This window comes from Sphingomonas gilva (assembly GCF_003515075.1).
GTDB classification, from domain to species: Bacteria; Pseudomonadota; Alphaproteobacteria; order Sphingomonadales; family Sphingomonadaceae; genus Sphingomonas; species Sphingomonas gilva.
Genome location: NZ_QWLV01000001.1, coordinates 895,952 through 943,174, shown reverse-complemented (window position 1 = coordinate 943,174; position 47,223 = coordinate 895,952). Strand labels below are relative to the sequence as shown.

Genomic DNA, 47,223 nt, shown 5'->3' with positions numbered 1-47,223 from the left:
TCAAATTGCTCCCATCCACCCCCCCCCCCGGGCGGCGCCCCCCCCCCCCCCCCCGGGGGGGGGGGGGGGGGGGGGGGGGGATGTCTCACCGAGACCGCCGCTCGCGGACATGCCCCACCCCAACCCCTCCCCTGAAGGGGAGGGGCTATGAAGAGCGATCCCGAACGGCGCTGCATCCTGTCGGGCGACCGCGCCCCGCGCGAAAGCCTGATCCGGCTCGCGCTCGGCCCCGACGGATCGGTCGCGCCCGACGTGCGCGCCAAGGCCCCCGGCCGCGGCGCCTGGATCGGCGTCGGCCGCGCCGAGCTGGAGGCGGCCGCCGCCAAGGGCCGCCTGCGCGGGGCGCTGGCGCGCGCCTTCAAGACCGGCGACTTCGCCGTGCCGGACGATCTGGTTGAACGCACGGAGCGCGCGCTGGCGCAGAACGCGCTCGACCGGCTGGGGCTGGAGTCGCGCGGCGGCAACCTGCTGACCGGCAGCGACAAGATCGAGACCGCGGCGCGCGGCGGCAGGCTCCATGCGCTCTACCATGCCGCGGACGCCGGGCAGGACGGCGCGCGCAGGCTCGCCCAGGCGTGGCGCGTCGGCAGCGACGCCGAAGGCTCCGGGCGGATGGGGGTGACATTGCCGCTCCCCCGCCCCATATTGTCGCAGGCACTGGGCCGCGAAAATGTGGTCCATATCGGCCTGATCGATGAAGCCGCGGCAAGGCGGGTGGACGATGCGCTGTCCCGCTGGCTGCACTTTATCGGGTGCGATCCCACCCTCTCTCCTTGCGAATCCGCTTCGCAGGGTCCATCGGCATTGGCCCGGCCAGTGCCCCACACTGACGACGATCAAGGAACGCGACACTCCGTATGAGCGAGACCGAAAACGAAAAGCCGAAGCTGGGCATGCGCGCGCCGCTGGGCGTGAAGCGCACCGTCGAGACGGGCAAGGTCAAGCAGAGCTTCAGCCATGGGCGGTCGAACACCGTCGTGGTCGAGGTGAAGCGGCGTCGCGTGTTGGGCAAGCCCGGCGAGGCCGAAGCCGCTCCCGCGCCCGCGCCCGAAGCCGCCGCCCCGGCTCCCGCCCCCGTCGAGCGCGCCGCTCCGCCGGCGCCGCCGCGCGCGCCCGCCAGCAACCTGATGTCGCGTCAGGAGCTGCAGGCGAAGCTGCTGCGCGAGGCCGAGGAAGCGCGCATGGCCGCGCTCGAGGAGGCGCGCCGCCGCGAAGAGCAGGCGCGCATCCAGCAGAGCGAGGAGGAAAAGCGCCGCGCCGAGGAAAAGGCCAAGGCGCCCCCTCCGCCGCCCGAGCCCGTCAAGGCGGCCGAACCCGAAGCGAAGCCGGCCGAAGCCGCGCCTGTCGAGCCCGCCGCCGAAGCCACGCCGGCAACCGTCGAGCTCGATCCCAGCCGTCCCGCGCCGCGCCGGTTCACGCCCGTGGCGCGGCCGGAGCCCGTGCGCCGTCCCGAACCCGCGCCCAAGCCTTCGCGCGAGCGCAAGGCCGGGGGCGACGATCGACGCCAGTCGGGCAAGCTGACCGTCAACAAGGCGCTCAACGACGGCGACGGCGGCGCGCGTGCGCGCAGCCTCGCGGCGCTGAAGCGCGCGCGCGAGAAGGAGAAGCGCGCCCATGGCGGCCCGCGCGAGCCGCAGGCGAAGCAGGTCCGCGAGGTCGCGGTGCCGGAGACGATCACCGTGCAGGAGCTCGCCAACCGCATGGCCGAGCGCGGCGCCGATTTGGTCAAGGCGCTGTTCAAGATGGGCATGCCCGTCACCATGACGCAGAGCATCGATCAGGACACCGCCGAGCTGCTGGTCACCGATTTCGGCCACAATGTGAAGCGCGTCAGCGATTCCGACGTCGATCTGCAGACCGAGGTCGAGGCCGATCCCGAGGACACGCTGAAGCCCCGCGCGCCCGTGGTCACGATCATGGGCCATGTCGATCACGGCAAGACCAGCTTGCTCGATGCGCTCCGCGGCACCGATGTGGTGAAGGGCGAATCCGGCGGGATCACCCAGCATATCGGCGCCTATCAGGTGACGCTGAAGGACAAGTCGAAGATCACCTTCCTCGACACGCCGGGCCATGAGGCCTTCACCGAGATGCGCGCACGCGGCGCCAACGTCACCGACATCGTCGTGCTGGTCGTCGCCGCCGACGACGGGCTGATGCCGCAGACGATCGAGGCGATCAACCACACCAAGGCGGCCGGCGTGCCGATGATCGTGGCGATCAACAAGATCGACAAGCACGAGGCCAATCCGCAGCGCGTCCGCGAGCGTCTGCTCGAGCATGACGTGCAGGTCGAGGCGATGGGCGGCGAGACGCAGGACGTGGAGGTTTCCGCGCTCAAGAAGACCGGGCTCGACGAGCTGGTCGAGAAGATCCAGCTCCAGGCGGAGCTGCTCGAGCTGAAGGCCAATCCCGATCGCGCCGCCGAGGGTGCGGTGGTCGAGGCGAAGCTGGACAAGGGCCGCGGTCCCGTCGCCACCATCCTCGTGGGCCGCGGCACGCTCAAGGTCGGCGACGTCTTCGTCGTCGGCGCGGAGAGCGGCAAGGTCCGCGCGCTGGTCGACGACAAGGGCCGCCAGGTCAAGGAGGCCGGACCGTCGATGCCGGTCGAGGTGCTCGGCCTGTCGGGCGTGCCGCGCGCGGGCGACCAGCTGCAGGTCGTCGAGAACGAGGCCCGCGCCCGCGAGGTCGCCGAATACCGCCAGAGCGTGCTGACGCAGAAGCGCACCACGTCCGCCCCCGCCAGCCTGGAGAGCATGTTCAGTGCGCTCAAGGACAAGCAGGCGATCGTCTATCCGCTGGTGGTCAAGGCCGACACGCAAGGGTCGGTCGAGGCGATCGTCGGCTCGATCAACAAGATCTCGACCGACGACATCCGCGCGCATGTGCTGCACTCGGGCGTCGGCGGCATCACCGAGAGCGACGTGACGCTGGCGGCGGCGAGCGGAGCCCCGATCATCGGCTTCAACGTCCGCGCCAACGCCAAGGCGCGCGAGATCGCCGAACGGAACAAGGTCGCGCTCAAATATTATGACGTGATCTACGATCTGCTGGACGAGATCCGCGCCGGCATGGCGGGCGAGCTTGGGCCGGAGGCGTTCGAGACGGTCGTCGGCCGCGCCGAGATCCGCGAGGTCTTCTCGGCGGGCAAGCACGGCAAGGCGGCGGGCCTGCTCGTCACCGAAGGCGTCATCCGCAAGGCGCTGAAGGCGCGCATCACCCGCGACGACGTCATTATCTACCAGGGCGAGATCGCCTCGCTCCGGCGCTTCAAGGACGATGTCGCCGAGGTCCGCGCGGGCCTGGAGTGCGGCGTGACCTTCACGCAGAACTTCACCGACATCAAGCCGGGCGACTTCCTCGAAACCTTCGAGGTCGAGATGCGCGAACGGACGCTGTAAAGCGCATGGATATTGGCTGACATTCGCTTTTCGTCGACCGCGGCCAGGGCCTTGCTGCGGTCGAACAAGCGGGCGTTGCTCCGGGCAAAGATCGATCAGCTGGCCGGTGATCCGCTGTCTCTCAGCGCGAATGTGACGCGTCTCCAGGGTCGGCCGGAATATCGGTTGCGCGTGCAGGATTGGCGCATCATCTTTCGCATTGAGGAAGACGTTCTTTGGATCGACGACATCGCACCGCGATCGTCGATATATGAGGTGAAGCGATGACCGTGCAGATCGTCGAAATCTCGGGCCAGAAGATGGCCATGCTTCCCATTGCGGATTATGAGCGGTTGATCGATCTCGTCGAGGATCGCCTTGACGCAGCCTCCGCGGCGGAAGCGGCGCGGCGGCGCGAAGATGGCGAGGAATATCTGCCCGCCAGCCTGGTAGACCAGATTTTAGCTGGTGAAAGCGCGCTCAGGGTGTGGCGTCGACATCGCGGACTGACACAGTCCGGTCTCGCAAAAGTCGTTGGAACGACCAAGATGACGGTGTCCTCGCTGGAACTTGGCAAGCGCGAGGGCTCCAGAAAGATGTGGTGCGCGCTTGCTGATGCCCTGCGCACCTCGGTCGACGATATCTTGCCGGCCAAATGAATCGGACGGACACCTCCGAAACCCGCTCCGTCCGCACGCTCCGCGTGGGCGAGCAGGTGCGTCATGTTCTCTCCGAAATCCTGATGCGCGGCGACGTGCATGACGATGTCCTCGCCAGCCATCAGGTCTCGGTGACGGAGGTGCGCATGTCGCCCGACCTGCGCCACGCGACCGTGTTCGTGAAGCCGCTGCTGGGCCGGGACGAGGAGGCGGTGCTCAAGGCGCTCCGCACCAACACCGCCTATCTCCAGCGCGAGGTCGCCCACCGCGTGAAGATGAAATACGCCGCGAAGCTCAAGTTCCTCGCCGACGAAAGCTTCGACGAAGGCACCCATATCGATACGCTGCTGCGCGATCCCAGGGTGGCGCGCGATCTGGACGGCGATTGACTCGTTCGCCGGTAAGACGCATCTTACCTCACATGAATGCAAGAACCACGCTTTCCGCGAAGGGTCAGGTCGTCATCCCAAAGGACGTCCGGGATATGCTTGGTTTGACTGCTGGGCAGCAACTCGAGGTCGTACCTGCTGGACGGGGCGTGTTGCTGCGGCCGACCATCGCCAAGGCAGGACGGTCTTTTGAGGAGATCACCGCAGAGATTCGCAAGATCACCAGCAGTTACAAGGGGCGGCCGGTCCCAGTCGAGGAAATGAACCGGACGATTGCCAAGGAATGGGCCAAGCGCGGCGCGAAGAAAGACGCGTGAAGGCAGTCGACGCCAATGTCGTCCTGCGCGTGATTGTTCCCGATGACCCACATCAGACGGCCATCGCCGAGGAGATCCTGCGAGGCCCGGTGATCTTGCCGCTGACCGCGTTGCTGGAGATCGTCTGGGTGCTCCGGTCACGCTATCGCTTTTCGCGAACGGACACCGCCGGCATCCTCGATGGTATCCTGTCATATGACAATATCGAGATCGAAGCGCCTATATTGGTGCACTGGGCCATTCAGCGTTTTGCGGCCGGAGCGGATATTGCCGATATGATCCATTTGGTCATGGGGCGGCATGCGAGTGCGTTCGCCACGTTCGATCGCGAGGTCGCGCGTCAGGCAGGCGACAGGCCACCGATACCCGTGGAAACGCTCAGATGAGTTTAGGTCGATAGGGAACGATGCAGATCGCTACAGATCGAACAGGTACATCACGAACGGCTCCGCCTCGTCCTGCCATTTGCGGTAGAGCGCGCGGGCGGCTTCGTTGTCGGGCTCGGTGCCGACCCAGCATTCCGCGCACCCTCGCGCCCGGCCCTCGGCCAGCATGCGTTCGACCATGCGCGTGGCGATGCCGCGCCTGAGATAGGCGTCGGCGACGCCGACCTCGTCCAAATAGAGCTCGGCCGGCTTGTCGGGATGGCGATGGATGACCGCAGCCACCTGACCGACCACGCGGTCGCCATCGAAGGCCAGCGCCATCAGATGGCCCGGCTCGGCCAGATAAGCATCGACACGCGCGGGAAGCGGCGGCTCGTCGAACACGCCGTCCGCGACATGGGCGAACACGCCGGCATCTTCGGGGCCGATCAATCTGACATCGATCCCTTCCGCCACGTTACCCCTCTTTTCGCTGGATTCATTGGCCGCGCCTCGCGACAAGCGCGGCATGGCGAAGCTCTATTTCTACTATGCCTCGATGAACGCGGGGAAGTCGACCACGCTGCTGCAGGCCGATTTCAACTATCGCGAACGCGGCATGCACACGATGCTGTGGACCGCGGCGCATGACGACCGCGCCGGCCAGGGCGTGATCGGATCGCGCATCGGCCTCGCCGCCGGCGCGCACGGCTTCACTGCGGACACCAACATCCAGGGCGCCGTGCTGGCCGAGCACGCGACCGACCCGCTCGCCTGCGTGCTGGTCGACGAGGCGCAGTTCCTCACCGGCAGCCAGGTGATGCAGCTCGCGCGGCTGTGCGACCAGGCGGATATTCCGGTTCTCGCCTACGGCCTGCGCACCGACTTCCGTGGCCGCCTCTTCGCCGGAAGCGCGGCGCTGCTGGCGCTGGCGGACGCGCTGATCGAGATCAAGTCGGTATGCGAATGCGGCCGCAAGGCGACGATGAACCTGCGCATAGACGCCGAGGGCGAAGCCGTCATCGAAGGCGCCCAGACCGAGATCGGCGGCAACGACCGCTATATCGCCCTGTGCCGCCGGCACTTCATGGAGCGAACCGGTACAGCTCAGGCGGTGTTCAGGCACAGGGGTGTAGGTGGCGGCGCAGGAGAAACATCATGAAAGACCTAGTGGCATTTCTGACTTGTATCGGCATTGCTTCCTCTGCCGTACATGCTCAGACACCCGCAAAATCTACAATCGAGCAGGAAGCAACCATCAAGTTTGCTGCAAATGGCGGGATCAGGAGTTTTCAAGTCGCCGATCAAGCCACAGTCTACCTTCAAGATCGTCGCCTGGCGTGGTATCGCGTTGATTTGTCGAGTCCATGTCTCAGAGCAGGAGATAATGGCGCTTTGTATATCGAGACTGATGTAAACGGAACCTTCGACACCTTTTCCCAAATTCGGTCCAGCAAATATCCAGAGATCAGGTGCGGGATTGATCGCATCGTGACCAGCTCGCCTCCCTCCGGCCAGCCGGGGACGCCGGATGACGGGGACGGTTGAATAGTCTAGCCGTGCGCGCATGCACGGCTGGATCATCATCGACAAGCCCGTCGGGACGGGTTCGACCCAGGTCGTCTCCGCGGTCAAGCGGGCGCTCAGGGCTGGCGGCTATCCCAGGCTGAAGGTCGGCCATGGCGGCACGCTCGATCCGCTGGCGTCGGGCGTGCTGCCGATCGCGATCGGCGAGGCCACGAAGCTCGCCGGGCGGATGCTCGACAGCGATAAGGTCTATCAGTTCGCGATCGGCTTCGGAATCGAGACCGACACGCTCGACCTCGAAGGGCGCGAGGTCGCGACCTCCGGCGTCCGCCCCTCCCCCGCCGACATCGCCGCCGTCCTGCCGCGCTTCACCGGCCCGATCGAACAGGCGCCGCCGGCCTATTCGGCGCTCAAGGTGGACGGCAGGCGCGCCTACGACCTGGCGCGCGCGGGCGAAGAGGTGGTGCTGGCGACGCGAAACGTGACGGTGCATTCCCTTAATACCTCCCCGGCACGGGGAGGGGGACCGCTCAAAGAGCGGTGGAGGGGGTTCGCCACCAACGCTGCGCTCGCGGCGGAACCCCTCCACCATCCTGCGGCTGGTCCCCAGCAACGGGCTGACCATGCCCCGCATGATCAAGGATCGTCCGGGGGACGATCCGACCCGTTGTTCCGTTCCGGGAAGGTACTAGATGAAGTCACCCTCACCGCCAATGTCTCCAAGGGCACCTATATCCGCAGTCTCGCGCGCGACATCGCGCGGGCGCTGGGCACGGTCGGCCATGTCACCATGCTCCGCCGCGTCAAGGCGGGGCCGTTCGGGCTCGAATCGGCGATTTCGCTGGACAGGCTGGCCGAACTCGGGCAAGGGCGCGCGCTTGAAGAGACCCTCCTGCCGTTGAGCACGGCGCTGGACGACATCCCGGCTCTCGCGCTCACCCCCGATCAGGCAGGGCTGCTCCGTCAGGGGCGGGTGTTGATCGGGATCGGCTCACCAGACGGCCTCGCCCTTGCGACCGACGCATCCGTGCCGGTCGCGCTGGTCGAGGTTGCGGGCGGCAACGTCCGCGTGGTGCGCGGTTTCAACCTGTAATTGCGATGTCGAGGAACGAAGGCACATGACGATCACCGCAGAGCGCAAGTCCGCGCTCGTCAAGGAACATGCCCGCTCAGAGGGCGACACCGGCTCCACCGAGGTCCAGGTCGCGATCCTCACCGAGCGCATCACCAACCTGACCGAGCATTTCAAGACCCACGCGAAGGACAATCATTCGCGCCGCGGCCTCTTGATGCTGGTCAACAAGCGCCGCAGCCTGCTCGACTATCTCAGGAAGTCGGACGCGCAGCGCTACGCAGACATCGTCGCGAAGCTCGGCCTTCGCAAATAACCCGGACGGCCCCGCCCAGCGGGGCCGTTTCGCTATCCGGCGAAGGGCAATCCGGTCCTTCTGCCGGACAATCGCCGCAAAGACATAGGCGGCACTGGAGCCAAGACCGGCTCCGCACACGCCCTTCGCGCAAGCGAACGGCCATAGGCCCCGATGACATTGGGTCATCGGAGTGAAGGAAAACCAATGTTCGACATGAAGAAAGTAAGCATCGAGTGGGGCGGCAAGACCCTCACGCTCGAAACGGGCCGCGTTGCCCGCCAGGCCGACGGCGCGGTCCTCGCGACGCTCGGCGAGACGGTCGTGCTGTGCGCGGTCACCGCCGCACGCTCGATCAAGGAAGGGCAGGACTTCTTCCCGCTCACCGTCCATTATCAGGAAAAATACTCCGCCGCCGGCCGCATCCCGGGCGGCTTCTTCAAGCGCGAGCGTGGCGCGACCGAGAAGGAGACGCTCGTCTCCCGCCTCATCGACCGTCCCATCCGCCCGCTGTTCCCGGAGAATTTCTTCAACGAGATCAACGTCATAGCCCAGGTGCTGAGCTATGACGGCGAGAATGAGCCGGACATGCTGGCGATGGTCGCCGCCTCCGCCGCGCTGACCCTGTCGGGCGTGCCCTTCATGGGCCCGATCGGCGCCGCGCGCGTCGGCTATGTCGATGGCGAGTATATCCTCAACCCGACCGACGAGCAGGTCGCCGCGGGCGATCTCGATCTGGTCGTCGCCGGCACGAACGACGCGGTGATGATGGTCGAATCCGAGGCCAAGGAGCTGTCGGAAGAGGTCATGCTGGGCGCGGTGATGTTCGCGCATCGCGGCTTCCAGCCGGTGATCGAAGGGATCATCAAGCTCGCCGAGCAGGCCGCCAAGGAGCCGTGGGAGCTCTCGGCGGAGATCGACCGCTCCGCCACCAAGGCGAAGCTCAAGGACGCGATCGGCGCCGATCTCGCCGCCGCGTACAAGATCACCAACAAGGCCGAGCGCCAGAACGCGATCAACGAGGCCCGCGCCAAGGCGCGCGACCTGTTCGCCGACGAGGACGCCGCCGAGCGCATCGCCAGCCTGAAGCTGGTCAAGAAGCTGGAGGCGGAGATCGTCCGCCAGGCGATCCTCAAGGACGGCCAGCGCATCGACGGCCGCGACACGAAGACGGTCCGCCCGATCGAGGCGATGGTCGGCTTCCTGCCCCGCACCCACGGCTCGGCGCTGTTCACCCGCGGCGAGACGCAGGCGATCTGCACCACCACGCTCGGCACCAAGGACGCCGAGCAGATGATCGACGGCCTGGGCGGCCTCAACTACCAGCACTTTATGCTGCACTATAACTTCCCGCCCTATTCAGTCGGCGAAGTCGGCCGCTTCGGCGCCCCCGGACGGCGCGAGGTCGGCCATGGCAAGCTCGCCTGGCGCGCGCTGCACCCGGTGCTGCCGTCGAAGGAGGACTTCCCCTACACGATCCGCGTCCTCTCCGACATCACCGAGTCCAACGGCTCCTCGTCGATGGCGACGGTGTGCGGCGGCTCGCTGTCGATGATGGACGCGGGCGTGCCCTTGAAGCGCCCCGTCTCCGGCATCGCCATGGGCCTGATCCTGGAGGGCAAGGACTTCGCCGTGATCAGCGACATCCTGGGCGACGAGGATCACCTGGGCGACATGGACTTCAAGGTGGCCGGCACCAGCGAGGGCATCACCTCGCTGCAGATGGACATCAAGATCGCCGGCATCACCGAGGAGATCATGAAGATCGCCCTCGCGCAGGCGAACGAAGGCCGCGCGCACATCCTGGGCGAGATGGCCAAGGCGCTCGACCACACGCGCGAGGAGCTGTCGGCCCACGCGCCGCGGATCGAGACGATCCAGATCGACAAGTCCAAGATCCGCGAAGTCATCGGCACCGGCGGCAAGGTGATCCGCGAGATCGTCGCGGAGACCGGCGCCAAGGTCGACATCGACGATGAGGGCGTGATCAAGATCAGCTCGTCCGACGTCAGCCAGATCGAAGCCGCCAAGAAGTGGATCCTCGGCATCGTCGAGGAGGCAGAGGTCGGCAAGATCTACACCGGCAAGGTCGTCAACCTCGTCGATTTCGGCGCGTTCGTGAACTTCATGGGCGGCAAGGACGGCCTCGTCCACGTCTCCGAGATCAGGAACGAGCGGGTCGAGAAGGTCGCCGACGTCCTGTCCGAGGGGCAGGAGGTGAAGGTCAAGGTGCTGGAGATCGATCCGCGCGGCAAGGTCCGCCTGTCGATGCGCGTCGTCGATCAGGAGACCGGCGCCGAGCTGGAGGACACCCGCCCGCCGCGCGAACCGCGCGAGGACCGCGGCCCCCGCGGCGGCAGGGACGACGGGCGCGGCCCGCGCCGCGACGGCGGTCGTGACCGTGGCCCGCGCCGCGACGGCGACCGCGATCGCGGTCCGCGCCGTGACGGTGGCGAGCGCGGCGACCGCGGCCCCCGCCGCGAGCGCGGCGAGCGCAGCGAAGGCGGCAATGACGACGGCCCCGCGCCCGAGTTCGCCCCCGCCTTCCTGACGCGCGACGATGACTGAGTTTTCGTCTCGGTGAACGAACGAAGGGGCTCGGGAAACCGGGCCCCTTTTCGTTGCGCCCGAAGGCGGATCTGGCGCGGCTACTTCAGGGCGCGAGGCAGAGCCGACCGGACCGGCGATGATTCCTGCCGTTCGCCCGCACTCTTCGCGGTCGCGGCGACGCGGTCGAAGTCGCTGAAATCGAAAGGCGAACGGTCGTCGCTCAGCCGGCCTGCAGGCGCGATGTCGGCCTTTGCCGCTGGCGGCTCGGGCGTCGCGGCCCTGGCTTGGGCATCCCGTCTGTCCCGCGCCTGCAAGGCCGCGTCGAGATCGCCGGTCGGGGTGTCGGGCCGCCAGACGATCCGAAAATCTTTAGGGACATGCCATTCGCCAAATGCCGATCGCACCATGTCCCGGCCGCAGCGGCGACACGCCGTGAAGCAATAGCCGCCGTTCCAGAGACCTTCCGGCAAGGGCGCGTGACGGCCGATGCGGCAAAGCAGGCGACCCGTCACCATTGCTTTGCCGCCACATGGGCCTGGTCGCCGACATGGCGATGCCGGTTCGGCGCGTCGTCAGGGGCGAACGCCATGTCAGGACATCCAGTTCTGCGATTTGGCGGTCGCCCGCTGCCCGTGCGCTGGTGGAGCGCCGGACATCGCCCTGCATCGGCTGAACGCCCGGCGGATGAAGGCGTCGCGAAGCGTGATGTCGGGATCGTATAGTGTGATGAAGTCCTTGAATCGGAACACCGACAGGCACTGATAGACGAACCCCGGCAGCAAATCCTTCGAAGGCGATTCGAGCAGCGCCGTGCGGCAACGTGAAAAGCGCATGGCCGCCGATCGGTCCGGCGGCACTCCGGTCGCTATCGAGCAGAGCAGTTCCTCGAACTCCTCCATCACGTCCTGTTCGTCGATCTTGGCCGGCAACGACATCGCGGCGAACCTTCATCGATCGGGCAGCCCGCAGCCCCGCGCCGCTAGGGCTCCACCCCCTCAGTCGACATAGACCCGGCGCGGATTGGCGGGCTCGGACGACTCGACCAGCTTGAGCGGCCCGGTCTCGACGCTGACCTCTTCCTCGGGACGATGCTTGAAGCTTCCGTCCAGGACGCCGCCGGCGCTCACCTTGAGGCGCGTATAGGTGATCGTGCCCGAAACCGACCCCGTGCTCTCGACCGCGAGATCACCGGCCTCGATGGTGCCTTCCACCAAGCCCGACACGCGCACCTGGCCGGCATTGACGCTGCCCACGATCGTCCCGCCGGGTTCGACGAACAGCGTCTGGCAACGCACATCGCCCATCACCCGGCCACCGATCTGGATTTCGGAAGCGCATTCGATGTCACCGATGACGACGATGCCCTTGCCGATTCCAGCCACCGCCTCCCGCCCGCTCTTGTCGCGGATGTCCCCACTGCTCATCCCAGGCCCTTTCCGCTGCCCCCACGGAATCGGCAGCAATTTCCCCACGCTGGCCCCTGACCGTCACGTAATAAAATGACGGCTACAGCGCGTGAAAAAGATAACAATTTACAGGGGAGCGCACAAGATGATCAGCTGTGATCGAGGCCGTGCCTTGCCCCGTTCTGACACAATACTCGGCCAAAACCAACATGGAGCAAGATCGCAGGCAGGTTACTGCTGCTTGCCGATGCTCTCGCGCCTTGATGGAAGTCCAGGGGGTTCTGTTGCCCGGCCCCCCTGGCGGCCGCTGGAATCCGCTTCTGTTGCCCGGTGCGGTCCGACCGCGCTATTTTGGAGTAACTTCAGGCCGCTAGGCCTTCAGTTACGCCGCAATCGCGAGTGCTTCGTTATCGTTGGCACTTGTGTATGGGCCGTCGCGGTGGTCCCATTCCGAGCGAAAAACAGTGCTTTTCAACACACGTCGATCCTGGTTCGGCCCCGTCAGGACCGGCCGGATGGGCCGGTTTTGGTGGAGCCGCCGGGTACTGCCCCCGGGTCCGCTGCGTCTATGACACACCGCTCTTTATCGCCATAGTCGGGCGAACCCGACGCCCGCCAATATAGGGCGCGATTCCCGAAAGAAAAGTGTCCGCGCTGCCTTCCCGCAGCCACAATGCGCACCTAGATACTAGGTTATCATGTTAACCCAGCGTTCCCGATATGCCCTGCGCGCGATGCTGTACCTCGCGGAGCAGGAGGCGGGTGGCCCGCCCGTCCCGATGAACCGGATCGCGGAAGCGGCGAACGTGCCGCGCAAGTTCCTCGAGATCATCCTCGCCGACCTGCGCGACGGCGGGCTGCTCCACAGCCATCGCGGCAAGATGGGCGGCTATTGCCTGTCGCGCCCGACGCACCTGATCTCGCTCGGCGATATCGTCCGCAAGATCGAAGGGCCGCTGGCGCTGGTCCCCTGCGTCAGCCGCACCGCCTACCGCCCGTGCAAGGACTGCAAGGACGAAGCCGCCTGCCAGATTCGCCGCGCGATGATGCGCGTGCGCGACGAGACCGCGCGGATCCTCGACGGCACCAGCCTGGCCGACGCCACCGCCGAGGATCTGGCCGCAGCCTGATCCGGCTGAATGTCCATCACCCGAAGCGACAATTTCCCCTGTCCTACACGAACCGAATCGGTTATCGTTAGGTCATGATTCCATTTGGTCCTGTCGCCCCTGCGAAGGCAGGGGCCTATCCGCGCTCGCAGCGACGTTCGGCCGGCGTACGTCGATCGGCGCCGGATGGGAGGACGGTGACACGGCACCTGTCCTCACTTTCCTCACCTTTGGAATATTGTTGCTTGCCTCGCGCCCGCTGCACTGAAGGACATTTCGTCTCCCCTGCCGCACTGCCAGTTCAGCCTCGCGCGGGAATGCGCCGGACACTGAACACACTGAACTTCGCCCCGCGCCCCGACGATGGGGAATGGCCGATTTCAGCCATTCCTCCACACATGCTCAACCGGATGGCTGAACGTCGTCGCCACCTTTATTCGGTCCGTCCGCCCGGCGCGGCATTGCGCGCGCGCAGTTCGTCCCTGATCTCGCGCAGCAGCACGACATCGGCCGGATCGGCGGGCGTCGGGGCCTCCGCCTTGGGCACGACGCGGTTCACCGCGCGGACCAGCAGGAAGATGATGAAGGCGACGATCAGGAAGTTGACCGCCTGGGTCACGAACTCGCCATAGCCCAGCAGCGGCACGCCGGCCTTCTTCAGCGCCGCATAGTCGGTCGATCCGGTGAGCGCCGCGGGCACGGGCCCCATCGTGACGAAATAGCTGGAGAAATCGAGTCCGCCGAAGACCTTGCCGATCACCGGCATGATGACGTCCTCGGTCAGCGAGGTGACGATCTTGCCGAACGCCGCGCCGATCATCACCGCCACCGCCAGATCGAGCACGTTGCCGCGCGCGATGAACGCCTTGAACTCCTGAATCATGGCCGCACTCCCTGTGGTTGAGCCGGCCGGCAGGCTAACCGCCGATTTTCCCTTCGCCAAGCAGACCGAGTGTCCTATATGCGCAGCACACATGCCGGAGGAGGGCTCGTCCATGTCGTTTCGTCCCGTCATCGCCGTAACGCTTGCCGCGACGCTCGCCGGGTGCGGCCTCAATTCGGTTCCGACCGCCGAGGAAGCCGCCAAGGCGCGCTGGGCGGACGTGCAGAACGAATATCAGCGCCGCGCCGATCTGATCCCCAATCTGGTCAACACGGTGAAGGGCTTCGCCGCGCAGGAAGAACGCGTGCTGACCGAGGTGACCAACGCCCGCGCCCGCGCCACCTCGGTGCAGGTCGACGCAGAGGACCTGTCCGATCCGGCCAAGGTCGAGCAGTTCGAGCAGGCGCAGAACGCGCTGAGCGGGTCGCTCGGCCGGCTGCTGGTCGCGGTGGAGGCCTATCCGCAGCTCACCTCCAACCAGAATTTCCTGGCGCTGCAGAACGAGCTCGCCACCACCGAAAACCAGATCGGCATCGCCCGGCGCGACTACAACGCCGCCGTCCAGGCCTACAACACCCGCATCCGCACCTTCCCCGACGCGATCGGCGCGCGCATCTTCTACGGCGCCGAGCCGATGACCCCGTTCAAGGCGACCACCCCCGGCGCCGAGACCGCGCCGACGGTGAACTTCGAAAACAAGTGAGCCGCGTCTTCCTCCTCCTGCTGCTGGCGCTGGCGTCGCTCGCGCCGGCGCACGCGCAGACCTTCCCGCAGCGCACGACCGAGCCGGTGGTCGACGCGGCGAACATCATCCCGCCCGATCAGGAGGCGGAACTGAGCGGGCTGCTCGACCGGTTCGAGGAGGAGAAGGGCCAGCAGTTCGTCGTCGCGACCGTGCCCAGCCTAGAGGGGCGCACCATCGAGGACTATGGCTATCGGCTGGGCCGGGCCTGGGGCATCGGGCGGCAGGGCGTCGACGACGGCGTCATCCTGCTCGTCGCGCCCAATGAGAAGAAGGTGCGGATAGAGGTCGGCTACGGCCTGACCCCGGTGCTGACCGCACAGCTTTCCGGGCTGATCGTCCGTGAACAGATATTGCCGCGCTTCCGCGACGGCGACATGCCCGGCGGCATCCGCGCGGGCGCGGACGCGATCCTCGAACAGCTCCGCCTGCCCGCGCCCCAGGCCGAGGCGCGCGCCAAGCGCATCCTGGCCGAGCGCGAGGCGGAGGAGAGCGACGTCAACTGGTTCGCCATCATCTTCTGGCTGGTCGTCATCGCCTTCATCGTCGTGCCGATGATCGCCGCCGCCGCGCGCGGCGCCAAGGGCGGCAAGCGCTATCGCCGCGGCCGCGGGCCGGTGGTGATCTGGGGCCCCGGCTGGGGCGGCGGCCATTCCGGGTCTGGCTGGGGCGGATCGTCCTGGGGCGGCGGCGGAGGCGGCAGCTGGTCCGGCGGCGGCGGCTTCTCGGGCGGCGGCGGATCGTTCGGGGGCGGCGGCGCCTCGGGGGGCTGGTAGATGGCGCGCATACGGATGAGCGAAGCCGATCATGCCCTCGTCACCGCCGCGGTGGCCGAGGCGGAGGCGGGCACCTCGGGCGAGATCGTCACCATCGTCGCCGCGCGGTCGGACGGCTATGAGGACGTCGCCTTCGCCTGGGCGGCGGGGATCATGCTGCTGGCGCTCGCCTCGATCGCCGCCTGGCCGCCGCTGCTCACCTGCCCGGTCGATCTCCTGCGCGGCGGCTGGACGCACGAATGGAGCGCACGCGAGCTGATCGGCTGGCTGTTCGCCGCGCTGGCGCTCAAGTTCCTCGCGGTGTGGCTGCTGCTCCGTATCCCCGCCTTGCGCAACCTGCTGACGCCGCGCCGGGTCAGGACCGCGCGGGTGCGCGAACGCGCGCTGCTCTTGTTCCGCGCCAGCGCCGAACGGCGCACGAGCGGCCGCACCGGCATCCTCATCTATCTCTCCATGGCCGAGCACCGCGCCGAGATCGTCGCCGACGAGGCGATCCATTCGGTCGTCGCGCCCGAGGTCTGGGGCGAGGCGATGGTCGCGCTGATCGACGGGGTGCGCGCCGGCCGCCCCGGAGATGGCATGGCGGCGGCGGTCGAGCGCGTCGGCGCCATCCTGCACCGGCACCTGCCCCGCGCGGCGGACGACGCCAACGAGCTGCCGGACCGGTTGATAGAGCTGTGACGGCCGATCCTGTCGAGACGATGTGGGAAGGCCGCTACATCGTCGCCAGGCGCGAAGGCCGCTGGGAATATGTCTCGCGCGCCCGCGATATCCAGGCGGCCGTGATCCTGGCGATCGACGACGGCCATGTCCTGCTGGTCGATCAATATCGCGTGCCGCTCAAGGCGCGCTGCCTCGAGCTCCCTGCCGGCCTCGTCGGCGACGACAGCGAAGGCGAAGCGGCGGAGGCCGCCGCCATCCGCGAGCTTGAGGAGGAGACCGGCTACCGGGCGGAGCACATGGTCCCGCTCGGCCGCTATTACTCGTCCCCCGGCATGGTCTCGGAAAGCTTCACCCTGCTCCGCGCCGAAGGCCTGTCGAAGGTTTCCGACGGCGGCGGCGTCGAGGGTGAGGACATCACCGTCCACCGCGTCCCGCTGGCCGAGGCCGCCGACTATATCGAAGCGCGCCGCGCGGAAGGCTTCGCGATCGACGTCAAGCTGCTGCTGCTGCTCGCTGGATCGATCCTGTCGTGAGGCTCAGCGGAAATTGTCGGCGTAGGCCTGCAGCTTCAGCTTGCGCTCGGGCGCGGGGACGATGTGATAGGCGATCCCCTCGCGGTCAGCATAGGCGATCGCCGCCGCCTGGTCGGGGAAGCTCAGCTTCACCTGCGGCCGCGTGTCGGCGCTTCCCGCCCAGCCGGTCAGCGGATCGGGGCGCTGCGCGTCCTCGCGCTCGAACTCGAGCATCCAGCTATGCGTGCGCGCACGGCCCGACTGCATCGCGTTCTTGGGGATCTGATAGATTCGCGCCGACGGCATGGTGGTCCTCTTGGTGTCGATCGCCCTCTCCTAACCGCTTCGCGCCCGCCTTGCATCCGCATTCTTGGTGCGCACCGTCGCGGCGGCGGAGGCCGGATCGTCCGGCCAGGGATGGCGCGGATAGCGCCCGCGCATCTCCTTCGCCACCGCGGCCCAGCCGCCCGCCCAGAAACCCGGCAGATCGCGCGTCGTCTGGATCGGCCGTCCGGCGGGCGAGGTGAGGCTCAGGACCAGCGGCGTGCCGTCGCCCAGCACCGGGTGCTCGGCGAGCCCGAACAGCGCCTGCACGCGCAGCTCCACGCGCGGGCCGCCGTCCGCCGCATAGTCGATCGCGTGGCTGGTGCCGGCCGGGCTGGTGAAGCGCGCGGGCGCGCGCTGCTCGATCCGCTGCAGCGCCGGCCAGCCGAGCAGATTCTCCAGCGCCTGGCGCAGCGCGGCGGGATCGACATCGCCAAGCCGCCGCTTGCCCGCCACCAGCGGCGGCAGCCATTCGCCGAGGCGGTCGATCAGCGCGGCGTCCTCCAGCGCCGCTTCGCCGGCATAGCGCGCACGGACCCGAAGCGCCTCTGCCGCCTCGCCCCAGGGCAGCAGGTCAAGCCCATGCTCGCGCACGCCCTCGACCAGCCGCGCGGCGACCGCCTCCGGATCGGCGTCGGCATCGGGTCCGCTCGACAGCCGGATCGCGCCGAGGCGGCGCTCGCGGCGCGCCTCGACGCTTCCGGTCTTGGCATCGAAGGCGAGCGTTCGGCGAGCTTCTATTCGGCTGGCGAACAGCGTCTCCACCGTCGCGGCATCGATCGACGCGGCGGAGAGGATGCGCGCGCCCGACGCCGCGCCCTGCACCTCGGCCACCGCCAACCACTCGCTCCGCGCGAGCGACGAGGCGGGATCGAGCCGATAGCCCCGCCCGCCGACCGACGCCCAGTTCTCGCCCGAAGCATCACGGCGCCGCGACAACCGGTCGGGAAAGGCGAGCGCAAGACAAATGGCGGCCGCGTCAAGCCCTCTCCCCTTCAGGGGAGAGGGAGGAGCCGCGAAGCGGCGGAGGGAGAGGGGCCGTGCCTGGAAGGCAAGTTGGGATTGGGACTCGTACTCCCCCTCCTCCCCACCCTCTCCCCTGAAGGGGAGTGGGAGGCTCCGCGCCCATCGCCGCGCCAGCGCCCTGCCCGCCTCGGCACGCCGCCCGCGTTCGCTGCGCCAGCGGCGGAGGCGCACCTCCACATCCGGATCGTTGCCGCCCAATCCGCGCTCGCCCAGCAGCACCGCGACCTCGGCCGCAACATGCGCCAGCCCCATCTCGCCCGCCCGCAGCAGCATGTGCGCCAGCCTCGGAGGCAGCGGCAGCTTGGCGATCGCGCGGCCATGATCGGTCGGCCGGCCGTCTTCGCCCAGCGCATCCAGCACCGCGAGCCGCGCTCGCGCTTCCGCCACGGCCGCCTCGGGCGGCGGATCGAGCCAACCGAGCGCCCGCGGATCGGCGACGCCCCACAGCGCGCAATCGAGCACCAGCGCCGACAGGTCCGCCTCCAGCATCTCGGGCGGGTCGAACCGCGGCAGGCCTGCGGTCGCGGCCGCTTCCCACAGCCGATAGGCGACGCCCGGCCCTTGCCGCCCGGCGCGGCCGGCGCGCTGCGTCACCGCCGCCTGGCTGGCGCGCTCGGTCACCAGCCGCGTCACGCCCGCCGCCCGGTCGTAACGGGGACGCCGCGCCAAGCCCGAATCGACGACGATACGGATGCCGTCGAGCGTCAGGCTGGTCTCGGCGATGCTGGTCGCCAGCACCAGCTTGCGCGCGCCGTCGGGTTCGGGCGCGATCGCGGCGCGCTGTGCGGCGGGCTCCATGCTGCCGTGCAGGCGGTGAAGCCGTACGCCCTTCACCCCCTCCAGCCGCTCGGCGGTGCGCTCGATCTCAGCCACGCCGGGCAGGAACGCCAGCACCCCGCCCTCGGCCTCGCCCAGCGCGCGCCGGATCGCGGCCGCCACCGAATCCTCGATCCGCGTCTCCGCCGCGCGCCCGAGATGGCGAAGTTCGAGTGGATGACTGCGCCCTTCGCTCTCGAAGACGGGGGCATCGCCCATCAGCGCGGAGAAGCGCGCGCCGTCGAGCGTCGCCGACATCGCAAGCAGCCGCAGATCCGGTCGCAGCGCCCCTTGCGCGTCGCGCGCCAGCGCCAGTCCGAAATCGCTGTCGAGGCTGCGCTCGTGCACCTCGTCGAACAGCACGGCCGAGACGCCCGCCAGTTCGGGATCGGCCTGGATGCGCGCGATGAAGATGCCCTCGGTCAGCACGGTCACGCGCGTCGCGGCGGAACGCTTGCTGTCCATCCGCGTGGCGTAGCCGAAGGTCCGCCCGACGGGCTCACCCGCGAGAGCCGCCATCCGCTCGGCAGCGGCGCGCGCCGCAAGACGGCGGGGCGAGAGAAGCAGCACCTCGCCGCCACACCAATCCTCCTCGATGAGCGCAGGGGCGACCGCGGTCGTCTTGCCCGCGCCCGGCGGCGCGACGAGGACCGCGTTCGAGGTTGATCGAAGCGCATCGAGGAGGTCCGGCAACACGGCCAGGATGGGGAGCGAAGTCATGGTTGCGGGCCGAAGGCGATCACCAGCGGTCAATGGCACGGCCTCCGTCAAACGGGAACAGGCGGCGCGGCGCGTTGCCGCCAAAACCCGCCATTAACCATCGCCGCGTAAGGGGATGATGTGCTCGGCAGTGTCAACATAGCTGTGAACATGCGCCCGGGCAGTTCGGCGGTCCGTGTGCCCTTCGATCCGGCTTCGCTTGCGGCGTACCGGATGCTGTCGATCAAGGCGGCGCTGTGCGTTCTGCTCGGCGCGGCGCTCGGCTTCGGATATGACGGGCGCGATCTCAACACCGTGCTGGTGACGCTGGCGCTCGCGGTTGGCTTCGCCTGGCTGCTGCGGCGGATCGGGCATTCGCGCATCGCAACGGCTATCGAGGGATCGGCGTTGCTGCTGGCCGCCAGCATGGCGACCGCGACGCTCAGCGCGCTGTTCGCGACCAGCGCCTTCCCCTTTCGCGACGATCTGTTGGCGCGGGCCGATCTGCTGCTGTTCCCCGGCTTCAGCTGGTTGCAGATGTTCGAACTGCTGCACCGTCAGGATCGGCTGGTCGGCGCGATGGCCTGGACCTACGGATCGCTGCTGTGGCAGCCCTTCGTGCTGGTCGCGCTGCTGGCGGCGTTCGGCCGTGAGCGGGCCGCCTGGCGCTATGTATGTGCCTGGTATGTCGCGCTGGCGACCTGCGTCGTCATATTCCCGTTCGCGCCCGCGCTCGGCCCCTATATCGCCAACCATATCCCGCCGACCGCCATTCCCGCCATGGATGTGGGCCTGGCGTGGCGCCATGCGGAGATACTGGAGCCGCTGCGGGACGGAACGCTCCGCATCGTCAGCCCCGGGATGATGACCGGCATGATCGCCTTTCCCAGCTTCCACGCCGCCGGATCGATCCTGCTGGCCTGGGGCTTTCGCGAGGTGCCCGTGATCGGCCGGGCGTTCGTCGTGCTGAACCTCGCCATGTTCGCCACGACGCCGCTTATCGGAAGCCATTATTTCGTCGATCTGCTAGGCGGGATCGCCGTTGCCGCGCTGGCGGTAGCGGCATCCCGCAAAGCGGTGCCGACGGAAGACTGACTCCCCGCGAGCCGCCTAATAGGCTCGCGCCACCGCGAATTCGACGGCCTCGACCAGCGCATCCTTGGCCTTGCCCGCAGGAAAGCCGCCCAGCGCGTCGATCGCGCGCTGGCCGTAATGGCGCGCGCGGGCGAGCGTGTCGTCGATCGCGCGCGTGTCGCGCAGCAGCCGGACGGCGTGGGCCAGGTCGTCGTCGCCGTCGCGGCGCCCCTCCACCGCGTCCTTCCAGAATGTCCGGTCGTCGGCGCTCCCGCGCGCATAGGCCAGGATCAGCGGCAGCGTCATCTTGCCCTCGCGGAAATCGTCGCCGGTGTCCTTGCCCATCGTTCCGGCGTCCGAGACGTAATCGATCGCGTCGTCGACCAGCTGGAAGGCGATGCCGAGATTGCGGCCATAGCTGTCGAGCGCCATCTCCTCGGCCTCGGGCCGTTCGGCGACGACCGCGGCGATGCGGCAGGCGGCGGCGAAGAGGGCGGCGGTCTTCGCGCCGATGATGTCCAGATAGCGATCCTCGCCCAGGTCGACGCGGCGCACGGCGGTGAGCTGGTTGACCTCGCCCTCGGCGATCACAGCGCTGGCGCTCGACAGGATCTTGAGGACCTTGAGGCTGCCGTCCTCGACCATCAGCTCGAACGACCGGCTGAACAGGAAATCGCCGACCAGCACGCTCGCCGGATTGCCCCAGATGATGTTGGCGGTGCGCTTGCCGCGACGCAGGTCGGATCCGTCGACGACATCGTCGTGCAGCAGCGTCGCGGTATGGATGAACTCGACCGCGGCGGCCAGCCGGTGGTGGCGGTTGCCGGTATAGTCGAGCAGCTTTGCCGAGGCGAGCGTCAGCATCGGCCGCATCCGCTTGCCGCCGCCGGCGATCAGATGGCCGGCGAGCTCCGGAATCAGCGGGATCTGGCTGTGCATCCGCGAAAGGATGACCGCGTTGACCGCGTTCATATCGTCCGCGACGAGCGCGATCATGGGATCGAGCGAGGGCGCGGGGCGCCCGGCGAGGCGATGGATCGAGGCGCTCATGCGGAAATGCGCATGGCTGGCCCTGCGCGCGAAGGCAAGCGCGGAAGGGTTGCGAACGCGCGCAATTGCGGCGAAAGGCCGGGTGACGCATCCTTACCCGCGGGGACCAGGCATGACCGACGCGACGCTGAGCCGCTACCGCCAGAGCATCGACAATATCGATGCCGCTTTGGTGTTCATGCTCGCCGAACGGTTCAAGATCACCCAGGACGTGGGCCGCTACAAGGCGGCGCACGATCTGCCGCCCGCCGATCCGGGCCGCGAGGAGAAGCAGATCGCCCGTCTGCGCGAGCTGGCCCGCGCCGCCGATCTCGATCCTGAGTTCAGCGAGAAGTTCCTGCGCTTCATCATCGACGAGGTGATCCGCCACCACGAACGCCTGCGCGAGTAGAGAAAGGGCCCGGCGTCGCCGCCGAGCCCCCTCCCCGCCCCACACTCTTCTAGAATTTGAAGCCGATCGCCGCGCCGTAGCGCCGCGGTTCGAGCGTGAAGACGTTGGTGAACAGCCCCGACGACTGGTCGGTCACATACATGCCGGTGATCGCGTTGTTCTCGGTCAGGTTCTGGACGAACGCGCGCGCGTACCAGCGGTCCTCGGCGCCGTTCAGCTGGATCTGCGCGTTGACCACCTCATAGCCCGGAATCCGATCGATATTGCGGTTGAAGATCGTGCCGTAGCTGTTGCCGGTATAGGCAAGGTCGGCGCGCGGCACGATCGTCATGCCGCTGTCCCCCAGGTCGATGGTGTATTGCGCGCCCACCGAGAATTTGAATTCGGGCGCCTGGGGCAGGTGATTGTCCCGGATGTTGACCGCGACGCCGCTGCCAAGCACCTCGACCGGCACCCCGGCCGCCGCCGCCGCCGCCAGATTGGCGCAGATGCTGAACGCGCCGGTCGCGCTGGTCCCCGGCACCGCCACCGGCGCGGCGAGGCCGACCGCCTGGTTGAACTGCGCGACGAAGCCGTTGGCGATCGCCGCCGATCCGCCCGCGGTCGGCGCCACCGCGCAGTTGGAGGCGTTGGTCACGTCCTTGATGATCACCACGTCCGACCGCCCGCCAGAGGGATCGCGCGGGTTGGAGAGGAACTTGTCGTCCTTCACCTTGGTGTTGAGGTAGCTCGCGTTCATATTGACGACGAAGGCCGGGATCGGGCTGACGATCGCCTCCGCCTCGACGCCGTAGATGTCGGCGTTGACATTGTCGTTGACGGAGGTGCGGGCGACGATGCGGCTGAGCTGCAGGTTCTGATACTTGTAGTAGAATGCGGTCAGGTTGAGCCGGAAGGTGCCGTTGCCGAAGGTGTTCTTCGATCCGATCTCGAACGCGTCGACCGTCTCGGGCAGGAAGGTCGTCTCGACCGCGAACACCGGCGACAGCGGCGGATTGATGCCGCCCGATTTGTAGCCGCGCGAATAGGATGCGTAGATCAGGTTGTCGGGCGTGATCTGATAGTCGAGCACCGCACGCCCGGTGAGACGCGAGAAGGAAACCTCGGCTTCCGAAAACTCCTGCACGCCCGGCACGCTCGCGTTGAAGTCGAGCGCCGGATAGTTGAGCGCGTCCTCGAGACTGTCCGAGCCATAGGGCACGACCGGGTTCACCCCGGCCGAATCGACCAGATAGGTGGTGCGCGCGCGAACGAACTTCTGATCGTCGTTATAACGCAGGCCCAGCGTCAGCTTGAGCTGATCGGTCAGGTCGAAATAGGTCTCGCCGAAGATGCCGAACGACTTCAGGCGATAATATTTGGTGTGGTTGCGATAGAAGGGCGTGGCGAAGAATGCCGCGCCGCCGGTGTTGGCCGCGCCCAGCAGACCGCTGGCATAGTCCAGCCCGAAACTGTTCACGAAATAGTTGTTGTCGAAGGTTTCGGTCTGGAAATAGATGCCGCCCAGCAGGAAGTTGAACATGCCGTCGAACGAGCTGTCGATGTGCGCCTCGGCCGAATACTGCTTGTTGCTCTGGCTCGATTCGTCGAAGTCCAGGCTCGACGCGAAACACCCGACGCTGTTGCCGCCATGGACGCCCACGCCGTTCGGGTCCGCGTCCGACTGACAGATGCCGCCGTTCGGGCCGTTGGGTATCAGGTTCTCCGCCAATTGCCCCCATGTCGCCGGATCCAGCGCCGCCGCGCCGGCCAGCTGGAACAGGCCCGGATTGTTGACGTACGGGTTCTCGACCGCGAGCAGATAGTCAGACCGCGACGCGATCTCACCGCGCGAATAGCCGCCCGTGACGTTCAACGACACCGGGCCGAAATCGTGCATCAGCTTCAGCGTATATTGTTCTTCCTCGGCGAAGTAGGTCGGGGTGTAGTCCACCCGGACGGTGCGGGCGTCCTCCGGATTCACCACGCCGGCGAACACGTCGGGGCCGTATACGCTGCCCAGGCCGAAGCCGGTGAGCAGGCCGCCCGACACGATGCCGAGGAATTCGCGCGAGCTCTGGATCGCCGCGAGCGTGGCGTTGCCGTTCAGCGTCTCGTTCTCCAGCCGGTCGGGCTGGCAGCCGAGGATGCCGGTCGGATCGCGGTGGCAGAGCTGCTTCTGGATGCGCGAGCGGTTGTCGTCCTCGCGGAAATAATAGCCGATCAGGTCAAGCGTCGTGTCGGGCCCCGGCTCCCACCGAAGCGTCCCGCGCAGCGCGAAGAGATCGCGATCGTCGATCCGCGTGTCGTCGAACTGGTTGTAGGTATAGCCGTCGCGGTTGACGTAGGTGCCGGCAAGGCGGATGCCCAGCGTCTCGCCGATGGGCAGGTTGATCATCGCCTTGCCCTTGATCGAATCGTAATTGCCGTATTCGAACTCGCCGGCCGCGCCGAAGCCCGACAGGTCGGGGCGCGCGGTGATGAAGTTGACCACGCCCGACGTCGCGTTGCGGCCGAACAGCGTGCCCTGCGGCCCGCGCAGCACCTCGATCCGTTCGAGATCGAAATATTCGGCCTCGAACAGGCGCGTGTTCTGCAGCGGCATGTCGTTGATATGGATGCCGGTCGCGCTGTCGCAGGTCACGCCGACGCACAGGTCGCCGATGCCGCGGATGGTGAAGCTGGAGCTGGTGAAGTTGGTCTTGGTGAAGGTGACGTTGGGCAGCGTGATCTGCAGGTCGCTCGCATTCTCGATCTGCTGCTCCTCCAGCGCCTCGGCGGTGAAGGCGGTGACCGCGATCGGCACGTCCTGCAGCCGTTGCGACTGGCGCTGGGCGGTGACGATGATGTCGGCGATGCCGCCTTGTTCGGGCGCAGCCTGATCGACCGACTGGGCCGTGCCGCTAGGCGCCTCGCCGCTGGTATCCTGCGCCCAGGCGGGCGCGGCGGCAAGCAGCGCAAAAGTGGATACGCCAACCAGGCCGAGTTTCGACATCCCCTTCCTCCCCCAAGTACAGCGTCCCTGTACCGAACCGGTCACGGATCGTCTGAACCCGAATCTTGAAACGTCTTTGCCGTTACGTCAACTGACGTTGTTGCGGGCAAACCGAATCTTGGAATCCATGGTTTCGGGGTGCCTTCTGTTGCGTCGCAGCAAATTTGACTTTCGGCCAGGGCCGGTCCGTAGATCACGCGATCATCTTTTCTTTGCGGTCGAACGAGCCGACGCATGGCGCGCCGCAACATCCCGGCCTTGCCGTAGCGTCATCTGTCGGAAGGGCTGAATCCGCTGTTGCGGGAAAGCCATAGCCGAGTGACGAAATCGTCCGAGACTCCCGGTTTTCCGCCAGATTTGCGTGGACTATGCCGCGCCCGGCCGTATCGTCCGGGACAAATCGGGCGATCGATTGTCACATAAGGGCAGCGAGCGCCTTCGATAGATGCGGGAACGACCGCGACGATGCTCCGGCATCGCAACCTTGGGAGGATATTGAATGGCTATCAGGACATCCTTGCTGTGCGGCACCGCTATGCTGCTGGGAACGCTCGCTCAGCCGGCCCTGGCGCAGGACACCACCGGCGCCCCCGCCCAGGATGTGTCGGCCACCGAGGACGCGTCGGTCGCGCAGGAGCCCACGGTCGCCCAGGAATCGACGGTCGCGGAGGAGGATTACCAGTCCGGCAACAACATCATCGTCACCGCCACGCGCCGCAGCGAGACCGTGCAGGACGTGCCGCTGGCGGTGACCGCGGTCGGCTCCGAACTGCTGCAGAATGCGGGCGTGGTGGACATTCGCGGCCTCGAACAGCTCGCTCCCTCCCTCCAGACCACCACCGGCCAGTCCGCCGCCACCGGCTCCTCGCTGTCGATCCGCGGCATCGGCACCGGCGGCGACAATCCCGGCTTCGAGCCGGCGGTCGGCGTCTTCATCGACGGCGTGTTCCGCAGCCGCGCCGGCGTCGCGCTCTCGGAGCTGCCCGAGCTGGAGCGCGTCGAGGTGCTGCGCGGGCCGCAGGGCACGCTGTTCGGCCGCAACACCTCGGCCGGCGCGCTCAGCATCTTCACCGCACGGCCGCAATTCGATTTCGGCGGCTATGTCGAAGGCAGCTACGGCAACTATGACGCCTACGGCATCAAGGGCGCGCTGACCGGCCCGGTGAGCGAGCAGATCGCGCTGCGCGTCGACGGCGGCTACCGCAAGCGCGACGGCTATATCCAGGACGCCAACAGCGACCGGGCGATCAACAACATCGATCGCTACAATGTCCGCGCGCAGGCGCTGGTCGACACCGGCAACCTGACCTTCCGCCTGATCGGCGATTACGCCGAGACCGACGAGAATTGCTGCGGCGCGGTCAACCTGATTCCCGGCGCGTTCGGACCGATCATCGACGGCATCGCCGCCGCCCAGGGCCTGGACGGCCTTTACAATGGCCCACCTTCGGATCGCATCCAGGCTATCTCGCCGAACCGCGACTATGCCGAGCGCGTGCGCGACTGGGGCATTTCGGGCGAGCTCAACTACGATCTGGGCAACGATCTTTCGGTCACCTCGATCACCGCCTATCGCAACTGGCGCGCGCTGCGTGATCAGGACATCGACTTTTCCGGGATCGATCGCGCCTATCGCGACGATTACCGCGTCGATCTGGAGGACTTCACCCAGGAGCTGCGCCTGCAGGGCACGGTCGGCCCGGTCGATTTCCTCGTCGGCGGCTTCTACCTGAACGAGACGCTGGAGCTGACCGATACCGTGCGGATCGGCAACGACGGCAACCGGTACGTCGATTCGATCTTCAACGCGCTCGCCGGGCCGAGCTTCGGCGGCTCGGTGCAGTTCTTCGGCTCGCTCGGCACGAGCGTGCCGACGCCGGGCGCCGTGCTGCTCAATCCGGCGGTGCCGAACTCGCTGCCGGCGCTGCAGGCGGTCTATGGCGCGCAGCTCGCGCCGCTGGTCGGCTGCTTCCGCGCGCAGGCGGGCACGGCGCCGTCCAGCCTGTGCGTGATCCCCGGCTTCCCCTCGGCGCCGATTCCCGGCCTGCTCGGCCTCGCAGCCTCGCCGCTGCCCGACGCGGAAGCCGGCCAGGGCAACAACAACGACGTGTTCCGGGTCAAGACCAACGCCTTCGCGGCGTTCACCCACAATATCGTCAACATCACCGATCAGCTGAAGCTGACCCTGGGCGCGCGCTTCAACTATGAGAAGAAGGAGCTCGACGCCTCGATCAACAACAATCTGGGCAGCTGCGGCTTCTTCGAGCAGGTCCGCGCCGGCGATCCCGCCGCGACCGCCTACGCCAACGTGCTGCGCAACCTCGGCCTCTTCAACAACCTGTTCCTGCTGAGCTGCAACCCTGCGGTGAACACCGAGTTCAACGGCAACTACAATCACGACCGCGACGAGAGCAAGGTCACCGGCACGGTCAAGCTGTCCTACGCCTTCTCGCCCGATATCCTGGGCTATGCGAGCTATGACCGCGGCTACAAGTCGGGCGGCTACAATCTCGACCAGGCGACCTTCGATTCGGTGCTGCTGGGCGGCAACGGCGCACAGGGCTCCGATCTCGAATTCGGTTCGGAAAGCGTCGATTCCTACGAGATCGGCTTCAAGACGAGCATCGCGCGCGAGTTCACCTTCAACATCGCCGCCTTCTACGCCAAATATGACGACCTTCAGTCGCTGGTGTTCAGCGGCAACAACTTCGTCGTCCAGAACATCGACTCGTCGACTTCGAAGGGTGTGGAGGCGGAAGCCATCGTCCAGCCTGCGCGCGACCTCGTCTTCCGTTTCGGCTACACCTATCTCGACGCCAAATATGACGAGAGCAACGATTTCACCGGCACGCCGCTGGAAGGTCTGGAAGGCCGGCAGATCCAGAACCAGCCGGAGAATATCGTCACCGCCGCGATGACCTATACGCCCGAGCTGACCGCCGGCATCCAGGGCCTGCTTCACATCGACATGCGCTACAACAGCGAGGTGGAGATTTCCGGCCGCGATCCCTTCAATCCCGATCGCGGCATCGTGCGCAATCCCGGCTATCCGCTGATCGCCGCGCGCGTCGGCGTGCAGACCGAGGACGGCAACATCCGCGGCGAGTTCTTCGTCGAGAACCTGACCAACCAATATTACAACATCACCGGCTTCGCGGTGCCCGAGCAGACCGGCACCTATGCCGGTTATCCCTCGACCCCGCGCTTCTACGGCGTGAAGGTCCGCCTGGGCTTCTGACACGAGCCCAGCGAAAGATGGCCCTGCCGCAGCGATGCGGCGGGGCTTTTCTTTTGAAGAAAGGCGCGATGCCCCCTACGGGACCGGCGATGTCGGTCTTCGAAACGCATATTCGCGATCTCGCCGCGCTGGCGGCGCAGGGCCGCCGCCGGAAGCCGATCGACAGGGCCGGCCTCGACTTTTCCTCGAACGATTATCTGGGCCTGGCGGCATCGCCGCAGCTTGCCGCGGCGGTGATCGAGGCGATCGGGCGCGGCGTGCCGCTGGGGTCTGGCGGATCGCGGCTGTTGCGCGGCAACCACGCCGAGCATCAGGCGCTGGAGGAAGAAGCGGCACGCTTCTTCGGCTGCGAAAGCGCCTTGTTCTTCTCCACCGGCTATGCGGCGAACGCGGCCTTGCTCGCCACGCTGCCGCAGCGCGGCGACCTCGTCGTCCATGATGCGCTGGTGCACGCGAGCGCGCACGAGGGCATGCGGCTCGGCCGCGCCGATCATCGCGCGGCCGCGCACAACGATCCCGACGCCTTCGCCGATGCGATCGGCGATTGGCGCCGTGCGGGAGGTGCTGGGCGCGTGTGGATCGCGGTCGAAAGCCTCTACAGCATGGACGGCGATCGCGCCCCGCTGCCGGCGCTGGCCGAGCTTGCGGCGCGCCACGACGCCGTCCTGCTGATCGACGAGGCCCATGCCACCGGCGTGTTCGGTCCCGACGGGCGCGGGCTCGCCGCCGCCTATGAAGGGGCGGAGAACGTCATCACCTTGCGCACCTGCGGCAAGGCGCTGGGCTGTGAGGGCGCGCTGCTGTGCGGGCCGCGGGTGGTGCGGGATTTCCTGATCAATCGAGCGCGCCCCTTCATCTTCTCCACAGCCCCCTCGCCGCTCGTCGCGGCGGCGGTCCGGGCAGCGCTCAGGCTGCTGGTCGAGGAACCCGAACGCAGGACGCGATTGCGGGCGCTGATCGGTGTCGCGGAACGGTCGCTCGCCCCCCACGGTGCGGTGGTGACGGGATCGCAGATCGTGCCGATCATCCTGGGCGACGACGCACGGACGATGCGCGCGGCTGACCGGCTCCAGGCGGCGGGTTTCGACGTGCGCGGCATCCGTCCGCCGACCGTGCCCGCCGGCACCTCGCGATTGCGCATATCGCTGACGCTCAACGTCGGACCGGGCGATGTGACCGCGCTCGCCGAAGCGCTGGGCGAGGCGCTCGCATGAGCCCCGCGCTGGTGGTGACCGGAACCGATACCGGCGTCGGCAAGACGGTGTTCGCCGCCGCGCTCGCCGGGGCGCTCGCCGGCGCATATTGGAAGCCGGTCCAGGCCGGGCTCGAGGAGGAGACCGACAGCGATTTGGTGGCGCGGCTCTCCGGATTGCCCGCGGAGCGCATCCTGCCCGAAGCCTATCGCCTGCGCACGCCCTGCTCGCCGCACCGCGCCGCCGAGCTCGACGGCGTCGCGATCGATCCGGCCCGGCTCGTGCTTCCCGGATGCGGCCATCGCCTCGTCATCGAAGGCGCCGGCGGCGCGCTCGTCCCGCTCACCCGCGATCTGGTCTTCGCCGACATCTTCGCGCGCTGGGCGCTTCCCGTGGTGCTGGTCGCGCGCACTGCGCTCGGCACGATCAACCACAGCCTGCTCTCGATCGAGGCGCTGCGCGCGCGCGGCATCGCGATCGCCGGCATCGCCTTTGTCGGCGAGGCGAACGAGGACAGCGAGGCGACGATCGCGGCGATGGGCGATGTCCGGCGGCTGGGCCGCCTCCCCCACCTCGACCCGCTCGATCGCGACGGTCTGGCCCGCGCCTTCGCCGCGCATTTCCGCGTGGAGGATTTCGCCGTATGACGTCGCCGGTCTGGCATCCCTTCACCCAGCACGGGCTTGGCGAGCCGATCCCGCTCGTCACTCATGCACAGGGCGCGGCGCTCCACACCGCGGATGGGCGGCGCATCGTCGACGCCATCTCGTCCTGGTGGGTGACGACGCACGGCCACAACCATCCGACGATCATGGCCGCCATCGCCGAGCAGGCCGCCCGGCTCGACCAGATCATCTTCGCCGGCTGGACCCACGAGCCCGCCGAGACGCTGGCGCGCGCGCTCGTGGCGATGACGCCCGCGCCGCTCGTCCATGTGTTCTTTTCCGACAGCGGCTCGACCAGCGTCGAGGTCGCGCTCAAGATGGCGCTCGGCTTCTGGGCGAACAGCGGCCGTCCGCGCGACCGCATCCTGGTGATGGAGCACAGCTATCACGGCGATACGATCGGCGCGATGTCGGTCGGCGCGCGCGGCGTGTTCAACCGGGCCTATGCCCCGCTGCTGTTCGATGTCGGCACGGTGCCGTTCCCCGAACCGGGCCGCGAACAGGAGACGCTCGACGCGCTCGAGGCGCATTGCCGGCAAGCGCCCGCCGCCTTCATCGTCGAGCCGCTGATCCTGGGCGCGGGCGGCATGCGCATCTACACGCCCGCCTTGCTGACCGAGATGCGCACGATCTGCGCGCGTCACGAGGTGCCGTTCATCGCCGACGAGGTGATGACCGGCTGGGGTCGGACGGGCACGCTCCTCGCCTGCGAGCAGGCAGGCATCGTCCCCGACATATTGTGCCTGTCCAAAGGGCTGACCGGCGGCTCGCTGCCGCTCGCGGTGACGCTCGCCACCCCGGCGATCTTCGAGGCGCACCGGTCCGAGGATCGCGCGCGCATGTTCTTCCATTCGTCGAGCTACACCGCCAACCCGATCGCCTGCGCCGCCGCTAACGCCAATCTCGCCGTCTGGCGCGACGAGCCCGTGCTCGAACGCGTCGCCGATCTCGGCGGGAGGCAGCAGGCGCAGCTCGATCGCCTGGCGGATCACCCGGCCGTCCGCAACGCCCGCCGGATCGGCACGATCGCCGCGTTCGAGATCGATGCGGCCAGCACCGGCTATCTGTCTGCGGCCGCCCCTCGGCTGACGGCGTTCTGCCGCGAGAAGGACGTGCTCCTCCGCCCGCTGGGCGACACCGTCTACGTCATGCCGCCCTATTGCATCGATGACGATGACCTGGCGAAAATCTACGCCGTCCTCGGCGAGTATCTGGAGACGGCACGATGAACCCCATCCGATCGGTCGTGATCGTCGGCGGAGGCACCGCCGGCTGGATGGCGGCGGCGGCGGCCGCGCGCTTCCTCGACGATGGCCGGCGGACGATCACGCTGGTCGAATCCGATGCGATCGGCACCGTCGGCGTCGGCGAGGCGACGATCCCGCCGATCCTCGGCTTCAACCGGCTGCTCGGCATCGACGAGGCGGAGTTCGTCCGCGCCACGCAAGCGACCTTCAAGCTGGGCATCGAGTTCGTCGATTGGGGCGCGATCGGCGAGCGCTATCTGCACCCCTTCGGCGAACATGGCCGCGATTTCGAGGGCGTCGCCTTCCACCAGTTCTGGCTGAAGCATCGGGCAGAGGCGGGGATCGGCCCGCTTTCGGACTATTCGATGTCGAGCGTGGCCGCCGCCGCCGGCCGCTTCGCCCGGCCCGTCCCCGATCCGCGCTCGCCGCTGTCGGGGCTCGGCTATGCCTATCATTTCGACGCCGGGCTCTACGCCGCTTTTCTGCGCCGTCGCGCCGAGGCGCACGGCGTGACCCGTATCGAAGGCCGCATCGCCGCGGTCGAGCGCAACGGCGAGACGGGCTTCGTCGAAGCAGTCGTGCTGGACGACGGGCGGCGCGTGACGGGCGAGTTGTTCATCGATTGCTCGGGCTTTCGCAGCCTGCTTCTCGGCGAGACGCTCGGCGTCGGCTATCGCGACTGGTCGCATTGGCTGCCCTGCGACCGCGCCATCGCGGCGCCGTGCGAACGCACCGAGCCGCTGCTCCCCTATACCCGCTCCACCGCCCGGCCCGCCGGCTGGCAATGGCGCATCCCGCTCCAGCACCGCACCGGCAACGGCATCGTCTATGCGGCCGCGCACATGGCCGACGACGAAGCCGAGGCCCTGCTGCTCGCCAATCTCGACGGGGCGGCGGCGGGCGCGCCGCGTCGCCTGTCGTTCACCGCCGGCGTGCGCGAGCGGCTGTGGGACAGGAACGTCGTCGCGCTGGGCCTGTCGGGCGGGTTCATAGAGCCGCTCGAATCGACCAGCATCCACCTGATCCAGACGGGCATCTCGAAGCTGTTCTGGCTGTTCCCGGACACCCGCTTCAGCACCGTCGAGCGCGACGAATACAACCGGCTGATGATCGATCAGTTCGAATATATCCGCGACTTCATCGTGCTTCACTACAAGGCCACGCGCCGCGACGACACGCCCTTCTGGCGCTACGTCCGCGATATGCCGATCCCGGATTCGCTGGCGCACAAGATCGCGCTGTTCCGCGAAAAGGGCCGCGTGCTGCGCTACGATCATGATCTGTTCGCGATACCCAATTGGGTGGCGGTGATGCTGGGCCAGAACATCATGCCCGACGGCTATGATCCGATGGTCGATTCGATGGACGATGCGCGCGTGCTTTCGGCGATGCGCCAGATCGCCGAAGCCAACGCCGCCGCGGCCCGGCAGATGCCGACGCATGCCGACTATATCGCCCGCCACTGCGCGGCGTCGCCGGTCTAGAGCGGGTTATAACCATATGGAGGCATCGGGACGGAGCCGATTTTGACGCACAGCTAGGAACAAAAAGGGAGCGATGCTTTCGCATCTTGACCGACGCGCGACGCCGCTGCGCGTCAGATCGCCGCCCACGCCGCGCCCGGCGCCTCGGTTCCGCCTGCCTCGGCGGGCGCCTTCCACAGCGCGCCCGGCTTGGGCAGCAGGAAATGGCTGAACGGCAGGATCGCCGCGCCCACCGCCGGCGCATCGGCGGAGAGCACCGCGCGTTCGACCGGGGCGATCACCGGCACATTGGTCGCCCGCTCCGCCAGATCGGCGTTCAGCCGCGCGGCCAGGCGATCGACATATCGGCCCGGCAGTCGTCCGCCGATCAGGATCGCCGCGGGGTTGATCAGGCAGTTGATCGCCACCACCGGTTCGGCCAGCCGCCGCACCGCCTCTTCGATCCAGCGGTCGACGACCGGCTCGATGCGCGCATCCTCGCCCGCCGCGTCGAGCATCGCGACGATGTCGAAGCCCGCGGCCGCCAGCGGGTGCGACAGGCCCGAAAGCGAGACGTAATTCTGCACCTGCGACCGCCCGCCCGCGCCGTCGTCGGCAAGCAGGAAGCCGAGCTCGCCGCTGCGCCCATGCGCGCCGCGGAAATAGGCGCCGTCCACCACCAGGCCGCCGCCCAGCGCCGAGGAGATCAGGATGTAGAAGAACGACGCGCAGCTCTGCCCGCGCCCAAGCTGCAGCTCGCCCATCGCCGCGGCGGCGGCGTCGTTCTCCACGAACACCGGCAGGCGGAGCGGCTCCGCGAACAGCGCCTCCAGATTGGCCGTCTCCCATTCGGCATAGGCGGCCGGCCGGCCCGGCAGGTCGACCAGCCCGAGATCGTCGGGAATGGCGACGCCGACGCCGACGATCCGTCCGCGGTCGATCCCCGCGCCGTCGATCAGTCCGTCGATGGAGGCACGGTAGAAATCGCCCACGTCGGCAGGCAGCGCGAACTCCACCTCGCGCGATACGCGCGCGATGGTGTGGCCCAGGAAGTTGACGATCACGATGGTGATGTGATCGCGGTCGATATTCACGCCGACCGAGAAGCACGCGTCGGGGTTGATGACGAGCTTGGTCGGCGGCTGGCCCCTGCCGCCGCGCCTTCGCCCGGCTTCGGCGATCAGCCCCTCGCCCAGCAGCCGCTTGGTGATGTTGGCGATCGCCGGCGGGGTCAGCCCGGTGATGTTGGCGAGATCGATCCGGGTCAGCGATCCGTTGACCCGGATCGCATGCAGCGTCACGCGCTGGTTGTGATCGGCGGCGCGCTCCAGGTTGGTGCCGGACAGGCGGATGCGGCCGGTCATGTCCGTACGCTCCGGCGTTCGACCTTTCTTCCGGCGCTATGATGCTGCAACATGGTGCGCCGGATAAGCGAGAGTCATAACACAATCCAATTAATTTAATCATCGGTGAGGGAGGGCGTCTGTTCGATGCAGGGCGAATTATGAGCGCGATCGATCGCAGGAAGCTGTTGCTGGCGGGGCTGGCGCTGCCGCTTGGCGCCGGATTGGCGCGCGCGCAGACCGCGCCGAGAGAGGAGAGCTGGGACGAGCGCTGGCAGCGGCTGCTGCGCGAGGACTACGGGCACCTGTTCCGCTATCGCGACGAAAACGCGGCGGTGCTCGCCGCGGGCGCGCCGGTCGGGATCGTCTTCATGGGCGATTCGATCACCCAGGGCTGGCACGAGAAGCGGCCCGATTTCTTCAAGGCGGGCCGGGTGGGCCGCGGCATCAGCGGGCAGACGACGCCGCAGATGCTGGTGCGCTTCCAGCCCGACGTGATCGACCTGAAGCCCAGCGTGGTCCACATCATGGCCGGGACCAACGACATCGCCGGCAATACCGGGCCGATGACCGAGGAGGCGACGCGCGACAATTTCCGCGCGATGACGGCGCTCGCCAAGGCGAACGGCAGCCGGGTGATCCTCGCCTCGATCCCGCCCGCGGGCGCCTTCCCCTGGCGGCCCGGCCTCGACGTGAAGGCGCCGATCGCCTCGCTCAACCGCTGGCTCAAGAGCTATGCGGCGGAGGTGGATGCGACCTGGATCGACTATCATCCGGCGCTGGCCGATGCATCGGGCGCGATGAAGCCCGGCATGGCCGATGACGGCGTCCACCCGACCCCGGCGGGCTACGACGCGATGGAGCGCGTGCTGGCGCCGGTGCTGGCGCGAATGGGCGTATGACCGTCAGCGGCTGGAAGCTCGATCGCGCAGAGCGGAATATGCTGCTCGATCGCTTCGCACCGATCTGGCCTGACGCGATCGCCGATCACGTCACGCTCGTCACGGACAGCCAGGCCCCCCAGCGCCCCCCTGCGGCCGAGGGGAAGATCGTCGGCGAGGTCGACGACGGTGAGGGGCTGCAGGCGATGGTGGTGGCGGTCGACGGTTCGACCGACCGGCCCGATGGAAGCGTGTTCCACATCACATGGTCGCTCGACCGCGCGCGCGGCCGCGAACCGGTCGAAAGCAATGACGTGATCGCGCGGCTCGGCTGGCGGCCGGTAGACCCGCCGCAGCCCGTGACGCTCATCCCCGCTATCTGGTGACGTCCCGTCGCCGGGCGCCGGCTCAATCCGCTCGCCGCCTGGTGGGCTTCGGTGCGGGCTGCTGGTCCAGCATCTTGTCCAGCCGGTCGCGAACGAGCGGTTGGACGGCGGCGATATTGCGGGTCTCCAGCGGGTCCTGCAGCAGATCGTAAAGCTCGAACGCTTTCTCGCCTGTCCGTTCGTGCGTCCATCGCACCAGCCGATAGCGGCTCGTCCTGATCGCCTGCCCCAGGCGGTTGGGCCGCGGATAGGCATGATAGGCATAGTCGCTGACGCGTGCATCGGAATCCCGAAGCACCGGAACCAGGCTTTCGCCGTCGATCGGCTGGGGCCCCTTCGGAAGAGGAAGCCCGGCGAGAGCCGCCAGGGTGGGATAGATGTCGACGGTTTCGGCAAGCTGGCCGGTCGCGTTGCCGCCCCGGATGCCGGGACCGGCGAAGATCAGGGGAATATGCGTCGCCTGTTCGAAATTGGTGTGCTTGGTCCAGATGCCGTGGTCGCCGAGATGATAGCCGTGATCGCCCCACAGGACGACGATCGTGTTCTTCGCCAGGCCGGAGCGGTCCAGCTCGTCCAGGACCTTGCCGATCTGCGCATCGACATAGGTCACGCCGGCATAATAGCCGTGGATCAACGATCGCTTGAGCTCGGCCGGGAAACGCTTCCCCGGCACGTCGGTCGGAATCTGCTTGTACGCGACGATCTCCCCGCCCTGCTTGCCGGCATAGGCCGGCGCGCCTGCGGGATGATCCTCGAATTTGGGCATCGGCAGCTTCGCCGGATCATACATGTCCCAATAGCGCTTGGGCACGGAGAACGGCAGGTGCGGCCGCGCGAAGCCGACGGCGAGGAAGAAGGGCTGCTCCTTCCCCCGAAGCGCGCGCAGCCGTTCGATCGCGCGCGCCGCGGTCCGGCCGTCGGCATAGGCCTCGTCGGGCACGTCCGGCTTTTCCCAGGCCGAGCCGCGCGCCAGCGTGCGGGCATAGGCGAAGGCGTCGTCGCCCTTCACCGGCACCTCGTAGAACAGCGCCTCCTCCCGGGTGGGGACACCGCCGGTGCTGGCGGGGTCGAGATATTCGATCACCTTGTCCTTGTGGTGCGGAACCGACCAGCTCGCGGGGTCGCCGTTCGTGCCGTGACCGATATGATAGACCTTGCCCATGCTTTCGGCGTGATATCCGGCGGCCATGAAATGCTGCGGCAGCGTCACCGCGCCGGGCAGGTAATCGCGGAAGTTCACGCCGAAATCGTAGACGCCGCTGGATGTCGAACGCGACGCGGTCATCAGGTTGATCCGGCTCGGCGCGCAGACCGCCTGATTGGCGTAGGCCATGTCGAACTGCATCCCGCGGCTGGCCAACCGGTCGAGATTGGGGCTGATCGCCACCGGGTCTCCATAGGTGCGAAGCGTGGGCTTCAGATCGTCGACGAGGATCAGGAGGACGTTCGGCCTCTGCGCCGTTGAAGCCGGCGACGCGGGGCCTGCCGGTCGCGCCGGGCCCGCCATTGGCGCGCAGGCGGCCGTCGCGGCCATGAACATGCCCGCAACGGCCGCACGGGCGCTCGATCCAAGTTTCAGCTTATTTATCATACAGAGAGGCTAGCGGCACCGAATGCGGACTGCAATGCCTGCTCGCATCTCACACCTGACCGGGTCTGATCGCCCGTCTCCGTCGGCTGGACACGATCCGATTGCCGCCTATAATCGCATTTATATGATTCATGATCGGGGGTAGGACGATGCACGGTGGTTCGACGCGACGGCGTTTGTTGCAGGGCGCGTTCTCGGCCATGGTCGCTTGCATCGTCGGCGCCGGATCGGCCGTCGCGGCGTCCGGCCAGCAAGCAGCCTCTTCCGCTCCATCTGCCCGGCCGAACCTGGTGATCTTCCTCGCGGACGATCTCGGCTACAAGGACACCGGCCCCTATCGCAATCGCGATGTCCGCACGCCGAATCTCGATCGGCTGGCCGCCCAGGGCGTCGCCTTCGACCGCGCCTTCGTCGCGTCGCCGGCCTGCGCGCCCAGCCGCGCCGCGCTGCTCACCGGCCTGATGCCGGCGCGCAACGGCGCCGAAGCCAACCAGGTCGCGCCGCACAGCTGGATCCGCAAGCTTCCCTCCTATCTCCAGGCGGCGGGCTATCAGGTGGTCGCGTTCGGCAAGGTCGCGCATTACCGCCAGACCGGCCAGTACGGCTTCGACCATTTCGCGCACGACACGTTCCACGATCCGGACGGCGTGCCCGCGGCGATCGAGTGGCTGAAGAAGCGGCGCGATCCGCGGCCGCTGGCGCTGTTCGTCGGCAGCAACTGGCCGCACGTCCCCTGGCCCAAGACGTCGGAGGGCTATGACCCCGCGGCGGTCGGGCTTCCCGGCAAGTCGATCGACACCCCCCTCACCCGCGACGCCCGCGCGCGCTATTACGCCGCGGTGACGCGCATGGACACCGAACTCGGCCAGGTGCTGGAGACCAGCGACCGCATCCTCGGCCCGCGGACGATGGTGCTGTTCACCTCGGACCACGGCGCGCAATGGCCGTTCGGCAAGTGGAACCTCTACGACACGGGCACGCGCGTGCCGCTGGTCGTGCGCTGGTCCGGCCGGGTGAAGGCGGGCACGCGCAGCGACGCGATGGTCAGCTGGGTCGATATCCTGCCGACCTTGATCGATGTCGCCGGCGGGACACCGCCCAAGGACATCGACGGGCGTTCGTTCGCCCCCGTGCTGCGCGGCGCCGGCAGCACCGCGCGGACGGAGATCTTCACCACCCACACCAACGACGGCAAGGTCAACGTCTATCCGATGCGCAGCGTGCGCACCGATCGCTGGAAATATATCCGCAACCAGCATCCCGAGTGGGTCTACACCACCCATATCGACCAGTTCGTCGATCGCGTCGATTCGGGCACCTATTTCCCCTCCTGGCGCGAGGCGGCCAAGACCGACGCCCGCGCCCGCGGCATCGTCGCGTCCTATTATCGCCGCCCGGCCGAGGAGCTGTACGATCTCGCCGCCGATCCCGAAGAGACCCGCAACCTCGCCGCCGATCCCCGCCATGCCGAAACCCTCGCGCAGCTCCGCTCGCGCCTCGACGCATGGCAGCGCGAGCAAGGCGACACCATGCGCCTCGACGCCCCGCCGCACCTGAACGAGGACCGCACCGTCACCAAGTGAGGAGTTCCCCATATCGGGGCGCCGCGCTAGAGCCTGACGGGAAATCTAAAAGGGGGGCGGGATGGCGGTCGGCGGAGAAGACGAAGCCAGGCTGGAAAGGGCGACGATCCGGCGCATCACCTGGCGGCTGATGCCGCTGCTCGGGCTGATCTACCTGATCGCCTATATCGACCGGCAGAACGTCTCCTACGCGAAGCTGCAGATGGCGGCGGACCTGGGGCTCAGCGAAGCCGCGTTCGGGCTCGGTGCGGCCTTGTTCTTCATCGGCTATTTCCTGTTCGAGGTGCCGAGCAACCTCATCCTCGTCCGCGTCGGCGTGCGCCGCTGGTTCGCGCGGATCATGGCGAGCTGGGGCCTGGTCACCATCCTGCTCGGCTTCACCACCAGCGGGCCGATGTTCTACGTCCTCCGCTTCCTGCTGGGCGCGGCGGAGGCCGGGCTGTTCCCCGGCGTGCTCTACGCGCTCACCCTCTGGTATCCGCAGCGCCACCGCGCCCGCGCGGTCGGGCTGTTCATGGTGGCGAGCATCGTCGCCAACATCACCGGCTCGGCGATCGGCGGCGCGCTGCTCGATCTCGACGGCCTGATGGGCTTCCGCGGATGGCAATGGGTGTTCGTGGTGACCGGGCTGCCCGCCGTGCTGCTGGTGCCGGTCGTGCTCGCCCGCCTGCCCGACAGCCCGGCGAGCGCGCCCTGGCTGAGCGATGCCGAGCGCGATTGGCTGGCGCGCGAGATCGCTGCGGATCACGCGTCGCAGGCGGTGAGCCCGCGCGCCGAATGGAAGGCGATGGCCGATCCGCGCGTGCTGATGCTGTGCCTGACCTTCATCGGCTTTCCGCTCGCCGCCTACGGCCTCAGCTACTGGCTGCCGACGATCGTCCAGGGCTTCGGCGTGTCGAACACGATGAACGGCCTGATCAACGCGGCGCTATGGACGCAGGTCGGGCTCGCCTTGTGGCTGGTGCCGCGCTGGGCGGCGCGGCGGCGGCATTCGAGCGCGCACATCGTCGTTCCCGCGCTCATCGGCGCGGCCGCGCTGGTGGCGAGCGTGCTGCTGCCCGGCGCGGTGCCCAAGTTCATCGCGCTGTGCATCGCCGCCTCGGCGATCTTCGCCGGTCAGCCGATCTTCTGGTCGCTGCCGCCGCGCTTCCTCACCGGCAGCGCCGCGGCGGCGGGGATCGCTGCGATCAACGCCACCGGCAATCTCGGCGGCTTCTTCGCCCAGACCCTGGTGCCGCGCGTGGCGGAGGCCAGCGGCAGCCAGCTCGCGCCGATGTTCCTGCTAGCGGGCGCGCTGGTGCTCGTGTCGCTCGGCGTGGTGGCGGTCGAGCGCCGCCTGCCCCCGCCGGCCCATCCGGCGAGTCGCGGGCCTACGCAGGAACGTAGCTCAGCCTGATTACATCCTCGCCGATCCGGTCATGGCTCATCAGGCGGAGCGGCGGCCGGGGGCCGGCGAAATAGGGCGCGCCCTGACCAAGCACCACCGGGTGCAGGTAGATGCGATATTCATCGATCAGGCCAAGCCCGGTGAGGCTTCGCGCCAGGTTCGGGCCGGCCACCTCGATCTCCCCGTCATGCTCGGCCTTGATCGCACGGATAGCGCCCGCAAGATCGCCCTCGACCAGCGCGGCGTTGGGGCCGACCGGCTTCGAAGAGCGCGAGACGACCCATTTCGGCTGCTTCCGCCACGCCGCGGCGAAAGCGGCTCCCTCGGGCTCCCAATCCGAATGATCGTCGTCCCAATAGCGCATGATCTCATACATCCGGCGGCCATAGACGCTGCCGGTCAGCCCTTCGGCCTCTCCGATGAAATGGCGGAACAGCGTGGGGTCGGGCGCGAAGGCATCATGGTCGACATAGCCGTCCAGCGACTGGTTCATTGCGAAAACGAGCTTGGCCATGCCCTTCTCCTTCAGCGCACCGCACGTCTCCGATTGCGTTATGCAATCGGTCGCAGGCTAGCCCGACCGATTTTACATCGCAAGCGGTTTCTGGAATGCGCACGAGCGCTGAACTCTCAGGCCGCCACCCCATAAATCTCCCCCGTACCCCCGGACTCTTCGACGGGCTCAGGAGCGACGGGGAGATTTGCATGATCCAGGTGTCGCCCCGCTAAATATCGATCTGCCCCAAGACGGATCGGCATTCGGAAGATTGGTTCACGCAGAGGCGCAGAGGACGCAGAGATGTGGTCCTGCGGCGCCGGCGGCTCCCATCTTCCGCGGGGGTCCGCTTGGCGCAACCTGGCGGGGTGCATGCGCCTCGCACAGATTCCGACCTCTCTGCGCTCTCAGCGGCTCTGCGTGAAAAACCGTCTTCGCGCCTTCGCGCCTTCGCGTGAACCCAAATCCTGCAAGGCCGGCAAATATCGACCGACCCTAGCCTTGCTGCACCCCGGCCCGGCCATTCTCCACCGCGAAGCGCGCCAGGTCGCCGATCGGCGATTGGGGATCGCGCACGTCGGAAAGCGCGCGCAGCGCCACCTCGCAGCGCTCCGGCGTCACGTCGATGCGGCCATAGCCGCGCACCGAATTGTCGGCGAAGTGGAAGCCTGGGTTGAGCGACGCGCCGCGCTTCAGCGTCTTGTCGCGCGCGCCCGAGCTGATCGATCCGCCGACGAATTCGCTGGCGATGATCCGCCCCGCGTCGTCGGGGTCGAAATGGTCGCCCGCGACGAAGCTGTGGATGTCGCCGCTCAGCACCACCGGGTTCGGCACGCGCGCATCGCGCCATCGCCGCGCGATGCGCTCGCGCGTCGGCGTGAAGCCGTCCCAGGCATCCAGATTATAGACGCTGGGCGGCGCATCGGGGGTGTCCGGCGGGATGCGCTTGAACGGCATCATCAGGGTCTGCTGGCTGAGGAAGTTCCACCGCGCCCTGGTGCGGCCCAGCTGCGCGTCGAGCCAGTCCATCTGCGCGGCGCCGAGCATGGTGCGCCGCGGGTCGTGGCGGCCGGGGCAATCGGGGCGCAGGCCGATCGTCGCCTTGCCGCCGGGATCGCCGGGCTGGCAGGGCGGCGGATCGCGATACTGGCGGTCGTCGACGATCTGGAACTGCGCGAGCCCGCCCCAATCGATCGCGCGGTACAGCCGCATCGATCCGCCCGCCGGCCGTGCCGATCGCCTGAGCGGCATATGCTCGTAATGCGCCTGATAGGCCGCGGCGCGGCGGCGGGCGAAGGCTTCGGGATCGCGCAGGAACTTGCTCTGGGCGCCGGTGTAATTGTCCTGCACCTCATGGTCGTCCCACGTCGTCACCCAGGGCGCGGCCTGGTGCGCCGCCTGCAGCAACGGGTCGGACCGGTAGGTGGCATAGCGCGCGCGGTAGCCGGCAAGGTCCGTCGGCTCGGGGTTGAGATGGCTGCGCACGCCGTTCCTCCCCGGATTCCCTTCGTAGATATAGTCGCCGAGGAACACGATCAGGTCCGGATCGTCGGCGACCATATGGCGGTAGGCGGCGTAATGGCCGGCTTCGTAATGCTGGCACGAGGCGAAGGCGATGCGCAGCCGATCGACCGCCGCGCCGATCGCGGGCGCCGTCCGCGTGCGGCCGGTCGGGCTCGCCGCGCCGCCGGCGATGAAGCGGTAGAAATAGGTGCGGCCGGGGCTCAGGCCGTCGACCTCGACATGAACCGAATGGCCCCAGTCGGGCTCGGCGAAGGCGGTGCCGCTGCGTGCGCGCTCGAAGCCTTCGTCCTCGCTGATTTCCCAGCGGACCGGGACGCGCGCCTGCGGCATCCCGCCGTCGGGATCGAGCGGCCGCGGCGCAAGGCGGGTCCACAGCACCACGCCGCCGGGCGCGGGCTCGCCCGATGCGACGCCGAGCGTGAAGGGATCGTCCGCTGCCCGGAAGGCCGCGCCACGCGTGGCGACGAGCAGCGCCGCACTGCCGAGGATCGTCGCTGTCGCCTGGCGGCGGTTCGGGCGCATCTGCATATCGTCTCCCCCTCCGGCGGCCGGTCTAGCGCCGGTCCGATTCTTCCCGAATTATATGATCAATATTCTAAAGGAGAAAGAGAGGGCGGCCTGGGAGGCGCCTAACCGCCGCGCGCGACGCAGCGAAAGCCGATATGGCTGGTGGAGCTGTCGATCATCTGCGCATGCCGCGCCGCCGGGCGGTAGCGCTGGCAATAGTTCGCCGCGCACAGATGCGATCCGCCCTTCAGCACGCGCCGCCCGATCCGCACGCCGGGCTGGGTCGGATCGAAGCTGGCATGGCGTGTGCCGCCGCGGGGATTGTCGATGGCGCAGCAGGCCCGCTTGGGCGCCAGCTTGCTCGCCTCGGTGAACCAGTCGCGCGTCCATTCCCAGACATTGCCGATCATGTCCGACAGGCCGTAGCCGTTCGCCGGATAGCTGCCGACCGGCGTCGTGCGATAGCCGCCGTCCGCGCGCAGGTTCGAAACCGGGAACAGCCCCTGCCAATAATTGGCCAGGACTTCCCCGCCCGGCGCCAGCTCGTCGCCCCAGGCGTAATCGGCGTCCTCAAGCCCGCCGCGCGCCGCGAACTCCCATTCGGCCTCGGTCGGCAGCGCCTTGCCCGCCCAGGCGGCATAGGCGGCGGCGTCGTCATAGGCGATCTGCACCACGGGATGGTCGGGGATGTCGTCGATCCCGCTCTCCGGCCCGGTCGGATGGCGCCAGTCGGCGCCGGGCACGAAGGCCCACCATTGGCCGGGATCGTTCAGCGGCACGGGCATCGCCGTGCGCTGGAACACCAGCGATCCGGCGCGCGCCAGCGCCGGGTCCATGCCGGGATAGTCGGCGGGATCGGGCGCGATCTCGGCGAGCGTGACATGGCCCGTCGCCTCGACGAACGCCGCGAACTCGCGGTTGGTGACCGGCGTCTCGTCGATCCAGAAGGGATCGACCTTCACGCGGCGCGGCGGCGCTTCCTCGGGATAGAAGCGGTCCGACCCCATCCGGAACGTCCCGCCGGAAAGGTGCCGCATGCCCGGCCGATCGATGTTCGCTGCAAGGGTAGCCATGCTCGTCATCCTGCCTCAGGCCCGCTCAGAATCAAAATACACATAGATAAGATAAATCATCTTCAACAGCGGCAAATTCCTGATATAGCATCCGCCGCGGGGGCGCAGACCCTCGATCGGCGGATGCGATCCCAGCGCGAGGCGGGGCGCGGAAAAGGGGAGAGCATAGTGACCGGGCAGAACCAACGCCGCTGCAATCTCGCCGCTCGCCTCGCTATGCTCATGGGAACCGCGCTCGTCGCCCTGGCCCCGGTTCCGGCGCATGCCCAGTCCTCGCCGGCCACGCCCGCGCAACCCCGTCAGGCGCCGCGTCCGAACATCCTCTTCGTGCTGGTCGACGATATGGGTTTCGGCGATCTGTCGGTGATGGGCAACCGCAAGGTCGCGACGCCCAATATCGACCGGCTGGCCCGGCGCGGCCTGCTGATGACCCGCTTCTACGATGCGGCGCCGATCTGCTCGCCGTCGCGCGCCGGATTCTTCACCGGCCGCTTCCCGGCTGAGCTTGGCTTCGTCAACTATGTCAGCGGCCGCGCCTTCAACGCCGCGCACGGTCAGGCCGACTGGCTCGATCCCGCGGTTCCCAACGTCGCGCGCATGCTCAAGGCGACCGGTTATGCGACCGGGCATTTCGGCAAGTGGCATCTGGGCGGCGGGCGCGACATCGGCGATGCGCCCTGGCCGACCGCCTATGGCTTCGACGAAAGCTACACGACCTTCGAGGGGCTGGGGCCGCGCGTGCTCGTCTCGGACCACGAGAACGACCTTTCCAGGCAGTCCGAGCTGCTCGGCCAGGGGCCGACGACCTGGGAGGTCAAGCGCAGGCTCACCGGCCTCTACTGCGACAAGACGCTCGATTTCGTCGCGCGCAACAGGGATCGGCCATGGTTCGTCCAGCTCTGGCTCAACGACGTCCACGATCCCTGGGCGCCCGACGGCGCAGATGCGGAGGCGGCGCGGGCGAAGGCCGCGGATCCCGACGATGCGCGCTACCTCGGCGCCCTTCGCGGCATGGACCGCGATCTCGGCCGGCTGTTCGACCGGCTAGAGGCGATGGGCGAGGCGGACGACACGCTGATCGTCCTCACCTCCGACAACGGCCCCGCCTCGCTGCCGCGCTACTACAAGGACGGCCGCACCGCGCCGGGCAGCGTGCAGCGCCTGCGCGGCCGCAAGTGGAGCAACTACGAAGGCGGCATCCGCCAGCCGCTGATCATGGCCTGGCCCAAACATATCCGCGCCGGGCTGCGCGACGATCGCAGCGTCGGGCACGGCGTCGATCTCTTGCCGACGCTCGCGGCGGTGGCGGGCGTGCAGGTCCCCGCCGGCGCCGACGGCGTCGATCTGTCGCCGGTGATGGCGGGCAAGCCGATGGCGTCGCGCCCGGCGCTGTTCTGGGCCTATGGCAAGGCGGGCAGGAAGCGCCCGCCCCAGCCCGCCCTCCCCCACGACCGCGCCCCCCTCTACGCAATGCGCACGGGCAAGTGGAAGTTGCTAGCCAACCCAAACCACACCGACATCCAGCTCTACGATCTCGATGCCGATCCGAACGAAACCACCGATCTCGCCGCGTGCCGGCCCAAGGTTCGCGCCCGGCTGATGGCACAGCTCGACGGCTGGATAGGGACGCTGCCGCAATGAACGCCACACGACGTCACGCACTCTGGCTGCTCGCCGGAGCCGCCGCCACCGCCGCGCTCGCCGGTGTTGCGCCGGGCGCCGCCCAGGCTTCGGCCAAGCGGCCCAACATCGTCGTCATCCTGATCGACGACATGGGCTTCTCCGACATCGGCTGTTACGGCAGCGAGATCCCGACGCCCAATATCGACGCGCTCGCCGCCGGCGGGCTGCGTTTCACCCAGTTCTACAATAATGCCCGGTGCAGCCCGTCGCGCGCTGCGCTCTTGACCGGAACCTATCCGCACCAGGCAGGGCTCGGCCATCTCGAGCCGGTCGACATACCGGGCGCGCAGGGGCTGCGCGGCCGCCTGCTCGATCGCGTGGTGACGATGGCGGAGGTGCTGCGGCCGGCAGGCTATCTCACCGCGATGGCGGGCAAATGGCACCTCGGCATGTCGAAGGGTGTCGGGCCGGTGCAGCGCGGCTTCGACCGCTCCTTCGCGTCGCCGGTGGGCGAGCTTTACTACCGCAACCAGCCGCAGCGCGCCGCCCGGAAGGTGGTGATCGACGGCCGCGACGTTCCGGCGAGCTCGGACGAACTTGGCAAGGGCGACTGGTATTCGTCCGACCTGTTCGTCGACTGGGGAACGAAGTTCATCGAAGAGGCGCGGGCGAAGGACAAGCCCTTCTTCCTCTACCTGCCGTTCGTCGCCGCGCATTTTCCCGTCATGGCGCCGCCCGAAGACGTCGCGAAGTTTCGCGGCAAATATATGGAAGGGTGGGATACGCTCCGCGCGCGCCGTTTGGAAAAGCAGCGCCAGATCGGCCTGCTCGGCGATGAGGTCACCCTGCCGCCCCGGCTGCCCAACACCTATGATTGGGACAAGCTATCGGCGGACGATCGCGACCGGTTCGACGGGATCATGGCGACCTATGCCGCCAACATCGCGCGGGTGGACAAGGCCGTCGGCGATCTCGTCGCGCGATTGAAGGCCAACGGCACCTATGACGACACGCTGATCCTGTTCATGGCGGACAATGGCGGCAACGCCGAAAGCGGTCCCGACGGGCGTTCGCTCGGCGACGGGCCGCTGGGCAGCGCGACTTCGCGCATCTTCGTCGGGATGAACTGGGCGACGCTGTCGAACACCCCGTTCCAATATTTCAAGCATCACACGCAGGAAGGCGGCATCGCCACGCCGCTGATCGCGCACTGGCCGCGGGGCATCGATGCGGCGCGGAACGGCGGCTTCGTGCGCGAGCCCGGCCATCTGGTCGATATCATGGCGACGGTCGTCGATGTCTCGGGCGCGCGCTATCCGGCGGAGGCGAAGGGCAAGGCGATCGTGCCGATGCAAGGCGTCAGCCTGGCACCCGCGTTCCATGGCGACGCGATCACGCGGGGCAAGCCCATATTCTTCGAACATGAAGGCAATCGCGCGGTCCGCGACGGCCGCTGGAAGCTCGTCTCGCCGTTCAACAGGCCGTGGGAACTCTACGACATGCAGGTCGATCGCAGCGAGACGCGCAATCTCGCTGCGAGCAATCCCGAACAGGTCGGCCGGATGGCGGCCCAATGGGACGCGTGGGCGGCGGCGAGCTTCGTCGACCGGTGGCGAGAAAGCTACAACGGTCCCAAAGGCCAGCGCCAGAACTGGGGCGGCGGCGAGACGCCCGAACGCCCGGAGGCGATGGACGTGATGACGCCCGAACTCGAACGCACGCTCAAGCGCTGACCTGCAAGAACAGACACGAACAAGGGATAAGACATGGCACGGCTTCACATGCTCGCGGCGGCGCTGCTGCTCGGAACGGTATCACCCGCGGCGGCGATCGCGCAGACCCCGGGCTTACCCCCCGCGAAGCCCGCCAACCCCGCGGCCGGCACCGCCGGCTTTACCGATCCGACGACGGTGCAGCAGGGCGGCCCCGCCTATGTCGGCCCGATCATGAGCCCGTGGGGCGAAAAGGTGACACCGGAGAACGCCTGGCGCGGCTATCCGCGCCCGCAGATGGCGCGCAAAGAA

The 47,223-nt window shown here is 67.8% G+C and carries 45 protein-coding genes and 1 other RNA gene (1 of these 46 running past the window's edge); 31 read left to right on the top strand and 15 right to left on the bottom strand.

The features are described 5' to 3' along the window. The first annotated feature begins 147 nt into the window (after positions 1–147). Genes D1610_RS04390 through D1610_RS04360 form a run of 7 tightly spaced genes read left to right on the top strand, consistent with a single transcriptional unit; the run spans position 148 to position 5,131 of the window. Entirely contained in the window at positions 148–861 is a 714-nt protein-coding gene (locus D1610_RS04390) for a DUF448 domain-containing protein (RefSeq protein WP_118862853.1), read from the top strand. Next, a complete protein-coding gene (gene infB / locus D1610_RS04385; protein WP_118862852.1) occupies positions 858–3,401 on the top strand; it encodes a translation initiation factor IF-2 in 2,544 nt (847 codons plus the stop codon). Before D1610_RS04390 ends, infB begins: the two co-directional genes overlap by 4 nt. A gap of 12 nt (positions 3,402–3,413) precedes the next feature. Next, positions 3,414–3,668 (top strand): type II toxin-antitoxin system RelE family toxin, encoded by a 255-nt coding sequence (locus D1610_RS04380; RefSeq protein WP_118862851.1) that lies wholly within the window; start codon positions 3,414–3,416, stop codon positions 3,666–3,668. After that, positions 3,665–4,039: a helix-turn-helix transcriptional regulator gene (locus D1610_RS04375; RefSeq protein WP_118862850.1), complete on the top strand. Its 375-nt coding sequence runs from the start codon at positions 3,665–3,667 to the stop codon at positions 4,037–4,039. The genes D1610_RS04380 and D1610_RS04375 overlap by 4 nt, the downstream gene beginning before the upstream one ends. After that, positions 4,036–4,428, top strand: coding sequence for a 30S ribosome-binding factor RbfA (rbfA, locus tag D1610_RS04370; protein ID WP_118862849.1), 393 nt, complete (start codon positions 4,036–4,038; stop codon positions 4,426–4,428). Before D1610_RS04375 ends, rbfA begins: the two co-directional genes overlap by 4 nt. 32 nt (positions 4,429–4,460) lie before the next feature. Then, positions 4,461–4,745: an AbrB/MazE/SpoVT family DNA-binding domain-containing protein gene (locus D1610_RS04365; protein WP_118862848.1), complete on the top strand. Its 285-nt coding sequence runs from the start codon at positions 4,461–4,463 to the stop codon at positions 4,743–4,745. Then, complete coding sequence (locus tag D1610_RS04360; protein WP_182466690.1) at positions 4,742–5,131, top strand: type II toxin-antitoxin system VapC family toxin; 390 nt, start codon at positions 4,742–4,744, stop codon at positions 5,129–5,131. Before D1610_RS04365 ends, D1610_RS04360 begins: the two co-directional genes overlap by 4 nt. A gap of 30 nt (positions 5,132–5,161) precedes the next feature. Here the strand turns inward: D1610_RS04360 and D1610_RS04355 are convergent, their stop codons facing one another. Further along, positions 5,162–5,587: a GNAT family N-acetyltransferase gene (locus D1610_RS04355; protein WP_222926925.1), complete on the bottom strand. Its 426-nt coding sequence runs from the start codon at positions 5,585–5,587 to the stop codon at positions 5,162–5,164. A gap of 52 nt (positions 5,588–5,639) precedes the next feature. Between D1610_RS04355 and D1610_RS04350 the strand changes: the two genes are divergently transcribed. The 5 genes from D1610_RS04350 (at position 5,640) to pnp (ending at position 10,572) form a co-directional block, all read left to right on the top strand. Then, positions 5,640–6,272 (top strand): thymidine kinase, encoded by a 633-nt coding sequence (locus D1610_RS04350; protein ID WP_118862845.1) that lies wholly within the window; start codon positions 5,640–5,642, stop codon positions 6,270–6,272. Then, positions 6,269–6,658, top strand: coding sequence for a DUF6491 family protein (locus D1610_RS16795; RefSeq protein ID WP_147414260.1), 390 nt, complete (start codon positions 6,269–6,271; stop codon positions 6,656–6,658). Before D1610_RS04350 ends, D1610_RS16795 begins: the two co-directional genes overlap by 4 nt. 19 nt (positions 6,659–6,677) lie before the next feature. Beyond that, positions 6,678–7,730: a tRNA pseudouridine(55) synthase TruB gene (gene truB, locus D1610_RS04345; protein WP_118862844.1), complete on the top strand. Its 1,053-nt coding sequence runs from the start codon at positions 6,678–6,680 to the stop codon at positions 7,728–7,730. Between the two features lie 25 nt (positions 7,731–7,755). Next, positions 7,756–8,025, top strand: a complete 270-nt coding sequence (gene rpsO, locus D1610_RS04340; protein WP_118862843.1) for a 30S ribosomal protein S15 — start codon at positions 7,756–7,758, stop codon at positions 8,023–8,025. Between the two features lie 186 nt (positions 8,026–8,211). Next, positions 8,212–10,572, top strand: a complete 2,361-nt coding sequence (pnp, locus tag D1610_RS04335; protein WP_118862842.1) for a polyribonucleotide nucleotidyltransferase — start codon at positions 8,212–8,214, stop codon at positions 10,570–10,572. 80 nt (positions 10,573–10,652) lie between these two features. On the opposite strand, the gene D1610_RS04330 is transcribed toward pnp, so the two are convergent. The 4 genes from D1610_RS04330 to ssrA form a co-directional block, all read right to left on the bottom strand. Then, complete coding sequence (locus tag D1610_RS04330; RefSeq protein ID WP_147414259.1) at positions 10,653–11,069, bottom strand: hypothetical protein; 417 nt, start codon at positions 11,067–11,069, stop codon at positions 10,653–10,655. A 75-nt stretch (positions 11,070–11,144) separates the two neighbouring features. Further along, a complete protein-coding gene (locus tag D1610_RS04325) occupies positions 11,145–11,489 on the bottom strand; it encodes a hypothetical protein (protein ID WP_118862840.1) in 345 nt (114 codons plus the stop codon). A gap of 60 nt (positions 11,490–11,549) precedes the next feature. Beyond that, the gene (locus tag D1610_RS04320; RefSeq protein WP_118862839.1) at positions 11,550–11,978 is read right to left on the bottom strand and encodes a bactofilin family protein; all 429 of its coding nucleotides are present in this window, start codon (positions 11,976–11,978) and stop codon (positions 11,550–11,552) included. A gap of 291 nt (positions 11,979–12,269) precedes the next feature. Next, positions 12,270–12,609, bottom strand: a transfer-messenger RNA (tmRNA) gene (ssrA, locus tag D1610_RS04315). Between the two features lie 49 nt (positions 12,610–12,658). Here ssrA and D1610_RS04310 point away from each other — a divergent pair. Continuing rightward, positions 12,659–13,090 carry an RrF2 family transcriptional regulator gene (locus D1610_RS04310; RefSeq protein WP_118862838.1) on the top strand — a complete coding sequence of 144 codons (432 nt, stop codon included), beginning with the start codon at positions 12,659–12,661 and terminating at the stop codon, positions 13,088–13,090. Positions 13,091–13,502: 412 nt separating this feature from the next. Here D1610_RS04310 and mscL read toward each other — a convergent pair whose 3' ends face one another. Next, positions 13,503–13,952 carry a large conductance mechanosensitive channel protein MscL gene (gene mscL / locus D1610_RS04305; RefSeq protein ID WP_118862837.1) on the bottom strand — a complete coding sequence of 150 codons (450 nt, stop codon included), beginning with the start codon at positions 13,950–13,952 and terminating at the stop codon, positions 13,503–13,505. Between the two features lie 112 nt (positions 13,953–14,064). Here mscL and D1610_RS04300 point away from each other — a divergent pair, with 112 nt between their 5' ends. Genes D1610_RS04300 through D1610_RS04285 form a run of 4 tightly spaced genes read left to right on the top strand, consistent with a single transcriptional unit; the run spans position 14,065 to position 16,666 of the window. Beyond that, entirely contained in the window at positions 14,065–14,655 is a 591-nt protein-coding gene (locus D1610_RS04300; RefSeq protein WP_118862997.1) for a LemA family protein, read from the top strand. Continuing rightward, on the top strand, positions 14,652–15,470 hold the full coding sequence (locus D1610_RS04295) for a TPM domain-containing protein (RefSeq protein WP_118862836.1): 819 nt from the start codon (positions 14,652–14,654) through the stop codon (positions 15,468–15,470). Before D1610_RS04300 ends, D1610_RS04295 begins: the two co-directional genes overlap by 4 nt. Positions 15,471–15,485: 15 nt before the next feature. Further along, on the top strand, positions 15,486–16,151 hold the full coding sequence (locus D1610_RS04290) for a TPM domain-containing protein (protein WP_245941975.1): 666 nt from the start codon (positions 15,486–15,488) through the stop codon (positions 16,149–16,151). Positions 16,152–16,171: 20 nt separating this feature from the next. Beyond that, positions 16,172–16,666 carry an NUDIX hydrolase gene (locus D1610_RS04285; RefSeq protein ID WP_118862996.1) on the top strand — a complete coding sequence of 165 codons (495 nt, stop codon included), beginning with the start codon at positions 16,172–16,174 and terminating at the stop codon, positions 16,664–16,666. A gap of 3 nt (positions 16,667–16,669) precedes the next feature. Here the strand turns inward: D1610_RS04285 and D1610_RS04280 are convergent, their stop codons facing one another. Together D1610_RS04280 and hrpB are read right to left on the bottom strand one after the other, a co-directional pair. After that, entirely contained in the window at positions 16,670–16,951 is a 282-nt protein-coding gene (locus D1610_RS04280) for an ETC complex I subunit (RefSeq protein WP_118862834.1), read from the bottom strand. Positions 16,952–16,981: 30 nt separating this feature from the next. Next, positions 16,982–19,531 carry an ATP-dependent helicase HrpB gene (hrpB, locus tag D1610_RS04275; protein WP_118862833.1) on the bottom strand — a complete coding sequence of 850 codons (2,550 nt, stop codon included), beginning with the start codon at positions 19,529–19,531 and terminating at the stop codon, positions 16,982–16,984. Positions 19,532–19,681: 150 nt separating this feature from the next. Between hrpB and D1610_RS04270 the strand changes: the two genes are divergently transcribed. Beyond that, complete coding sequence (locus D1610_RS04270; RefSeq protein ID WP_118862832.1) at positions 19,682–20,605, top strand: phosphatase PAP2 family protein; 924 nt, start codon at positions 19,682–19,684, stop codon at positions 20,603–20,605. 15 nt (positions 20,606–20,620) lie between these two features. On the opposite strand, the gene D1610_RS04265 is transcribed toward D1610_RS04270, so the two are convergent. Next, entirely contained in the window at positions 20,621–21,634 is a 1,014-nt protein-coding gene (locus tag D1610_RS04265; RefSeq protein WP_118862831.1) for a polyprenyl synthetase family protein, read from the bottom strand. Positions 21,635–21,746: 112 nt separating this feature from the next. On the opposite strand from D1610_RS04265, the gene D1610_RS04260 reads away from it, so the two are divergent. Beyond that, a complete protein-coding gene (locus tag D1610_RS04260; RefSeq protein WP_118862830.1) occupies positions 21,747–22,025 on the top strand; it encodes a chorismate mutase in 279 nt (92 codons plus the stop codon). 49 nt (positions 22,026–22,074) lie between these two features. Here the strand turns inward: D1610_RS04260 and D1610_RS04255 are convergent, their stop codons facing one another. Continuing rightward, a complete protein-coding gene (locus D1610_RS04255) occupies positions 22,075–24,999 on the bottom strand; it encodes a TonB-dependent receptor (protein ID WP_118862829.1) in 2,925 nt (974 codons plus the stop codon). 499 nt (positions 25,000–25,498) lie between these two features. On the opposite strand from D1610_RS04255, the gene D1610_RS04250 reads away from it, so the two are divergent. From D1610_RS04250 to D1610_RS04230, 5 genes are all read left to right on the top strand, one after another. Beyond that, positions 25,499–28,237, top strand: coding sequence for a TonB-dependent receptor (locus tag D1610_RS04250; RefSeq protein WP_118862828.1), 2,739 nt, complete (start codon positions 25,499–25,501; stop codon positions 28,235–28,237). A gap of 89 nt (positions 28,238–28,326) precedes the next feature. Further along, positions 28,327–29,451: an 8-amino-7-oxononanoate synthase gene (locus D1610_RS04245; protein ID WP_118862827.1), complete on the top strand. Its 1,125-nt coding sequence runs from the start codon at positions 28,327–28,329 to the stop codon at positions 29,449–29,451. Further along, positions 29,448–30,077 carry a dethiobiotin synthase gene (bioD, locus tag D1610_RS04240; protein ID WP_118862826.1) on the top strand — a complete coding sequence of 210 codons (630 nt, stop codon included), beginning with the start codon at positions 29,448–29,450 and terminating at the stop codon, positions 30,075–30,077. The genes D1610_RS04245 and bioD overlap by 4 nt, the downstream gene beginning before the upstream one ends. After that, a complete protein-coding gene (locus D1610_RS04235) occupies positions 30,074–31,324 on the top strand; it encodes an adenosylmethionine--8-amino-7-oxononanoate transaminase (protein WP_118862825.1) in 1,251 nt (416 codons plus the stop codon). Before bioD ends, D1610_RS04235 begins: the two co-directional genes overlap by 4 nt. Next, the gene (locus D1610_RS04230; protein WP_118862824.1) at positions 31,321–32,826 is read left to right on the top strand and encodes a tryptophan halogenase family protein; all 1,506 of its coding nucleotides are present in this window, start codon (positions 31,321–31,323) and stop codon (positions 32,824–32,826) included. The genes D1610_RS04235 and D1610_RS04230 overlap by 4 nt, the downstream gene beginning before the upstream one ends. Positions 32,827–32,939: 113 nt before the next feature. Here the strand turns inward: D1610_RS04230 and D1610_RS04225 are convergent, their stop codons facing one another. Then, on the bottom strand, positions 32,940–34,169 hold the full coding sequence (locus D1610_RS04225; RefSeq protein ID WP_118862823.1) for an ROK family transcriptional regulator: 1,230 nt from the start codon (positions 34,167–34,169) through the stop codon (positions 32,940–32,942). A 140-nt stretch (positions 34,170–34,309) separates the two neighbouring features. On the opposite strand from D1610_RS04225, the gene D1610_RS04220 reads away from it, so the two are divergent. Together D1610_RS04220 and D1610_RS04215 are read left to right on the top strand one after the other, a co-directional pair. Next, a complete protein-coding gene (locus tag D1610_RS04220; protein ID WP_118862822.1) occupies positions 34,310–35,050 on the top strand; it encodes an SGNH/GDSL hydrolase family protein in 741 nt (246 codons plus the stop codon). Then, entirely contained in the window at positions 35,047–35,415 is a 369-nt protein-coding gene (locus D1610_RS04215; protein WP_118862821.1) for a hypothetical protein, read from the top strand. Before D1610_RS04220 ends, D1610_RS04215 begins: the two co-directional genes overlap by 4 nt. A 22-nt stretch (positions 35,416–35,437) precedes the next feature. On the opposite strand, the gene D1610_RS04210 is transcribed toward D1610_RS04215, so the two are convergent. Continuing rightward, a complete protein-coding gene (locus D1610_RS04210) occupies positions 35,438–37,006 on the bottom strand; it encodes a sulfatase (RefSeq protein WP_425453198.1) in 1,569 nt (522 codons plus the stop codon). 200 nt (positions 37,007–37,206) lie between these two features. Here D1610_RS04210 and D1610_RS04205 point away from each other — a divergent pair, with 200 nt between their 5' ends. Further along, positions 37,207–38,589, top strand: a complete 1,383-nt coding sequence (locus D1610_RS04205; protein WP_118862995.1) for a sulfatase family protein — start codon at positions 37,207–37,209, stop codon at positions 38,587–38,589. A gap of 61 nt (positions 38,590–38,650) precedes the next feature. Then, positions 38,651–39,985 (top strand): MFS transporter, encoded by a 1,335-nt coding sequence (locus D1610_RS04200; RefSeq protein ID WP_118862819.1) that lies wholly within the window; start codon positions 38,651–38,653, stop codon positions 39,983–39,985. Here D1610_RS04200 and D1610_RS04195 read toward each other — a convergent pair. From D1610_RS04195 to D1610_RS04185, 3 genes are all read right to left on the bottom strand, one after another. Continuing rightward, positions 39,960–40,490 carry a dihydrofolate reductase family protein gene (locus tag D1610_RS04195; RefSeq protein WP_118862818.1) on the bottom strand — a complete coding sequence of 177 codons (531 nt, stop codon included), beginning with the start codon at positions 40,488–40,490 and terminating at the stop codon, positions 39,960–39,962. The two genes, D1610_RS04200 and D1610_RS04195, sit on opposite strands and share 26 nt — an antisense overlap. A gap of 477 nt (positions 40,491–40,967) precedes the next feature. Further along, positions 40,968–42,524 carry an alkaline phosphatase D family protein gene (locus D1610_RS04190; RefSeq protein WP_118862817.1) on the bottom strand — a complete coding sequence of 519 codons (1,557 nt, stop codon included), beginning with the start codon at positions 42,522–42,524 and terminating at the stop codon, positions 40,968–40,970. A gap of 101 nt (positions 42,525–42,625) precedes the next feature. Beyond that, complete coding sequence (locus D1610_RS04185; RefSeq protein WP_118862816.1) at positions 42,626–43,540, bottom strand: formylglycine-generating enzyme family protein; 915 nt, start codon at positions 43,538–43,540, stop codon at positions 42,626–42,628. Between the two features lie 258 nt (positions 43,541–43,798). Between D1610_RS04185 and D1610_RS04180 the strand changes: the two genes are divergently transcribed. The 3 genes in view from D1610_RS04180 to D1610_RS04170 are tightly spaced (at most 33 nt apart) and all read left to right on the top strand, a layout consistent with a single transcriptional unit that may run on beyond the window. Beyond that, positions 43,799–45,217, top strand: coding sequence for a sulfatase family protein (locus D1610_RS04180; protein ID WP_245941974.1), 1,419 nt, complete (start codon positions 43,799–43,801; stop codon positions 45,215–45,217). Beyond that, positions 45,214–46,932 (top strand): arylsulfatase, encoded by a 1,719-nt coding sequence (locus D1610_RS04175; protein WP_118862814.1) that lies wholly within the window; start codon positions 45,214–45,216, stop codon positions 46,930–46,932. Before D1610_RS04180 ends, D1610_RS04175 begins: the two co-directional genes overlap by 4 nt. A gap of 33 nt (positions 46,933–46,965) precedes the next feature. Beyond that, positions 46,966–47,223 carry the 5' portion of a glycoside hydrolase family 2 protein gene (locus tag D1610_RS04170; RefSeq protein ID WP_245941973.1) on the top strand. 1,749 nt of this gene lie beyond the right edge of the window, so only the first 258 of its 2,007 coding nucleotides appear in the window; the start codon lies at positions 46,966–46,968; the stop codon falls past the right edge of the window.

Excerpts from the sequence above, each read along its gene's own strand:
- D1610_RS04390 (WP_118862853.1), top strand. The coding sequence starts at position 148 with ATGAAGAGCGATCCCGAACGGCGCTGCATCCTGTCGGGCGACCGCGCC.
- infB (WP_118862852.1), top strand. The coding sequence starts at position 858 with ATGAGCGAGACCGAAAACGAAAAGCCGAAGCTGGGCATGCGCGCGCCG.
- D1610_RS04375 (WP_118862850.1), top strand. The coding sequence starts at position 3,665 with ATGACCGTGCAGATCGTCGAAATCTCGGGCCAGAAGATGGCCATGCTT.
- rbfA (WP_118862849.1), top strand. The coding sequence starts at position 4,036 with ATGAATCGGACGGACACCTCCGAAACCCGCTCCGTCCGCACGCTCCGC.
- D1610_RS04365 (WP_118862848.1), top strand. The coding sequence starts at position 4,461 with ATGAATGCAAGAACCACGCTTTCCGCGAAGGGTCAGGTCGTCATCCCA.
- D1610_RS04350 (WP_118862845.1), top strand. The coding sequence starts at position 5,640 with ATGGCGAAGCTCTATTTCTACTATGCCTCGATGAACGCGGGGAAGTCG.
- D1610_RS16795 (WP_147414260.1), top strand. The coding sequence starts at position 6,269 with ATGAAAGACCTAGTGGCATTTCTGACTTGTATCGGCATTGCTTCCTCT.
- truB (WP_118862844.1), top strand. The coding sequence starts at position 6,678 with ATGCACGGCTGGATCATCATCGACAAGCCCGTCGGGACGGGTTCGACC.
- rpsO (WP_118862843.1), top strand. The coding sequence starts at position 7,756 with ATGACGATCACCGCAGAGCGCAAGTCCGCGCTCGTCAAGGAACATGCC.
- pnp (WP_118862842.1), top strand. The coding sequence starts at position 8,212 with ATGTTCGACATGAAGAAAGTAAGCATCGAGTGGGGCGGCAAGACCCTC.
- D1610_RS04330 (WP_147414259.1), bottom strand. The coding sequence starts at position 11,069 with ATGGTGACGGGTCGCCTGCTTTGCCGCATCGGCCGTCACGCGCCCTTG.
- D1610_RS04325 (WP_118862840.1), bottom strand. The coding sequence starts at position 11,489 with ATGTCGTTGCCGGCCAAGATCGACGAACAGGACGTGATGGAGGAGTTC.
- D1610_RS04320 (WP_118862839.1), bottom strand. The coding sequence starts at position 11,978 with ATGAGCAGTGGGGACATCCGCGACAAGAGCGGGCGGGAGGCGGTGGCT.
- D1610_RS04310 (WP_118862838.1), top strand. The coding sequence starts at position 12,659 with ATGTTAACCCAGCGTTCCCGATATGCCCTGCGCGCGATGCTGTACCTC.
- mscL (WP_118862837.1), bottom strand. The coding sequence starts at position 13,952 with ATGATTCAGGAGTTCAAGGCGTTCATCGCGCGCGGCAACGTGCTCGAT.
- D1610_RS04300 (WP_118862997.1), top strand. The coding sequence starts at position 14,065 with ATGTCGTTTCGTCCCGTCATCGCCGTAACGCTTGCCGCGACGCTCGCC.
- D1610_RS04290 (WP_245941975.1), top strand. The coding sequence starts at position 15,486 with ATGAGCGAAGCCGATCATGCCCTCGTCACCGCCGCGGTGGCCGAGGCG.
- D1610_RS04285 (WP_118862996.1), top strand. The coding sequence starts at position 16,172 with ATGTGGGAAGGCCGCTACATCGTCGCCAGGCGCGAAGGCCGCTGGGAA.
- D1610_RS04280 (WP_118862834.1), bottom strand. The coding sequence starts at position 16,951 with ATGCCGTCGGCGCGAATCTATCAGATCCCCAAGAACGCGATGCAGTCG.
- hrpB (WP_118862833.1), bottom strand. The coding sequence starts at position 19,531 with ATGACTTCGCTCCCCATCCTGGCCGTGTTGCCGGACCTCCTCGATGCG.
- D1610_RS04270 (WP_118862832.1), top strand. The coding sequence starts at position 19,682 with ATGCGCCCGGGCAGTTCGGCGGTCCGTGTGCCCTTCGATCCGGCTTCG.
- D1610_RS04265 (WP_118862831.1), bottom strand. The coding sequence starts at position 21,634 with ATGAGCGCCTCGATCCATCGCCTCGCCGGGCGCCCCGCGCCCTCGCTC.
- D1610_RS04260 (WP_118862830.1), top strand. The coding sequence starts at position 21,747 with ATGACCGACGCGACGCTGAGCCGCTACCGCCAGAGCATCGACAATATC.
- D1610_RS04255 (WP_118862829.1), bottom strand. The coding sequence starts at position 24,999 with ATGTCGAAACTCGGCCTGGTTGGCGTATCCACTTTTGCGCTGCTTGCC.
- D1610_RS04250 (WP_118862828.1), top strand. The coding sequence starts at position 25,499 with ATGGCTATCAGGACATCCTTGCTGTGCGGCACCGCTATGCTGCTGGGA.
- D1610_RS04245 (WP_118862827.1), top strand. The coding sequence starts at position 28,327 with ATGTCGGTCTTCGAAACGCATATTCGCGATCTCGCCGCGCTGGCGGCG.
- bioD (WP_118862826.1), top strand. The coding sequence starts at position 29,448 with ATGAGCCCCGCGCTGGTGGTGACCGGAACCGATACCGGCGTCGGCAAG.
- D1610_RS04235 (WP_118862825.1), top strand. The coding sequence starts at position 30,074 with ATGACGTCGCCGGTCTGGCATCCCTTCACCCAGCACGGGCTTGGCGAG.
- D1610_RS04230 (WP_118862824.1), top strand. The coding sequence starts at position 31,321 with ATGAACCCCATCCGATCGGTCGTGATCGTCGGCGGAGGCACCGCCGGC.
- D1610_RS04225 (WP_118862823.1), bottom strand. The coding sequence starts at position 34,169 with ATGACCGGCCGCATCCGCCTGTCCGGCACCAACCTGGAGCGCGCCGCC.
- D1610_RS04220 (WP_118862822.1), top strand. The coding sequence starts at position 34,310 with ATGAGCGCGATCGATCGCAGGAAGCTGTTGCTGGCGGGGCTGGCGCTG.
- D1610_RS04215 (WP_118862821.1), top strand. The coding sequence starts at position 35,047 with ATGACCGTCAGCGGCTGGAAGCTCGATCGCGCAGAGCGGAATATGCTG.
- D1610_RS04210 (WP_425453198.1), bottom strand. The coding sequence starts at position 37,006 with ATGATAAATAAGCTGAAACTTGGATCGAGCGCCCGTGCGGCCGTTGCG.
- D1610_RS04205 (WP_118862995.1), top strand. The coding sequence starts at position 37,207 with ATGGTCGCTTGCATCGTCGGCGCCGGATCGGCCGTCGCGGCGTCCGGC.
- D1610_RS04200 (WP_118862819.1), top strand. The coding sequence starts at position 38,651 with ATGGCGGTCGGCGGAGAAGACGAAGCCAGGCTGGAAAGGGCGACGATC.
- D1610_RS04195 (WP_118862818.1), bottom strand. The coding sequence starts at position 40,490 with ATGGCCAAGCTCGTTTTCGCAATGAACCAGTCGCTGGACGGCTATGTC.
- D1610_RS04190 (WP_118862817.1), bottom strand. The coding sequence starts at position 42,524 with ATGCAGATGCGCCCGAACCGCCGCCAGGCGACAGCGACGATCCTCGGC.
- D1610_RS04185 (WP_118862816.1), bottom strand. The coding sequence starts at position 43,540 with ATGCGGCACCTTTCCGGCGGGACGTTCCGGATGGGGTCGGACCGCTTC.
- D1610_RS04180 (WP_245941974.1), top strand. The coding sequence starts at position 43,799 with ATGGGAACCGCGCTCGTCGCCCTGGCCCCGGTTCCGGCGCATGCCCAG.
- D1610_RS04175 (WP_118862814.1), top strand. The coding sequence starts at position 45,214 with ATGAACGCCACACGACGTCACGCACTCTGGCTGCTCGCCGGAGCCGCC.